The sequence below is a fragment of the Vibrio sp. 1-1(7) genome, assembly GCF_013048485.1.
Classification (GTDB): Bacteria; Pseudomonadota; Gammaproteobacteria; order Enterobacterales; family Vibrionaceae; genus Vibrio; species Vibrio fujianensis.
The window spans coordinates 1499461-1557131 of sequence record NZ_VHSP01000001.1 but is presented as its reverse complement, the minus strand read 5'-3'; the positions used below and the strand labels follow the sequence as shown (position 1 = coordinate 1557131).

The window sequence follows — 57671 nt, the reverse complement described above, 5'->3', positions numbered from 1 at the left end:
TCACCTTGATTACCACGGTACAATGGAGGCTTATGCCGAAGCCAAGCGCTCGCTATTTACTGAACATCATTGCCAACAAGCGATTATTAATGTTGATGATCCGGTAGGGGCAAGTTGGGTAGAGATGCTACCTCATGCGATTGGTGTGTCACTACACACAGAACCAACTACGCAACAAGGGGTGTGGGCAACCGCGGTTCATTATACCTCAAATGGTATTTCGCTCGACTTTTCAGGCAGCTGGGGAGAGGGGCGTTTGAAGGTACCGTTAATCGGCGAATTTAATGCAGAAAATGTGTTACTGGCATTTACCACCTTACTAAGCTTAGGGATCGAAAAACAGAAATTGATTGAGACCGCCGTTCAACTTCGCCCCGTTGTTGGACGAATGGAGTTGTTTCATGCTGCGGGGAAAGCTCAAGTTGTGGTTGATTATGCACATACGCCGGATGCACTAGAAAAAGCGTTACGGGCATTACGAATTCATTGCCAAGGAACACTGTGGGTGATTTTCGGCTGTGGTGGCGACCGAGATAAAGGCAAGCGTCCGATGATGGTAGCGATTGCTGAGCAGTTTGCAGATCGAATGATTTTGACTGATGACAACCCCCGTAGTGAGTCTCCCGATGCGATCATACAAGATATGCTGGTCGGGCTAAGCCATCAACAGGCTCATGTAGAGCACAACCGCTTTAACGCATTGGCTTTTGCTCTGCATCATGCCAAAGAGAATGACATTATTTTACTCGCGGGGAAAGGGCATGAAGAGTACCAAATCCTCGCCGACCAAACGGTTCACTACTCCGATCGAGAATCGGCGCAAATTTTATTAGGGCTCTTAGCATGATAACCACCAACCTTGAGACGCTTCGTGAGGTATTAAAAGCTCAACTCATTGGCGAAAACTGCGTCATCACTTCAGTTTCTACGGATACCCGTCAGATGGGTCAGCAAGCGTTATTCGTCGCATTAGTTGGCGAGCGATTTGATGCCCATCAGTTTGCTCAACAAGCGGTAGATGCGGGGGCTTGTGCGCTGCTTGTGGAGCGTCAGTTATCCGTCAATATTCCTCAACTCGTGGTGAATAATAGCAAACAAGCACTTGGGCAGCTGGCTGCTTGGGTACATCAACAGTGTCAGACAGCAACCATCGCCATTACCGGAAGTTGTGGTAAAACGACAGTCAAAGAGATGACCGCCAGTATTTTATCGATAAAAGGACAGGTTCTTTTTACCTCTGGTAACTTTAATAACGACGTCGGTGTGCCATTAACCTTACTGCGTTCTACACCGCAAGATGATTTTGCCGTGATAGAGTTGGGCGCGAACCATCGAGGCGAAATCGCCTATACAGTGGGATTGGTCAACCCCGATGTTGCCTTAGTGAATAATGTGGCAGCCGCACACTTAGAAGGTTTCGGTTCGCTTGATGGGGTTAAACAGGCGAAAGGCGAAATTTACCAAGGGTTAGCGTCAGGGAAAACGGCACTTGTTAATTTAGAGAGTCATGGCGGGGAACTCTGGACGCCAGTGTTAGCCGACAAAAGGGTTAAAACTTTTTCGGTTAACCAACCTTCCGCTGACTTTTCTGCTCGGGATATCGTATTAAATGACGAGGGAAAAGCGCATTTTATTTTAGTGACTCCGCAGGGGGAAACCAGCGTTTCTTTAACCATCGTTGGTCAGCATAACGTAGCTAATGCGTTAGCAGCAAGCGCCTTGGCGATGGAGCTGGGGGCAAATCTTGCTGACGTAAAATATGGGCTTGAACATCTTTTAGCCATTAAAGGTCGAGTTGATGTTACCCCATTGACTTCGAATATTCGCCTGATTGACGACAGTTACAATGCCAGTGTACCGGCGATGAAAGCCGCCATCGATTTATTAGGCTCTTTTTCTGGAGTGCGTTGGTTAATTTTAGGCAATATGGCTGAGTTAGGTGAGGAAAGTCTTGCACTTCATCAGCAAGTCGGTAAACATGCTGCCCCATTCCAATTTGATTATATTTTGACGTATGGAGAAGATGCGCGAGTGATCAGCGAATGTTGTCACGGCCAGCACTTCGAGACGCATCAAGATATGTTTGTGTTTATTGAGCAGCAACTCAAAAAGCAATCAGAATGTGCTCATGTTCTGCTCGTCAAAGGGGCGAACAGTTCAGGAATGAGCCAAATTGTTACTGCTCTCAAGGAGAAATACTCATGATTATTTGGCTTGCCGAGTTACTCCAGCCATATTTTTCGTTTTTTCGATTGTTCGAATATTTATCGTTTCGCGCGATAGTCAGCATCCTGACGGCATTAGGCTTGTCATTGTGGATGGGGCCTCGGTTGATTAAGCGCTTGCAATTGCTACAAATTGGTCAGGTTGTCCGTAACGATGGGCCTGAATCTCATTTCAGTAAACGAGGTACGCCAACGATGGGAGGGGTGATGATTTTAGCCTCGATCATCATTACGGTACTCTTGTGGACTGATCTCACTAACCCCTATGTTTGGGCGGTATTAGCAGTATTGACTGGTTATGGCGTGATCGGTTTTGTCGATGATTATCGTAAAGTGGTCCGTAAAAATACCGATGGGCTCATTGCGCGTTGGAAATATTTTTGGCAGTCCGCGATTGCGTTAGTCGTCGCATTTGTTTTGTATACACATGGGCAAGATACTGCCGCAACACAATTAGTTGTCCCCTTTTTTAAAGATGTGATGCCTCAACTGGGGGTACTGTATATTGTATTGACCTATTTTGTCATTGTTGGTACCAGCAACGCGGTGAACTTAACCGATGGGCTGGATGGGCTTGCTATTATGCCGACTGTCTTAGTCTCTGCTGCGTTTGGTGCGATTGCTTGGGCTACAGGGAATGTCCAATTTGCCAATTATTTGCATATTCCTTATATCCCTTATACCTCGGAGCTAGTCGTGGTTTGTACCGCGATGGTCGGGGCTGGCTTGGGCTTTTTGTGGTTTAATACCTATCCAGCGCAAGTATTTATGGGCGATGTTGGGTCTCTTGCCTTAGGTGGAGCATTAGGCACGATTGCCGTGCTGGTGCGGCAAGAGTTTGTGTTGGTGATCATGGGGGGCGTTTTCGTTATGGAAACCGTATCTGTGATTTTACAGGTAGGCTCTTATAAATTACGTGGTCAACGTATTTTCCGTATGGCCCCGATTCATCATCACTATGAATTGAAAGGATGGCCAGAACCACGAGTGATCGTGCGTTTTTGGATTATTTCGATTGTATTGGTTTTGATCGGTCTAGCAACGCTTAAAGTGCGTTAAGTCAATTGGGATATAAAATGAAAATGGATCGTTGGCAAGGTATTCAGCATGTTGTGGTTGTCGGTCTTGGTATTACCGGGCTCTCTGTCGTCAAGTATCTGCGTCATTATCACCCCTCGATCGTGGTGAAAGTCATTGATACCCGGGAGCTACCGCCGGGGCAAGATCAGCTCGAAGAGTCGATCCCTTTTCATTGTGGCAGTTGGCACTTACCATGGTTGCTTACAGCCGATCTGATTGTCACAAATCCTGGTATTGCATTGGCAACGCCAGAGATACAGCAAGCGATCCAACAAGGTATTCCTGTTGTTGGAGACATTGAGTTGTTTGCTTGGCATGTGGATAAACCAGTGATTGCGATTACCGGCTCAAACGGTAAAAGTACTGTGACTGATCTAACTGGTGAGTTGGCAAAAGCGGCTGGTATTGTGACGGCTGTCGGTGGCAATATTGGAGTACCTGCACTGGATTTACTTGCTCAGGAGGCCGACTTGTATGTGTTGGAATTGTCGAGTTTTCAATTAGAAACCACAGAGCATTTGGCGCTAGTAGCAGGGGCTTTTTTGAACTTGTCTGAAGATCATATGGACCGTTACCCAGACATGGCTGCCTATCGTCGAGCTAAGTTACGCATTTTTCAACACGCAGAAACGGCAATCGTCAATGCCGATGACCCGCAAACGGTTCCTGAATCCTTTCTAGGGACGCAAATGACCTTCGGGTTAGCCAGTCATTTGGCTGATTATCGAGTCGCCGTTTATCAAGGGCAAGAGTGGTTATTGGCGAAGGGCACACCCGTATTACCGGTGGCAGAGTTGAGTTTGGTTGGGCGACATAACGTTGCTAATGTACTAACAGTGTTGGCTTTATTGGAAGCCGCGCAAGTGGATTATTTGAGCGCATTGCCAACGTTGAAGTCTTATACAGGCTTGACACATCGCTGCCAACTGATTGCCGATAATGACGGCATTCGTTGGGTCAATGATTCGAAAGCAACCAATGTGGCTAGCACGCTTGCTGCATTGTCTGGCTTAGCAATTTCTGGCCGCCTATTTTTACTTGTTGGCGGTGTTGGAAAGGGGGCAGATTTTAGCGCCCTGAAACCTGCATTAGCCAAGTTGCCGGTAAAGTTATGTTGTTTTGGGCGAGATGGTGAGCAATTTATGTCGTTGCATCCTTCTGCCCAGATTTTTACTACCATGGATCAAGCGATCGAACGCATCCATCTTGAGCTGAAACCTGGCGATATGGTGCTACTTTCTCCTGCGTGTGCAAGTTTCGACCAATTTAAACATTTTATGGCTCGAGGCGATGCGTTTGCTGCACTAGCTAAGCAGTATGCATTTGTGAAAAGGTAATGGTTTTGGCTTTCTCAACCTCATATCATGCGGTGGTGCGTTGGTTAAAAACACCTTCACCTCAAGCATTATTTGATCGCCAATTGGTCTGGTTAGCTTTGGGGTTGATGTTAATTGGTTTAGTGATGGTCACTTCGGCATCTTTTCCAATTAGCTCTAGGCTGACGGATCAGCCATTTCACTTTATGTTTCGCCATGGCATTTTTTTACTGTTGGCTTTATTAACGGCTTCCATTGTTCTGCAAGTCCCAGTCGAACGTTGGATGCGCCATAGCTCGGTGTTGTTAGCCATATCCTTCTTATTACTAATTGTTGTATTGTTTGCTGGTAAATCAGTCAATGGCGCTTCTCGTTGGATCCCTTTAGGGCTTTTTAACTTGCAGCCAGCAGAGGTGGCCAAGCTCTCGCTGTTTATTTTTATGTCGAGCTATTTGGTTCGCAAACAAGATGAGGTACGAGAAACCTTCTTTGGTGGGTTCATGAAGCCTATCATGGTGTTTGGTGCGTTGGCTGGCTTACTGTTAGGACAACCTGATTTAGGTACTGTGATTGTCATGTTAGTCACCTTATTTGGTATGTTGTTTATTGCTGGCGCTAAATTATCCCAGTTTTTAGCCTTGATGGTTGCGGGTATTTTAGCGGTGTTGGCTTTGATTGCAGCAGAACCATATCGGATTCGGCGTGTGACCTCTTTTCTTGATCCATGGGAAGATCCTTTTGGCAGCGGTTATCAATTAACGCAGTCTTTAATGGCCTTTGGGCGAGGTGAATGGTTTGGGCAAGGATTAGGGAACTCGATTCAAAAACTTGAGTATTTACCTGAAGCACATACCGACTTTGTTTTTGCCGTGATGGCTGAAGAGTTAGGCTTTGTTGGTGTGGTACTGGTACTTATTTTGATTTTTAGTTTGGTGCTTAAAGCGCTATTTATTGGTAAAAAAGCATTTGAACATCATATGCAGTTTGGCGGCTATCTCGCGTTTGGAATCGGGATTTGGTTTGCGTTTCAAACGTTAGTTAATGTTGGTGCGGCAGCCGGAATCGTACCGACGAAAGGGTTAACCTTACCGTTGATCAGTTATGGTGGATCTAGTCTTATTGTCATGTCCGTTGCGGTTGCCATTTTGCTACGGATTGATTTCGAATGTCGTCTCATCCAGATAAGAAAAGAAAAAAAGAATGATGAAAAACAGTAAACGATTAATGGTGATGGCGGGCGGAACTGGTGGACATGTTTTTCCCGGACTTGCGGTAGCGAAACGCTTACAGCAGCAAGGCTGGGAAATCCGCTGGTTAGGGACCGCAGATCGTATGGAGGCCGATCTGGTACCCAAACATGGTATCGAGATTGATTTTATCCAAGTGAAAGGTTTACGCGGACAAGGTCTGTTACGTTTACTTAAAGCCCCTTGGCAAATAGTTAACGCGGTGTTGCAAGCGCGTCGCCATTTGAAAGCTTGGCAACCAGATGCAGTGCTTGGTATGGGCGGTTATGTCAGCGGCCCTGGTGGTATCGCTGCCTGGTTGCAAGGTATCCCCGTTATTTTACACGAACAAAATGCGGTGGCAGGATTGACCAACCGCTGGTTAGCTAAAATTGCGACCCAAGTCTTTCAAGCCTTTGATGGTGCTTTTACTGGTGTACCGGTTGTCGGTAATCCAGTACGTTCAGATGTTGCACAACTGGTCGAACCCGTGCAACGCTTATCGATGCGACAAGGCCCTATCCGTATTTTAGTGATGGGCGGTAGCCAAGGCGCGAGAATTTTAAACCAAACTATGCCCCAAGTGATGGCTCGTTTAGGTGAGGGCTATCAAATTCGTCATCAGGCCGGCAAGCATAATCTGCAAGATGTGGCATCTGCTTATGCTCAGCATGGGCTGGCTCAAGCCGATATTGTTGAATTTATCGATGATGTCGCCGAAGCCTATGCATGGGCCGATTTAGTTGTTTGTCGATCCGGTGCTTTAACCGTTTCAGAAATATCGGCAGCTGGCGTTGCGGCGATTTTTGTCCCTTTTATGCATAAAGATCGCCAACAAGCACTTAATGCCGATCACTTGGTTGCTTGTCACGCCGCATTGATGATTGAACAGCCACAACTGACGGTTGAAAGCATGGTCAATATGATTAAGTCGATCGATCGCCCACAACTACAATTGATGGCACAAAGAGCAAGAGAGGCGGCCAAATTAAATGCCGATCAAGCTGTGGCCGACGCCATTATAAGCATAACCGCTAACAAACAATGAGAAACGATAAATGACAGTTAAACATACCCAAAACTTAGCCCAAATCCGCGCTTTGATTCCGGAAATGCGCCGAGTAAAAAGTATTCACTTTATCGGTATCGGTGGTGCTGGTATGAGTGGCATCGCAGAAGTGTTACTCAATGAGGGTTATCGTATTACTGGGTCTGATTTAACCGTCAATGCGGTGACTGAGCGGTTGACCCTTAAAGGGGCGCAGATCTACATTGGACATCAGGCTGATAATGTTCAGCATGCCAGTGTGGTGGTGGTATCCACGGCCATCAATGAACACAACCCTGAAATTATCGCCGCCCGTGAAAAACGAATTCCTATCGTACGTCGAGCAGAAATGCTGGCAGAACTGATGCGTTTTCGTCATGGTATCGCGGTTGCTGGAACGCACGGTAAAACAACCACGACGGCATTAGTTACTCAAATTTATTCAGAAGCCGGGTTGGATCCTACTTTTGTAAATGGCGGTTTAGTAAAAAGTGCAGGAACCAATGCTCGCTTGGGTTCAAGCCGAATCTTAATCGCTGAAGCGGATGAAAGTGATGCCTCGTTTCTTTATTTACAACCGATGGTAACCATAGTGACCAATATTGAAGCGGATCATATGGATACTTATGGCGGTGATTTTGAAACGCTAAAGCAGACATTCATTGATTTTTTACATAACCTCCCTTTTTATGGTCAAGCAGTATTGTGTGTTGATGATCCTGTGGTTCATGAAATTATTCCTCGAATTAGTCGACAAGTCATCACCTATGGTTTTTCTGAACAAGCAGATGTCCGGGTTGAAAATTATCATCAACAAGGTCAGCAAGGTCGGTTTACCATCGTGCGTAAAGGGAAGGAAAAGTTAAACATTACCCTCAATATACCGGGCCGTCATAATGCACTCAATGCTGCGGCGGCGATTGCTGTTGCTACGGAAGATGACATTACCGATGAAGCCATTTTACGTGCCATGATTAACACCCAAGGAACCGGTCGCCGGTTTGACCACTTGGGAGAATTTGAATCAGGGAAAGGCAAGGTCATGCTGGTCGATGACTATGGTCATCATCCAACGGAAGTGGACGTCACTATCAAAGCTGCGCGCAGTGGCTGGTCTGAAAAACGATTGGTGATGATTTTCCAACCCCATCGCTATACTCGAACTCGGGATCTATATGATGATTTCGCTCATGTTTTGGAACAAGTGGATGTTTTAGTGATGTTGGAGGTTTATTCGGCAGGAGAGAAACCTATCGCTGGAGCCGATGGACGTTCTCTGTGCCGTGCCATTCGTAGCCGGGGTAAAATTGACCCCATTTTCGTTCCAGAAACGAAAGCTTTGCCATCCGTGTTAGCCAATATTCTGCAAGATGGTGACTTAGTGTTGACGCAAGGCGCTGGGGATATTGGTAAGGTTGCTCGTCAGTTAGCTGAATTTAAATTGGATATTGAACAGATGCAAGCGCATAAATAAGTTGCATAACTGAAGCAATATAGCAATTTAGGCACGATTTATGGTTAATTTCTGTATTTGACTATTTGATACTTTGCATCACCTCAGTATAATTCAGGGGTTAAAGCCTGTGCTTTTGCCTCTATTGTAAAAATAAATAGGGAATGATATTGCCAATCGACATCAGGATCATCGGACTTTGATTAACGATATGTTAACTGCAGGTCGTCGTTTGTCCGTTTCATATAGAATAAAACAACATCTCGCTGGTGGTTGTTTTTTCTTAATGGTGCTGCTGTTGCTTGGCGCTTTGTTGTACTCCACGATCAGTTGGATGTGGGATGAACATCGTCTTCCGCTGTCTAAACTTGTGTTACAAGGCGATCGTCAATATGTATCAGCCCTTGATGTACAGCGAGCATTTGGGCAATTAGAGCATATTGGGACATTTATGTCTCAAGACATTGATGCTTTACAAAATCGAGTACAAGCGATTCCGTGGGTGGCTCATGCCTCTATCAGAAAGCAATGGCCCGATACAATAAAAGTCTTTTTAACCGAGCATCAAGTGGCGGCGATTTGGAATGGCAATACGCTATTGGATGATAAAGGCATTATTTTCAATGGAGATATTGGCCTAGTTAAGCAAGAGTATGTCAAGCTCTATGGGCCTGATGATAGCGAAAAAGAAGTGTTGGCGACATGGAGAAAATATAACCCTGAGTTCCAGAATGTAGGGCTAAATATCTCCTCATTAGTACTTAACGAGCGACGGGCTTGGCAAATTATATTAGATAACGGTATCCGGTTAGAGATAGGAAAAGAATCCTTAAATGAGCGCATTGCGCGCTTTTTTCTGCTCTATAGGCAATTGGGGCATGATACTGAACGAGTGAGTTATATCGATCTTAGGTATGACACTGGTGCGGCGGTTGGTTGGTTCTCAGAGTAAGAATGGCAAAGAGAGTACACATGACGAAAATGACCAATGACAGTCTTGTTGTCGGGTTAGATATAGGAACCGCTACCGTATCTGCGTTAGTGGGAGAAATTCTTCCCGATGGTCAAATCAATATTATCGGTGCAGGCAGTAGCCCTTCTCGCGGCATGGATAAAGGTGGCGTCAATGATCTCGAGTCGGTCGTTAAATCGGTTCAACGCGCCATTGACCAAGCTGAGCTGATGGCCGAATGTCAAATTAATAATGTTTATTTATCTATTTCTGGCAGGCATATTGCAAGCCGAATTGAGAAGGGAATGGGAACCATATCCGATGAGGAAGTTTCTCAAGATGATATGGATCGTGCAATCCATACTGCCAAGTCGATTAAAATTGGTGACGAACAGCGGATTTTGCATGTTATCCCGCAAGAATTTACCATTGATTACCAAGAAGGTATCAAAAATCCATTAGGATTATCAGGGGTGCGAATGGAAGTCAGTGTGCACCTGATTACTTGCCATAATGATATGGCCCGGAACATTATTAAAGCGGTTGAACGTTGCGGACTTAAAGTTGAACAACTGGTGTATTCAGGTTTAGCGGCAAGCCATGCCGTCATTACTGAAGATGAGCGAGAGCTTGGCGTCTGCGTGATCGATATCGGTGCCGGAACTATGGATATAGCCATTTGGACTGGTGGCGCACTTCGACATACAGAAGTTCTCTCTTATGCGGGCAATGCGGTAACCAGTGATATAGCATTCGCATTTGGTACGCCGGTTAGCGATGCAGAAGAAATCAAAGTGAAATACGGTTGTGCGCTAAGTGAGTTAGTGAGCAAGGACGACACGGTTAATGTGCCGAGTGTAGGCGGACGGCCATCACGCAGTTTACAACGACAAACCTTGTCGGAAGTGATTGAGCCCCGCTACACTGAACTCATGGGGTTAGTTAACCAGACAATTGACACGGTTCAGGAAAAACTGCGCAAAGAAGGTATTAAACATCATCTCGCTGCAGGTATTGTTTTAACCGGTGGTGCTGCGCAGATTGAAGGCGTTGTTGATTGTGCGGAACGAGTGTTTCGCAACCAAGTTAGGGTTGGTAAGCCACTTGAAGTCAGTGGGCTTACTGATTATGTAAAAGAGCCGTATCATTCTACGGCAGTGGGTTTACTTCATTACGCAAGAGATAGTCAAATTAACGACGATACTGAATACCAAGAGCCTAAGCGCCAATCAATGTCGAGCTTATTGAGTCGTTTGCGTAACTGGATACAAAAAGAGTTTTAACCTGACAGCAGGAAAAACGGAGATAACACATGTTTGAACCGATGATGGAAATGTCTGACGATGCGGTAATTAAAGTCGTTGGGGTTGGTGGTGGCGGCGGAAACGCCGTAGAACACATGGTGCGTGAGTCCATCGAAGGCGTGGAATTCATCAGTATCAATACAGATGCACAAGCACTTCGTAAAGCAACCGTGAGTAGCGTTATTCAAATTGGTGGTGATATTACCAAAGGGTTAGGTGCCGGTGCTAATCCACAAGTTGGGCGTGACGCAGCTCTCGAAGATCGAGATAGAATTAAAGAAGTTTTGTCAGGTGCCGATATGGTATTTGTCGCTGCTGGAATGGGCGGTGGTACAGGAACAGGTGCCGCACCAGTAATTGCTGAAGTCGCTAAAGAGTTAGGGATTTTAACGGTTGCTGTTGTAACTAAACCATTTAGCTTTGAAGGTAAAAAGCGTTTGGCTTTTGCTGAACAAGGAATTGAAGAGCTATCTAAGCACGTTGATTCGTTGATCACCATTCCGAACGAAAAACTACTCAAAGTATTGGGACGAGGCATTACGTTACTTGAAGCCTTTGCTAGCGCGAACGACGTACTAAAGAATGCAGTGCAAGGTATTGCTGAGCTAATTACCCGCCCAGGTATGATTAACGTTGACTTCGCAGACGTAAGAACGGTGATGTCTGAAATGGGTCATGCCATGATGGGGAGTGGTGTAGCTAAAGGTGAAGACCGAGCGGAAGAAGCAGCAGAAATGGCTATTTCTAGTCCGTTATTAGAAGATATCGACCTCGCAGGAGCTCGCGGCGTACTCGTTAATATCACCGCAGGGTTAGATATGCGTCTGGATGAGTTTGAAACGGTAGGTAATACAGTAAAAGCGTTTGCTTCCGACAATGCGACAGTCGTTATCGGCACTTCTCTTGACCCTGATATGGCAGATGAAATTCGTGTCACTGTGGTTGCAACCGGGATCGGTAATGAGAAAAAGCCTGATATCACTTTGGTTGCTGGTGGAAAAAGCAAAACTGCAGCGGTAGCACAACCTCAAACAGTCGCTTCGGCAGCTAAAATGGATGAAAGAGTGGCACAACCTTTGCAAGAAAAAGAAGTGCAAGCTCAGCCATCATCGGCCGCTAACCGTACTTCTTCGGCAAGCCAAAGTACTGCGCCTAAGCCAGAAAAGGAAAGTGGGTATTTAGATATTCCAGCTTTTTTACGTCGTCAGGCTGATTAATATAGCGCCACAATTTGACACGGTTCAACATTCTGGTAGAATTCCGGTCGATTTTTATCGGTCGAGCTTTGTGGCATCGAAATAGAGGCAAGTAGATGATCAGACAACGTACTCTGAAAGAAATAGTGAAAACAACTGGGGTGGGGCTTCACTCTGGTCGTAAAGTCACGCTCACACTTCGCCCAGCTGCTGCAAATACAGGTATTATTTATCGTCGTACCGATGTGAATCCTCCGGTCGATTTTCCGGCAGATCCTCAATCAGTACGAGATACCATGCTTTGTACAGCATTGGTCAATGATGAAGGTATTCGTATCTCAACCGTCGAGCACTTAAATGCAGCGCTCGCTGGTATGGGAATTGACAATGTGATTGTTGAAGTGGATGCGCCTGAAATCCCGATTATGGATGGCAGCGCAAGCCCATTCGTTTATCTATTGCAACAAGCTGGTATTGAAAACCTAAACGCACCTAAGCGTTTCATTCGCATCAAAAAAACTGTGCGTTTTGAAGACGGCGATAAGTGGGCTGAACTTCGACCACATAACGGCTTTAAAATGGACTTTGAAATCGAATTTAACCACCCAGCCATTGATGGTGATGAACAGCATTTAGTGTTTGACTTTTCTTCTCAAGGGTTTGTGAAAGAAATCTCTCGTGCACGGACTTTTGGTTTTATGCGCGATATTGAGTTCTTACAATCACAAAACTTATGCTTAGGTGGTAGTTTTGATTGCGCAATCGTATTGGATGATTACCGCATTCTGAATGAGGAAGGTTTGCGCTTTGCTAATGAATTTGTAACACACAAAGTGCTGGACGCGATCGGTGACTTGTACATGTCTGGTCACGCTATCGTTGGTGAGTTCAGAGCGTATAAATCAGGTCATGGCTTAAACAATCAATTGTTACGAGCCGTATTGGCTGATCAAGAAGCATGGGAATGGGCAACTTTTGAAGAAGAAGTCGGTTCTCCAGTGACTTTTGCTGAACCTAATGTCGTGATTGCTTAGCTGCTAACGGATTAAAAAAAGCCAGACTATTTAGTCTGGCTTTTTTATGTTTATTGTAAAGCTACCGTCTTAATTGGTGGTAATGTTCGGGACAAAGCGGTAATAATTTGCCGCCTTGACTGGCAAGCTGATGGTTTTGCACCCGATTAATCACACAAAATGTTAAGTTGAGTGCAAACGGGCCTGATTACCGTTGGTTCTTAACAATAAAATTTCTTACACTAAGGGCCACATAATTTATTTAGTGTCTTGAAAATAAAGAAAACCATCACAATATCCAAGATATATGATTTATCTCAGTACCCTTAGTTGCAGATAGGTAGAGAGTAGAGATATTAAAAATAGATCAAGCAGATCTAAGTTAAAGAGAGATCCACAACAGATGATAACTAAGTTACTGACAAAGGTGGTTGGGAGTCGTAATGACCGAACCCTGCGCCGTCTAAGAAAAATTGTAAAAGAGATCAATAACTTTGAGCCTGCATTTGCAGCACTTTCGGACGATGAACTTCAAGCAAAAACGATCGAGTTTCGTCAACGTATCGAGCAAGGTGAAACATTAGATCAATTACTTCCTGAAGCATTTGCTACTGTGCGTGAAGCCTCTAAACGCGTATTTGGCATGCGTCATTTCGATGTCCAGCTGATTGGTGGTATGGTACTTAATGCGGGACAAATTGCAGAAATGCGTACCGGGGAAGGGAAAACCTTAACAGCCACATTACCCGCTTACCTCAATGCATTGGCGGGTAAAGGGGTACACATTGTTACCGTCAACGATTATCTAGCTAAGCGTGATGCCGAAACAAACCGTCCTTTATTTGAATTTTTAGGCATGACGGTTGGTGTTAACGTACCTAATATGCCTCCTCACGAGAAAAAGCAAGCTTATCAAGCCGATGTTCTTTATGGTACAAACAATGAGTTTGGCTTTGATTATTTACGCGACAACATGGCTTTCCGAATGGAAGATCGTGTCCAGCGTGAACGTTTTTTTGCAGTTGTCGATGAGGTGGACTCGATCTTAATTGATGAAGCGCGTACGCCGTTGATTATTTCAGGCCCCGCGGAAGATAGCTCAGAGCTTTATACTCGTATCAACACCCTGATTCCCAATCTTAAGCGGCAAGATAAAGAAGATTCAGAGGAATACCGTGGTGATGGGCATTATACGGTTGATGAAAAATCAAAACAGGTTTATCTCACCGAAACGGGTCAAGAATATGTGGAAGAACTTCTTGTCAATAACGGCATGATGCAAGAAGGGGATACCCTCTACTCTCCAACGAATATCAGCTTACTGCATCATGTTAATGCAGCATTGCGTGCTCACGTCTTATTTGAGAAAAACGTAGATTATATTGTGACGGACGAAGGCGAAGTGGTTATCGTTGATGAACACACAGGACGAACCATGCCTGGCCGTCGTTGGTCTGATGGCTTACACCAAGCAGTAGAAGCTAAAGAAGGTGTGAAAATTCAGAATGAAAACCAAACATTGGCTTCGATCACCTTCCAAAATTATTTCCGCCTTTATGAAAAACTATCGGGTATGACCGGTACAGCTGATACGGAAGCATTTGAATTCCAATCTATTTATGGTTTAGAAACGGTAGTAATTCCAACGAATAAACCAATGGTTCGTGATGATATGCCCGACGTGGTATACCGCACTGAAGCTGAGAAATTTGCCGCGATTATTGAAGATATAAAAGAGCGTGTTGCGAAAGGTCAGCCAGTCCTAGTGGGGACAATCTCGATTGAAAAATCAGAGCTGTTAGCGGATGCCCTTAAGAAAGCAAAGATTAAGCATAACGTCCTTAATGCTAAGTTCCATGAAAAAGAGGCTGAAATTGTCGCTCAAGCCGGTACTCCTGGTGCGGTAACGATTGCGACAAACATGGCCGGACGTGGTACAGATATTGTTTTGGGCGGAAGTTGGCAAGCCAAAGTGGAAAGCTTAAGTAATCCGACTCCTGAACAGATTGAGCAAATCAAAACGGAATGGAAAAAAGTTCACGATCAGGTATTAGAAGCCGGAGGCTTACATATCATTGGTACTGAGCGCCATGAATCACGCCGGATTGATAACCAGCTACGTGGTCGTTCTGGTCGCCAAGGCGATGCCGGTTCTTCGCGCTTTTACTTGTCGATGGAAGATAGCCTCCTTCGGATCTTTACCTCAGATCGGATGGCGAGCCTAATTCAAAGTGGTATGGAAGAAGGCGAAGCAATTGAAAGTAAAATGCTTTCTCGCTCGATTGAAAAGGCCCAGCGGAAAGTCGAAGGGCGTAACTTTGATATCCGTAAACAATTGCTTGAGTATGACGATGTAGCAAACGATCAACGTAAAGTGGTCTATGAACTACGTGATGAGTTGATGCGCGTCGATGATATCAGTGACATGATTGAGCAAAATCGAGTGGATGTGCTAACGGCTGTGATTGATGAATATATTCCCCCCCAATCTTTGGAAGATATGTGGAATATTAGTGGGTTAGAAGAGCGTTTAAAAAATGATTTTGATCTTTCTCTTCCCATTCAAGCGTGGTTAGATGAAGACGATAAATTGTATGAAGAAGCGTTACGTGAACGCATTCTTGAGCAAGCGGTGAGCGTTTACCAACAAAAAGAGCAAGCCGTCGGTGCCTCTGTCATGCGCAACTTCGAAAAATCGGTTATGTTGCAAACCCTTGATACCTTATGGAAAGAACATTTGGCAGCAATGGATCATCTTCGTCAAGGTATCCATTTACGTGGCTATGCGCAAAAAAATCCGAAACAAGAGTATAAGCGAGAATCGTTTGAACTGTTCCAAGATCTGCTTGAGTCATTAAAATCAGATGTTATCGCTATCTTGTCTAAAGTTAGAGTACAACAGCAAGAAGAAGTTGAGCGAATGGAAGCACAGCGTCAAGCTCAAGCTGAAGAAGTCGCTAAACGGGTACAAGCTCAGCATGCTCAACTGGATAATGAATCCGATGAAAAAGCTCATCAGCCTATCGTTCGAGATGAACGAAAGGTCGGCCGTAATGAACCTTGCCCATGCGGTAGTGGTAAAAAATATAAGCAATGTCACGGTAAGATAGCGTAGTGTGTCGCCCTGCTTAATTTCACATAAAAGAGTCGCATTGGCGGCTCTTTTTTCTATGGGTTAATGCATCCTCTCTTTAATGGTCAGCGAGTGTGATGTATTGATCTCGTTATCTATTGTATAAAGGAACCAATAATGAAGCGTATTCATATTGTGGCTGGAATTATCCTTAACGCTGAACGCTCACAGGTATTTATTACTAAGCGGCCAGATGAGAAACACCAAGGTGGGTTGTGGGAATTTCCTGGTGGTAAAGTTGAAGCTGGAGAAACGATTGAGCAGGCCATGTCTCGGGAGCTGGAAGAGGAAGTGGGAATCGAAGTGATAGCGCAGTCTTTGTTTCAGCATCTTGAGTTCGATTATCCTGATAAATCGCTCAAGTTTGATTTCATGCTGATCGATGCTTTTAATCAACAGCCGTTTGGTAAAGAAGGTCAGCAAGGTCAATGGGTGTCAATCGGCGAGCTTGCTGACTATTCCTTTCCTGAAGCCAATATCCCGATTGTTGAAAGAGTGATCAAAGAGTTTTGTTAAGCTAGCCACCATCAACGATAGTTGGTAGTTTAGAGCTAACGTTTGGATAGAGCATGTGTATCGTACACATGACATAAAAATGGAGAGAATGCAATGGTAAGAATTGCGATTGCAGGTGCAGCAGGCCGAATGGGCCGTAATTTAGTTAAAGCCAGTCATTATCATCCAGAAACAACGGTAGGGGCCGGATCGGAGCGTCCTGAGTCTTCACTTATTGGTGTTGATATTGGTGAGCTATGTGGTGAGGGGCGCTTTGATGTCGCCTTGGTGGATAACCTAGAGCTTGCGATTGATGACTTTGATGTGATGATTGATTTTACCGCCCCAGCAAGTACCTTAGCCAATATCGAACTATGCCAGCAATATGGTAAAAAACTGGTCATCGGTACGACTGGATTTAACGAATCAGAGCGAGCAATAATTGATGAAGCAGCCACTATGATTCCAATCGTCATGGCCCCGAATTACAGTGTAGGTGTAAACTTAGTGTTTAAGTTGCTTGAAAAAGCAGCAAAAGTGATGGGAGACTATTGCGATATCGAGATTATCGAGGCTCACCACCGATATAAACTAGATGCACCATCCGGCACTGCGATTGGTATGGGAGAGGCAATTGCTGAAGCGATGGGTAATCAGTTGAGTGATGTGGCCGTTTATGCACGTGAAGGCATTACTGGTGAGCGACAACGGAATGAAATTGGCTTTGCCACCATTCGTGCAGGAGATATTGTTGGCGAACATACAGCGATGTTTGCTGATATTGGTGAGCGAGTTGAAATTACCCATAAAGCGACTGATCGAATGACATTTGCCAACGGTGCAGTGAAAGCAGCCGTTTGGCTAGCAGATAAACAGCCAGGTTTTTATTCAATGACCGATGTGCTTGATTTAAATGAACTGTAATTACATAATTATGCGCCAACAAAGTTTGGCGCTTCTTTTTTTCTCTCTTTTTTTTCATTAATTTATCTTTTCTTTATTGGCCTTTTTTTGTCACGTTTTGTGTGATTTTTTTGGTTATTCTTATTGTTTTTGCATCAGGGTTGTATTTTTCCATATCTCTCCATTGGTTTATCGTTTGCTTTTTGTGTTGTTGTTTTTTTTATTTTTTTTTGCTCTTTTATGCGATGTTTTTTATTCACTTTAAGAGTTATGGATAAAAAACGAGCTTAAAACGTATTTTTTTGCTGGGTTTAATGTGTTTTTACTTTGTAGTGCGCTGAATTGAAATTTTATTTATCTGTGAATATTGACAGGAATCAGGGTGAACTTTAGAATACCGCCAATTTGTCTAAAACTCCCTCGAGCAAAGTATCTAAGCGAAAAGGATGGCAAGTTTGCAAATTAATTTATATTTTATGCATCTTTATTCTGGAGGTTATCTTGAGTAAATCCGCACTGTTAGTCCTGGAAGATGGGACAGTGTTCCACGGAGTGTCCATTGGCGCTGAGGGTATTTCCGTTGGTGAAGTTGTTTTTAATACCTCGATGACGGGGTACCAAGAAATCCTCACTGACCCTTCCTATTCTCAGCAAATTGTTACTCTCACTTATCCCCACATTGGCAATACCGGAACCAATTCCGAAGACGAAGAATCCTCTTCCATCCATGCTCAAGGTTTAGTTATCCGCGATCTCCCTCTGATTGCTTCCAATTTCCGCAGCGAACGTTCTCTCTCTGATTATCTCAAGTCACAAAATATTGTTGGTATTGCTGAGATCGATACACGTAAACTGACACGTCATTTACGTGAACATGGAACGCAAAACGGCTGTTTAATGGCCGGTGATCATCTTGACCAAGCGCTTGCGCTCGGCAAAGCTCAAGAGTTTCCTGGATTAAAAGGGATGGATCTGGCAAAGGTAGTTTCAACTAAAGAAGCCTACTCTTGGAAGCAAGGATCATGGACGCTAGAAGGCGGTCTACCTGAAGCCAAAGATGACAACGAATTGCCATACCATGTTGTGGCTTATGACTTTGGTGCCAAGCGCAATATCTTACGTATGCTGGTGGATCGTGGCTGCCGGTTAACGGTCGTTCCAGCTGAAACCTCTGCACAAGACGTGTTAGCACTTAACCCTGACGGTATTTTTCTTTCTAATGGCCCGGGTGATCCAGAACCCTGTACTTATGCCATTGAAGCGACCAAAACTTTTTTAGATAAGGGCTTACCTATATTTGGTATTTGTTTAGGTCACCAAATTCTAGCGCTTGCATCCGGTGCTAAAACGGTAAAAATGAAATTTGGTCACCATGGAGCTAACCATCCAGTCAAAGATTTAGCGACTAATGTCGTTATGATTACTTCACAAAACCACGGTTTTGCGGCCGATGAAGCTACCTTACCGGACAATGTTCGAGCAACTCATAAATCTTTATTTGATGGCACCTTGCAAGGGATTTGTCGTACGGATAAACCGGCCTTTAGCTTCCAAGGTCACCCTGAAGCAAGTCCAGGTCCGCATGATGCAGCTCCGCTTTTTGATCACTTCATCGAACTCATTAAACAATACCGCGCTTAATTTGGAGTAGTAAATAATGCCAAAACGTACAGACATTCAGAGCATTCTTATTTTAGGTGCAGGTCCGATTGTTATTGGTCAGGCTTGTGAGTTTGACTACTCAGGTGCACAAGCTTGTAAAGCGCTGCGCGAGGAAGGGTATCGAGTTATTTTAGTTAACTCTAACCCAGCAACCATCATGACAGACCCAGAAATGGCGGATGCAACCTATATTGAACCGATCCACTGGGAAGTGGTACGTAAGATCATCGAAAAGGAACGTCCAGATGCTATTTTGCCAACCATGGGCGGTCAGACAGCGCTGAACTGTGCGCTGGCACTAGAAAAGCACGGTGTATTGGCTGAGTTCGGAGTCGAAATGATCGGGGCAACCGCTGATGCGATTGATAAAGCAGAAGATCGCTCACGTTTTGATAAGGCCATGAAATCCATTGGGCTTGAATGCCCTCGTGCGGATACGGCAAAAACGATGGAAGAAGCTTACCAAGTTTTGGAGATGGTGGGTTTTCCTTGCATTATTCGTCCTTCCTTTACGATGGGCGGTACGGGCGGCGGTATTGCTTACAATAAAGAAGAGTTTGATGAAATTTGTCGCCGAGGGCTGGATCTTTCCCCGACCAACGAACTGTTGATTGATGAATCACTGATCGGCTGGAAAGAATATGAAATGGAAGTGGTGCGAGATAAAAACGACAACTGCATTATTGTCTGTGCGATTGAAAACTTCGATCCAATGGGAATTCACACGGGGGACTCAATCACAGTTGCACCAGCACAAACCCTCACCGATAAAGAATATCAGCTCATGCGTAACGCATCGCTAGCCGTGTTACGTGAAATTGGAGTTGAAACGGGTGGCTCGAACGTGCAGTTTGGTATTAATCCGAAAGATGGCCGTATGGTGATCATCGAGATGAACCCTCGGGTCTCTCGTTCTTCAGCTTTAGCCTCAAAAGCGACGGGCTTCCCTATTGCTAAAGTGGCAGCGAAACTGGCGGTTGGCTTTACCTTAGATGAGTTGATGAATGACATTACGGGTGGTGCAACACCGGCGTCATTTGAGCCTACCATTGACTACGTTGTGACTAAAATTCCCCGTTTTAATTTCGAAAAATTTGCAGGGGCTAATAGCCGCTTAACCACTCAGATGAAATCGGTTGGAGAAGTGATGGCCATCGGCCGTAACCAACAAGAGTCACTGCAAAAAGCATTGCGTGGCCTTGAAGTAGGCGTTAATGGTTTTGATGAAATGGTGGATCTTGATGCCCCCGATGCATTGACGAAAATTCGTCAAGAGTTAAAAGAAGCGGGTGCGGAGCGAATTTGGTATATCGCAGATGCTTTCCGTGCTGGTCTTTCTGTTGATGGCATCTTTAACTTGACCAATATTGATCGTTGGTTCTTAGTGCAAATTGAAGAACTGGTCAAAATGGAGCAAGAGATCAAAGCGGGTGGTTTCGCTGGCTTAAATGCTGATGTCTTGCGCAAAATGAAACGTAAAGGTTTTTCTGATGCGCGTCTATCGACCTTGTTAGGTGTTGCTGAAACTGAAATTCGTCGTCTGCGTGATCAGTTTGGCATTCACCCGGTTTACAAACGTGTCGATACCTGTGCGGCAGAGTTTTCTTCAGATACGGCTTACATGTATTCAACGTATGATGAAGAGTGTGAAGCGAATCCAACCGATCGTGAAAAAATCATGGTTCTCGGTGGGGGGCCAAACCGTATAGGACAAGGGATTGAATTCGACTACTGCTGTGTTCATGCTTCACTTGCATTGCGTGAAGATGGTTATGAAACCATCATGGTCAACTGTAATCCTGAAACGGTTTCAACCGATTACGACACCTCAGATCGTTTATATTTCGAACCTGTGACTTTAGAAGATGTATTGGCGATTGCTCGCGTTGAAAAACCGAAAGGCGTGATTGTTCAGTATGGTGGACAAACACCATTGAAACTTGCGCGCGCTTTAGAAGCCGCTGGCGTACCGATTATTGGTACCAGCCCAGATGCGATTGACCGTGCGGAAGATCGTGAGCGTTTCCAGCAAGCAGTTGAGCGTTTAGGGCTTAAACAGCCAGAAAACGCCACTGTGACCGCACTTGATCAAGCGGTGGATAAAGCCAAAGAAATCGGTTTTCCTCTGGTGGTTCGCCCTTCTTATGTCTTAGGTGGCCGGGCTATGGAAATTGTTTATGACGAACAAGATCTGCGTCGCTACTTTAATGAAGCCGTCAGTGTTTCTAATGAGTCTCCGGTTCTGCTTGACCGTTTCCTCGACGATGCAACGGAAGTCGATATCGATGCGATTTGTGATGGTGAACGCGTCGTCATCGGTGGGATTATGGAGCATATCGAGCAAGCGGGTGTTCACTCGGGGGACTCAGCTTGTTCACTGCCAGCTTACACATTAAGCCAAGCTATCCAAGATAAAATGCGTGAGCAAGTGGAAAAACTCGCATTTGAACTTGGTGTGCGTGGCTTAATGAATACTCAATTTGCGGTAAAAGATAACGAAGTCTATCTGATTGAAGTCAACCCACGAGCTGCGCGTACTGTGCCGTTTGTTTCCAAAGCGACCGGAGCACCATTGGCCAAGATTGCAGCTCGGGTTATGGCAGGGCAATCTCTAGAGCAACAAGGGTTTACCAAAGAAATTATTCCGCCATACTACTCGGTCAAAGAAGTGGTACTTCCCTTTAATAAATTCCCAGGAGTTGACCCATTGCTTGGCCCTGAAATGCGTTCAACTGGTGAAGTGATGGGGGTTGGTGCTACTTTTGCGGAAGCGTTTGCTAAAGCTGAGCTTGGTTGTGGCAATGTGTATCCTGAGAGTGGCCGAGCATTATTATCCGTTCGTGAAGAAGATAAAGAGCGAGTGGTCGATTTAGCCTCTAAGTTGATTAAGTTAGGTTATAAACTGGATGCGACACATGGTACTGCGGTCATTTTGGGTGAAGCTGGGATTAACCCTCGTTTGGTAAATAAAGTTCATGAAGGGCGTCCACATATTCTTGATCGGATCAAAAACAATGAGTACACCTACATTGTGAATACGGCAGCAGGTCGTCAAGCAATTGAAGACTCAAAAGTGTTACGTCGTGGTGCATTAGCCGAAAAAGTAAACTATACCACCACCTTGAATGCAGCGTTTGCAACCTGTATGTCTCATACTGCAGATGCCAAAGCATCGGTGACTTCCGTACAGGAGTTGCATGAAAAAGTAAAAGCCAGCTTAGCCTAACCCGTAGTTAAAACAACGTGTTCAGGCTTTATTACTGACCTAATTGCCCGCTGAATTAAGCGGGCTTTTTGTTTGCCTAGGGTCTGTTTATCTTTCGCGCATATCGTGTACCTACATCTATTTAATCTCAGCCATTTGCTGTCTACCTATCATGCTCAGTGATTTAGGTTTATTTTTCGATTGATGAAAAATAAGAATAGGTTCTCGTCTTGTGTTTCGCTGTTTTGATCCTTGCAGCAGTGCTATGGTTGGTCTTTATTATTTAATGCGTTGATAAGAAATGGAATTTTCACTAGAGATATTGAGCCTGCTGTTTTTAGTAGCGGGCATTGCGGGATTTATTGATGCAATGGCCGGTGGTGGTGGTTTATTGACATTGCCAGCTTTACTTGCTGCTGGGGTGCCACCAACCCAAGCCTTGGCCACCAATAAATTGCAAAGCTCATTTGGTAGCTTTTCGGCGACTTTCTATTTTGTGCGCCAAGGCCTCGTGAGTCTAAAAGCGATGCGTTTGGCCATTGCCTGTACTTTTGTCGGCGCGGCGCTTGGTGCAGAAGCTGTGCAATATATTGATGCATCGTTGTTGACCAGCCTTATTCCCTTATTGTTGATTGCTATATCACTGTATTTTTTGTTGGCCCCACAAACACAACCTCATCGGCGTAAAGCTCTTTCTGAAGCCGTATTTGCCTTGATGATTGGTGGGGGTGTCGGTTTTTATGATGGTTTCTTTGGGCCAGGTACCGGATCGATTTTTACGGTTTGTTTTGTCGTTTTGGGGCAATTAGGATTAGTTGAAGCGACTGCACGTACTAAGGTGCTCAATTTTACCTCGAATATTGCGGCGCTGATCTTTTTCTTAATCGCCGGTCTGCCGATTTGGCAGATTGGCTTAACCATGGCTGTTGGCGGATTTATCGGTGCTCGTATGGGAGCAAAAGTGGTGATCACTAAAGGCCAGCGTTGGATCCGGCCTTTGGTCATTACTATGTCGATGATGATGGCGCTAAAACTGCTTTGGGAACAACATCATATAGCGCTTTTATCAATGTTTGGACTCTAGTGTTTCGATACCGGTTGGCACGTAAACAAATATGGATGGGGCGAGTTAGCTCGGTTAATTCTTGAAAATGAAAGCAGTATTGAGGGGCAATCTTCAGTATTCTTACCATGGAGTGTGGCACTAAGGCGGGTAACATACCACCGAGTGCCAGTTGTGCAGCGGCGGTGTAAGAGTCCATCTCCATCGCTGAGCGAATGCCTTGCTTATGTAAGATAGCGGCTTGGTAAGTGTTAGCCGGATTATTTAAATCATTGGTGATAAGTTTGCTAGGCAGTGAATGCAATGCTTCTTTGCTGACGATGGTAAAAGGTTCTTCGCCTAAATGAAAGGTTAGTAAACCGTGATGAGCAGGCAGATAACCTGCGCAGAAGCCTAAGGTCGCTTTACCCGATTGAACATGTTCGACAATCCTTGGAGTATGGTTAGTGGTAATGACAAGGTGTGGATCTTGTTTCTGATAGCGTCCCATTATTGCAGCGAGATAGCCCGCGACTAAGGTTTCTGAGCAATCCATGCGAAGCGGCGTGCTATCTTCTAGAGCTTGCTGATCGAAAATTAAGCCATGCAATGCATTAAAAGTTGGGCCGATATTGGCAATCAACTGCTCTGCATCAGCGGTAAGTTTGATATAGCGTCCGGCAGGCATAATCAGCTTTTTACCTAGCTTATTTTCTAGGTTAGCAATACGTTTACTGACCGCAGATTGGCTGATGTAGAGCTGGCTTCCTGTGCGGCTCATGGTTTTCTCTTTACTGAGAACCAGTAATGTTTCGATTCCTTCGAGTAGCATCATCTCATGAAAAGTAGGAATGGGTTGCCCATAATACTCGATTATATAATGAACGGAAACCCGCTTATCCGTCGTCGTTAATCACTTTTTCTATCCGAAATTATTTACCAATAGCAAAGGTTGGCAACGAAAGGTGCCAACGAATAGCCCCTAAGCGGATGGCTAGAGTTGAGGTTACTCCGCAGAGAAAGGCGGTGGAGCTGTCATAGTTTAAGTTTAAGGCACAAGTATGTACCAAACCGCCGATGATACAGGCGGTGGCGTAAACTTCACTTCTAAGAATCATGGGAATTTCACGAGCAAGTACATCACGGATAATGCCACCACCACAACCAGTAATTACGCCCATAATGATGGCGATCAATGCTGAATCTTGGTAGATCAATGCTTTTTCGACACCTATACCGACAAATACGGCTAATCCTATTGCATCACACACAGGAAGTATCCACCAAGATAATCGTTTAGGGCGACGAACGACCAACATAGTCAATAAACAGGTGATGAATACTACCCACAAGTACGTGGTATCGGTAATCCAAAAGACAGGGGTAGCCCCTAAAGCCATATCGCGTATGGTACCACCGCCAATTGCAGTTACACTGGCCAGAACCACCACACCAAATGGATCCATCTTGAGTCGTCCTGCCAGTAGTACGCCAGAAATGGCAAACACTGCGGTGCCAAACATATCAATAAGGTAGAGCAGTGAAGTATCCAATTTATAATCGCTCGCTTTACATTCCTGGTTTATTGTTCAGGAGAGATGAGTTGGTCGCCGAGTTTAGCAAATACTTTGGCGATATCAAGGGGCCTGTTTTTGTTCAAAGTATCCACAAACCTGTTCGATAGCCATGAGCGTCCTTGGGGTAGGACGGTTAAGCCAGTCGGGGTTGAGTGGCCAAATGTACGACGGTTTGCCCACCATCAGTTGTTCACGCCACTTGTTCCACATGGTGCCATCACGCATAGCATGTTGAGAGGTGAAAATAACCTCAGGTTGTGCAAGTAATACTTGCTCGATACTGACCTGTGGATAAGGCGAGGGACTGTTTTGAAAGACATTTTCTCCGCCACAAATACGAAAAATCTCGCTGGGCCAGTTGTTCTGTGCCAAGGTGATGATGGGTTTTTCGCTGAGTTGATAAAAATAGCGAGTTGGAGCGAGATGAGCATACCGTTGATGTAACTGGTCAAGCTGTTGGCGAAAGTCTTTCGCGGCTTGCAGACCCACGGCAGGATTTTTTGCATAATGACTTAACTGCTCGATTTCATCCGCAATATCAAGTAATTGCTTGGGGTGCGAGTAAAAGATCGGAATACCTAACCTTGTCAGTTTTTCTAGCTCGCGGAGGGCATTACCTTCAGGCCAAGCAATAACGAGATCCGGTTGTAAACGGACAATGCGTTCAATGTTGATTGCTTGAAAATTGGCAACGGTTGGAAGCATTTTGGCCTGCTCGGGATAGTCGCTGAATTCACTAACCGCAATCAGTTTGTCACCAAGACCTGCAGCAAATGCTAATTCGGTTGCATGAGGGGCTAAGCTGATAATGCGCTCAGCGGCGGATGCTATGCAAGGATAAGTCAGTAATAGTGAACAAAACAGTAAGAGGCGTTTCATTTAGAAGCCTTGATGAATGATCAATAAGAGGAGGCTTTGTAGTGCAATCCAGATCCAAACTCTGTGGCTAAGTAGACGGTAAACCTGTTGCAGATGAAGGCTGGCTGGAGCAATACGTCCGCCGATTTTAGCCCGAATGGCTTTTTGTTGACCATAAATGGCGGGGCCACCAAGCGATAATTGTAATTTATTTCCTACGGCGCACAGCAGCCAACCCGGGCCAGGTAATGGCCAAGAGCGGCTTTGCATTAACGTCACTTGAAGTATTGGTTTTGCCTGTTTACCCATGAGAATTAACAGCGCGAAGCCTCGTAGCGGAATAAAATCGAGGACAGCAACCATCCGAATAATAGGTAATCCAAAGGGATGAAATTGTGATCGTGAAGGGGACCAACAGCGAGCTAACTCTACCATTAATCGATAGATAAAGGCTCCCGTACCTCCCAAAATGGCATACCAAAACAGCACGCCGATCAGATGACGCCCTAACCTCATGATCAAGGTTTCGACACTGGCTTTACCAAGACCCAATAACGATAGGGTGTCAGTTTCTCGATTAACAAAAGGAATGAGTAAACGGCGGGCGAGTTTTTTATCTTCATTTGATAGAGCCTCGCTCATCTGTTGGGTGAATTTTTCACAACTTCGCCAATCTAAGGCTAACAGTAGTAATGCGAGTTCAAATAAATGAGGGTGCCAAACCAATGGTTTTAAGGCGATACACAGTAGAATAGTTGGAATAACCATCAACAGCCAAGCTAAGGTGCCAGAAATTAAATTCTGTTGATAGCTGCTGGGCGTATTGACCTTTTGGGCAAGTAGCTCGGCAAATTTATGCCATAGCGTCACTGGATGAGCCGTATGAGGTATGGGTAATACCCAGTGAAATAACAATGCGCCCCACATGATCAGTAGCGCGCTATTGGCATTGAAAAAAGTGGAAAGTTCGTCCATGAGAGCTGGGTTACTTGTTCAGCATTTCAACCATTTTTACCACCATTTCAGATGAGCTTTGTGCAGCAAGGGGTAAAAATTCATCGAATGACAGGGGCGAGGCTTTATCCGCAACATCAGAAATAGCGCGCACCACAACAAAAGGAACCTGAAATTGATGGCAGGTTTGGGCAATTGCCGATGCTTCCATTTCCACCGCAACTACAGAAGGAAAGTGCTGACGAATATAGTTTTGACGCTCTTCAGTGCATACAAAAGCATCACCTGTACAGATCAATCCGCGAACCGCGTGTTTGCCCGGTATGGATGCTAATGCTTGTTCGGCCACGGTGATTAATTTTTCATCGGCTATGAATGCTGCGGGTTGGCCTGCCATTTGGCCCATTTCATAGCCAAAAGCGGTAACATCGGCATCATGGTGACGAACTTCGCTGGAAATCACGACATCACCCATCGTCAGGCTGGAGTCAAATCCACCGGCTGATCCTGTATTGATGATCACATCGGGCTGGTAGTCATTCAGCAACAGCGCCGTACCAATGGCAGCGGAAACTTTACCAATGCCTGATTGTAGAACAATGACATCGGCTCCATGTAGTTCGCCTACGTAATAGGTACAACCCGCTTTATTGACCTCTTGGCTATGTTCGAGAGTGTCTTTTAAAATCGCGACTTCTTGTTGCATCGCACCGATGATGCCAATTTTCATACAATATCTCTTAATCAGTAAATAAAACGGCCAAAGTTTACCATGTTGTCTGTGGTTTGAGCGAGAATGGTTAGATATATTACTCAATTAAAGGTTTACAGTAACATACCGGCAGCGTTTAGCTTTTCTCTCAATGCTTCCACTCTTCTACGATTCACGCCAAAATCACTGTATCCTACTCGAGATTCAGAACGGACGATCAGTTGATCGCCGTTTAATTTCAGTTCTAAATCATCCACAAAACGTAGAATACGAGTTGTGCACTCGATACGTAAATAATAGTCTGTTTTTACTGCGGTTTCTGAACCGGGGAGAGCTAAAGCAATACGTTCGATCTGATCAAGTGTCACACCCGGACGTAAAATAAAAGGAGCGATAGCAAATTTGCTTCGTTGTTCTTCAGTTGATACGCAATTGGGTTTATTGCCACAAGGGGTTGAGGTTCGGTCAATCATATTGGCTGAAATTCCTTGGCTACAGGCGGTCAGTAGTATCGGCAAACCGATCATGATCCATGGTTTCACGATCTTTTCCTATCCAGAACAAAGAGTAATCATAGCGGATATTTATCGTAGCGGGTAACCGGTGATGCATATCCTCAACTTAGCTCACACTTGTTAAACGTATGTCAACAGACCCTAGGTGATGAGACGTAAGCAAATAAAAAAGGCTAACGTTAACGTTAGCCAAGCTAGAAAGGATGAACAGGAAAGCGACGAACCCACTGCGATATTAAGTGCAGTGGGAAGGCTTGATTAAGCAGAGAGCATTAATGAATCGGCTTTTGCTTCAAGGTGAGTATTTCCCATCAGAAAGGCGTCCACTGCTCTAGCAGACTCTCGCCCCTCATTAATACAACGAACCACTAACGATTGCCCGGTACGCATATCTCCGGCGGCAAATACGCCTTTTTGGTTCGTTGCAAAATCTTGAGTGGCGACGTTTCCGCGCTCATCAAGCTTGATATCAAGTTGAGCAAGCACACCTTGCGGTTCTGGGTGAAGAAAGCCCATGGCAAGGAAAGCCATATCACAAGGAATGACCCGTTCACTTCCCGCCACCTCACTAAACTCTGGGCGTTGACCGGGAGCGGCGTCTTGCCAAACAATATCTGCAATGCGTAAGGCAGTCACTTCACCTTTATCGTTACCGATAAACTCTTTAGTGAGAATATTCCAATGACGCTCACACCCTTCTTCATGCGAAGTGGAGGTGCGAAGAATCATCGGATATTGCGGCCAAGGCATATTAGCAGGACGCTTTTCTGGTGGCATCGGCATGATTTCTACTTGGGTAATGCTTGCAGCCCCATGACGATTAGAGGTACCAACACAGTCAGAGCCAGTATCACCGCCACCAATCACCACCACATGTTTCCCTTTAGCATGAATCTCTTCACCTTTTAGATCCATGTTGTTTGCTCGACGGTTATTTTGCGCGAGAAATTGCATTGCAAAATAAACGCCCTTTAGTTCACGGCCAGGGATTGGAAGATCACGAGGAACGGTTGAACCTCCAGTCAGTAAGATAGCATCAAACTCTTGACGTAATTGCTGAGCATTGATGTCGATACCGACGTGAGTATTGACGACAAATTGAACGCCAGCCTCCGCCATGAGATCAATTTTTCGATCGATGACCGCCATACTTAGCTTAAAGTCAGGAATACCAAAACGCAGTAACCCACCGACTTTTTCATCTCGTTCATAAACCGTAACTTGGTGGCCCGCACTATTGAGTTGCTCTGCAGCAGCCAGTCCAGCAGGACCAGAACCAATAATGGCGACTTTTTTCCCCGTTCGTGAACGTGGTGTTTTCGGTTTGGCATAACCTGCTTGATACGCTCGTTCAACGATGGTTTTTTCGATATTACAAATGGTGATCGGATCTTGGTTAATACCGAGTACGCACGAAGTTTCACAAGGGGCGGGGCAAACTCGCCCGGTAAATTCGGGAAAGTTATTGGTTGAACTTAAGATTTGCCAAGCCTCTTCCCAACTATCTCGATAAACCGCATCATTGAATTCAGGAATGATGTTACCAATCGGGCATCCGCTATGGCAAAATGGTACCCCACAATCCATGCAGCGTGCTGCTTGCTGATTGATTTTATTTCCAAACTCTTGATTCAGAACGAATTCATGGTTGTTCTTGATCCGCTCTGCCGGGTCGATTTTTTTTGGCAGTTCACGACCAAACTCTAAAAATCCAGTTGCTTTTCCCATTTACATAGCCTCCGCTTCTTCCGTTGTCGCTGCGGCTTCCTGACGTTTTTGAAGGACGGCCTTATAGTCTCTTGGCATTACTTTAGCTATTGAGGCTAAGTGGTGTTCAAAATCGTTTAGGAACGTTTTTGCCACTTCACTTCCTGTGAATTGGACATGTTTAGTGAGCATATCTTTTAATAACGCTTTGTCTTCTGGTTCAATCGGATCGAGATCCACCAACTCTGAGTTGAGTTTTTGATGGAAATCCCCCGTTTTATCCCAGACGTAGGCGATACCACCACTCATTCCCGCGGCAAAGTTCCGACCGGTTGAGCCTAAGATAATCGCAATCCCTCCCGTCATGTATTCACAACCGTGATCACCAACGCCTTCGACAACAACTCTCGCACCAGAATTTCGGACACAGAAGCGTTCACCGGCTAAGCCTCGGATGAATGATTCACCAGAGGTTGCTCCATAAAAGCAGACGTTGCCGACTACAATATTATCTTCAGCTGTGATGGTTGCTGCACGGTTTGGATAGAGAACTAAAGTACCGCCAGATAGCCCTTTACCCCAATAGTCGTTCGCATCACCTTCCACCTCAAAATGGACCCCTTTCGCTAGGAATGCACCAAAAGATTGTCCGGCACTGCCATTAAACTTCACGTGCATCGGTTGAGGTAGCCCTTGGTCTTGGTACACTTTTGAAATTTCATTTGACAGCATTGTGCCAGTACTGCGATCGGTATTAATGATCGGGAATTGCGCGTTGACTGGCAGACCTTGTTCAAGTGCGGGCTTGGCGATTTCGATTAATTGACGATCCAGAACATGCGCTAGCTGATGATTTTGTGCCGTTTGACAATAGATACCATCGGTTTCTCGTGGTGGTTCAAAGTGTAATAAGGTCGATAGATCGAGGTTTTTGTATTTCCAATGGCCAATATCATCACGGACTTTCAATTTTTGTACTTGACCGACCATTTCATCAATGGTGCGGAAGCCAAGTTCAGCCATAATTTCGCGTAAACCTTGCACCATATATTGGAAGAAGGTAACAACATCTTCAACACGACCATCAAAACGTTCACGGAGTGTTTTGTTTTGCGTAGCTATCCCAACAGGGCAGGTGTTTTTATGGCACTTACGCATCATGATACACCCTTCAACGACAAGCGCAGCGGTTGCAACACCCCATTCCTCTGCACCAAGTAGCGTGGCGATAGCGATATCGCGCGGCGTTTTCATCTGCCCATCGGCTTGTACCACGATACGGTTACGTAAGCCATTTTTCAGTAGTGTTTGGTGGGTTTCTGCTAAACCCAGTTCCCAAGGTAGCCCTGTATGGCGAATCGATGAAATCGGCGATGCGCCAGTTCCACCGTCATGACCGGCAATCAGCACCACATCCGCTTTGGCTTTAGCAACCCCAGAAGCAATAGTACCAACTCCCGCTTCTGATACCAATTTGACATTAACGCGGCCTTTACGGTTAGCGTTCTTTAAGTCAAAGATCAATTGAGCCAAATCTTCAATAGAATAAATGTCGTGGTGTGGTGGTGGTGATATAAGGCCGACTCCAGGCGTCGAGTGACGAGTCGCTCCGATCCAATCATCGACTTTATCACCTGGCAGCTGTCCCCCTTCACCGGGTTTCGCTCCTTGCGCCATTTTTATCTGAATTTCATCAGCGTTGGTTAGGTAGTAAGAGGTGACACCGAAACGACCAGAAGCGACCTGCTTGATGGCAGAGCGTTCCCAGTCACCATTTTCTTTACGAATAAAACGAGCGGGATCTTCTCCCCCTTCACCAGAGTTCGATTTTGCACCTAACCGGTTCATCGCAACAGCGAGGGTTGAGTGAGCTTCATGAGAGATAGAACCAAATGACATCGCGCCAGTTGCAAAACGTTTTACAATGTTTTCAATCGGTTCGACTTCATCAATGGGAATAGAACCGGCCGGATTTTTAATAAAATCCAGTTGGCTACGCAGCGTGACAGCTTTGTCGCCTTGGCTATCTACGGCTGCCGCATACTGTTTAAATTGCTGATAGTCTTTATTACGGGTTGCCTGCTGAAGCAGATGAATGGTTTCAGGATTAAATAGGTGCTTTTCTCCTCGTTGTTTCCATTGGTAAATACCACCGACATCGAGCATTTGTAGCGGGATGTCACGAGTTGGATAACCAATGCGATGACGAACAACAACTTCTTTGGCAATGTCATCTAGTGTTAGGCCTTGAATACGAGTAATGGTGCCGGTGAAGTATTTATCGACAACGGCTTTACTGATCCCTAAGGCTTCAAAAATTTGTGCGCCGTGGTAGGACTGTAGGGTTGAAATGCCCATTTTAGAGAAAATCTTCAGTAGGCCAGCGTTGATTCCCTTACGATAGTTTTCGAAGTATTTCTCGAGTGGGAGATCGGCATTGAGTTTATTACGACGCTGCAGATCAACGATGGTTTCTACTACTAAGTACGGGTTGACCGCATTTGCACCATAACCAACTAAGGTCGCAAAATGGTGCGTTTCGCGTGCGTCTCCAGTCTCTACCACGATGCCACATTTAGAGCGTAATCCCTTTCGAATCAAGTGATGATGAACAGCACCAACTGCTAGCATGGCTGGGATAGCCGCGTGGTTTGAGTTAACGGCACGATCCGTTAGCAAAATGATCGAGTAACCATCAATCACGGCATCTTCTGCATATTGACAGATACGTTTTAGTGCACGTTCTAGTTTGCCGGGTTCTTCGCTGGCTTGGAACACAATATCTAGCGTTTTGGCTTGTAGGTGTTCATTATCGATTGCTCGCAGTTTTTCTAATTCTGCATTGGAGATCACGGGGGATTCCAGTTCCACCTTACGACAGTGAACGGGTGATTCCGCTAATAAGTTTTGATCACGACCGATGTAGGTGTTGAGTGACATCACCATTCGTTCACGAATTGGATCAATCGGTGGGTTAGTCACCTGAGCAAATAACTGCTTAAAGTAATTAGCAAGATGTTGTGATTGATGAGAAAGCACCGCAACGGGCCAGTCAGCACCCATAGAGCCTAAAGGCTCGTAACCTGTTTCAGCCAGTGTACAGATAATATCGTTTGCTTCTTCACTGCTAACCCCAAAGGCTTGTTGACGGTGCAGTAGGCGCTCTGGTGATGGTTGGCTATGGACGTTATCCGCATCGGGCAGTTTTTTTAGACTGAGTAAGTTTTCTTCGACCCATTGTTCATAAGGTTGCGCGTGGGCAATACCCTCTTTCACTTCCTCGTCAGAGATAATACGGCCTTGTTCAAGATCAGCGACAAAAATACGTCCCGGCTGTAAACGACCACGATATTCGACATTGGCCGGGTCAATTTCGACTACACCTGATTCTGAAGCCATGATCAAAAAATCGTCTTTAGTTACGGTATAACGAGAAGGACGTAGACCATTTCTATCGAGTGTTGCGCCGACTTGCACCCCATCGGTAAAGCAAACCGATGCTGGGCCATCCCAAGGTTCCATGATATTGGCGTGGTATTGATAAAACGCACGGCGTTTCGGGTCCATGGCTTTATTTTCCTGCCATGCTTCTGGGATCATCATCATCAGCGCATGAGGTAAACTGCGACCTGAAAGTACCAGTAGCTCTAAGACCATATCAAAGTTAGCCGAGTCGGATGCGCCTTCTTGACAAATTGGCAGCAACATATCGATCTCGTTTTGGGTAAAGAGGTTCGATTGAAGAATCGCTTCTCGTGCTTTCATCCAGTTTAAGTTTCCGCGTACGGTATTAATTTCACCGTTGTGTGCAATATAGCGGAAAGGTTGTGCGAGACGCCATCTAGGGAACGTGTTGGTAGAAAAGCGCGAGTGGACCAAAGCGAGCGCTGTCACCATGGTTGGATTTTGTAAATCGAGAAAGTATTGTGGAACTTGTTCGGTGGTGAGCTGGCCTTTGTAGACCAAGGTTTTATAAGAAAGTGAGTTGATGTAAAAATCATCACCAATATTTGAGACGCTTTCTAAACAAACCCGAACAGTATAATTACGCAGGACATAAAGTTTACGCTCTAGCTCTTCTGGTGTAGCGCCAGGGCCTGCTGAGATAAAGACATGTTCAAATTGTGGCTCGGTAGTTAATGGGTCAGCCCCTAGCATTGAATTATCGGTGGGTAGAACGCGATAACCGAGTACATCGAGATCGAGGCGTTTAGCATTGCGTTCAAGAATATCTCGACATTGCGCACGTTTGTGCTCATCTTTAGGAAACAGAACCACACCGACGCCATACTTTTCAAACGAAGGTAGTTTGATGCCAAGTTTAACGGCTTCCTCTAATAAAAATTCATGGGGTTTTTGCAGCAAAATACCTGCACCATCACCACTACATGGGTCACAACCTTGACCGCCGCGATGTTCCATCCGCGCTAGCATATCCAGAGCTTGAGTGACAACGTGGTGTGATTTACGGTTCTTTAGGTGAGCAACAAAACCAATACCGCAAGCGTCATGCTCTAGTTCTGGCGTGTATAGACCTTGCGAACTTTGCTCTCTATCTACCATAGATACATCCTTCCAGTTCAAACGGACACAAACAAGCCAAGGCTAGCCCCAGCATTGTATCCAATCCTTATTATTATCCATTAAATTAACCCGTGCAGGTTAATTCGCTTCCTTTCCGTCTCTCACAGGAATTATTTTGTGAGAAAAACAATCCTTAGTGATATCCCTGTTATCTGGCCACATTTATAGTGGATTATATAGGTAGGGGTGGGGTATCACCGATGTTTGTTAATGTGGTTTGTAATAAAACAAACAAAAATCATTAAGAAACTGTAAGTATCCTACAATTTTGTTGCACGTAAATGCAATGAAAAATTCGGTCTTTTTCGCTCTTTTTATGCGGTCAATAATATTGAATTTAACATTTTAATTACACTTTCAGCTAACGCTTCGATTAATGAGGATTTATTGATTTTGATTAGCACTCTATTTGTAACCTGCCTTTATTATGGTCATTTATTTGCGTAATTAAATTACGCTGAGTACCAAGCAAGTGTCTTATACCCTTCCAACTTGAAGCTGCAGGGGTATTGGCTACGTTCGTTCACCCCAATCACATAGCCTGTCTATGCTGATGGGGATCATGAGAGCCATCCGTGGTTCTTACCAAAGGCCAGCCTACGGCTATTCAAATTTGTTCCAGACAAATTTGTCACTCACTTGCCGCTTACCAGCAACTCGAAGTTGTTTGGGTATAGCGTATTTTAATCAGGTATTTATATGCAATTGCATGAATTAGTCAATACACTGGGGCAAGATCTCCAGCGGCGCTATGGAGAGAAAGTACATAAGCTGACTCTTCATGGGGGATTTAGTTGTCCCAATCGGGATGGCACGATTGGGCGAGGAGGCTGTACTTTTTGTAATGTGGCCTCGTTTGTAGATGAACAGGCTCAAATACAAAGCATTGAAGCACAGTTAAAAGATCGTGCGGTAGAGATTCGACGCGCGAAGAAATATTTGGCGTATTTTCAAGCCTATACCAGTACCTACGCTGAAGTTCAGGTTTTGAAAACGATGTATCAACAGGCACTTGAAGCTGCGGATATAGTTGGCTTATGTGTTGGAACTCGTCCTGATTGCGTACCTGATGCGGTACTTGATTTATTGCATGAATATGTACAGCAGGGGTTTGAAATTTGGTTAGAGTTAGGGTTACAGACGGCGCACGATCAAACTCTCAAACGGATTAACCGTGGGCATGATTTTGCCTGCTATGCAGAGATCACCCAGCGGGCAAGGGCTTTGGGAATTAAAGTCTGTACCCATTTAATTGTTGGCTTACCAAAAGAAGGACGAACGGATAATGTTGCAACGTTAAAGCAGGTCGTGGATGTAGGAACCGATGGGATAAAACTGCATAGTTTACACATTGTTGAAGGCAGTACCATGGCGAAAGCTTGGCGTGCTGGGAAACTGGAAGCGCCCTCCTTGGAAAGCTATGTCGCGATCGCCAGTGAACTGATCCGCTTAACACCGCCTGAAGTGGTGTACCACCGCGTTTCTTCTGCCGCACGTCGTCCGACGTTACTTTCGCCATTGTGGTGTGAAAACCGCTGGTTAGCGATGACAGAGATTGGCCGAGCATTGGATCGTGACGGTGCTCAAGGTTCATTGATTGGGCGGCCTTTCCACTTCCAACGGTAAGAATAGTTGCGGATTATCACGCAATAAACTGTTATCTTTTCACTGCTTCTTGCACGAATAGGCTGACGTTTTCATAGAATGAACGAAAGCCTCTTATCCTATCCTTTGTTTGCAAGATATCGCCTTAAGAAACCCGTTAGACTAACGCCAATCTTTGCCGTGGAACTTGTAATGAAACAGATTAAGAATTTAGCTCAATACTATGTCGATCTACTGGTTAAATTGGGAATTTTACGTTTCTCCATTCTATTAGCTTTAGCATTAGTCGCATTGGCTGTTGTGGTTCAAGTTGGGATCACTCTGGTGCTAAAAGGTTTTGTTGATGATATTGATATCATTCGCTCTATTTTCTTTGGGTTAGTGATCACCCCATGGGCCGTTTATTTTTTGTCAGTGGTGGTTGACCAATTAGAAGAGTCTCGTCAACGGCTCTCGAAGCTCGTGTCTAAATTGAAAGATATGCGTGCTCGCGATCAAGAACTTAATCAGCAACTTCAAAAAAATATTGTCAAACTTAATCAAGAAATCGAAGAGCGGATCAAAGCGGAAGAAGCTCGTGAAGAAGCCATGCTGGATTTGGAAAATGAAGTCTATCAAAGAGAGAAAACACAATTAGAATTGGCTGAACGAACGGCTTTACTGAGATCTTTCATTGATGCCTCTCCTGATTTGATCTACTACCGTAATGCTCAATGTCAGTTTTCTGGCTGTAACCGAGCGATGGAAGAGTTGACAGGTAAACGTGAACACGAGCTAGTAGGCTTAACGCCTTGGGATGTCTATCGTAAGGAGATCGCACAATCGATTGTAGAAACTGATCAACAAGTGTTTAACCATAATCGAGCCATCACTTATGAGCAATGGCTTGAGTATCCTGATGGACGTAAGAGTTATTTCGAATTACGTAAAGTGCCTTTTTATAGTAAAGATGGTCGTCATTTAGGGCTAGTAGGATTTGGCCGTGACATCACGGAACGCAAACGGCATGAAGAGTCATTAGAAAAAGCCAGTAGAGATAAAACGACTTTTATTTCGACCATCAGCCATGAGTTAAGAACGCCACTCAATGGTATTGTGGGTTTAAGTCGTATGTTGCTGGATACGCCACTGCGAGAAGAGCAGCGTAAACATATGCAGACTATTCATGTCAGCGCCATTACCTTGGGTAATATCTTCAATGATATTATTGATATGGATAAATTTGATCGCCGCAAACTAGAGCTGTTTCCTGAACCACTTAATTTTGAAGAATTTGTGGCTGAAATGGAAAGCCTATCGGCATTAATGGCAGAACAAAAAGGTTTGCGCTTTGATTTAGAACGTATGACGGAACTCCCTGCGTGGGTTGAAGTTGATAGCACCCGTTTACGTCAGGTACTTTGGAACCTGATGAGTAATGCAGTGAAATTTACTAAGGAAGGGGGGGTAATCTTAAGTGTTAGTGCTGAGATTGAAGAACAGCACGCTAACATTACGATGGAAATTGAAGATACCGGGATTGGTATTCCAGATCCAGAATTAGATAAAATTTTTGCCATGTATTATCAAGTTAAATCGGGCAAGGACAATCTTCATGCGGTTGGTACCGGGATTGGTTTAGCCGTTTCTCGTCAGCTTATTAATCTGATGGGGGGAGATATTAGTGTGAGTAGCGAAGAGGGATTTGGCAGTACTTTTACCGCCACGATCCGAGTGCCGATCATTGCTCCGCCAGTGTGTCATCTTCTACAACCAGAGCAACAGCGTTCACTCAATATCTTTATGGTCGAAGATATAGAACTGAATGTGACAGTTGCGCGCTCCCTATTAGAAAGCCTTGGTCATCGTGTAACGGTTGCTATGACAGGTGCAGACGCGAAAGTCATGTTTAAGCCAGAGCGGTTTGATTTAGTTTTTCTGGACATTCAATTACCAGATATGACAGGGTTTGATATTGTTGAGTATTATCGGCAAACATATTCATCGCTTCCTCCAATTGTGGCACTCACAGCCAATGTACTAAAAGACAAACAAGAATATTTACGAAAAGGGATGGATGGGGCACTGAGTAAGCCACTTTCAGTTCAAGCGGTTCAAGAGATCATCGCTAAAGTTGTGATGCGGCAGCCGATTGCTGAAGATAAACAAGCAACGGTAGCGCTAGAGTTATCACAAGTGAACCAAGATCTGTATAGCCGTCTGTTGGATCTAAGTATGTTAGACTCTTACATCGGCATTGTTGGAACTGAGCCGATGTTAGAAAGTATTCAAATGTTAGAAGAGATGATGCCCAGTTATTTAGAGGTGTTAGATTCTAACATGGTGGCGAAAGATCAAGCAGGAATTGTCTCTGAAGCGCATAAAATTAAAGGTGCTGCAGGTTCAATAGGCCTAAAAAGAATTCAGAGTGTTGCGCAGAAAGCGCAGTCTCCAGAAGCGCCCGCTTGGTGGGAAAATATTACCGATTGGGTGGATGAAATAAAAAATGAGTATCTCAACGATATTAAACTTCTTAAACAGTGGTTAGCGCAAAGGAAATAATATGAAAAAAATAGCCTTACTTCTTTTTGCTTGTTTACTGTCAGCCTGCTCATCCTCGCCCGATGTGAATTGGCAGCACAGTAATGCTGGCATTTTTTCTCAAACAGCGATTCAACTCAAGAGTAATCTTTGGACTGATCAAATGCCTAAAGTGGCAGATGACCAAAATACGACCAACCAGAGTACAACGGATAGTTTAAACGGTACGCTCGTGTTGCAAACATCGGGTCAATTACCTGCAGATTTAACCATACTGATGCTGGTTATTAGACAAGATGAGCTGATGTGGTCAATCCCAGCTTCAGAGCTAGAATTGCGTACACCGAGTGACAATGTTTGGGAGATCGTTTTTCAAAGTTCATTTGGGTTAGATGCTGATCGTTCGGTGAGTGTGGCACTGGGAGTACGTGATAACAGCGGTGACACTTGGCTCGTTGAGCATCAAGTGGTTATCGATAAAGTCTACTAATAGGTCACGCTTTAATGCTGGGTAAAACTAAAAAGCCTCGATTGATGATCGAGGCTTTTGGCATCTAAGATAAGAGGCTTTTATTTATTCTGTAATATCACCACAGAACCGGTAACCTTCACCATGAATCGTCGCAATAATTTCTGGTGTACCAGACACTGACTCAAAGTGTTTTCGGATACGGCGGATGGTGACATCGACTGTACGATCATGCGGTTTTAGTTCGCGGCCGGTCATTTTCTTCAATAGATCAGCGCGTGTTTGGATCTTGCCTGGATTTTCACAGAAATGGAGCAATGCTCTAAATTCTGAACGAGGGAGCTTGTAGCTATCACCAGTTGGGCTAACGAGAGAGCGGCTATTAATATCTAATACCCAACCATTGAATTGATAAGACTCAACAGACCGTTTCTCTTCGTGGGTTGAGTTTGTATTCATGGAACGACTGAGTAAATTTCGTGCCCGAATCGTCAGTTCACGTGGATTAAAAGGCTTAGTGATATAATCATCAGCGCCAATTTCTAGTCCTAAAATCTTGTCGACTTCGTTGTCTCGGCCAGTTAAGAACATCAGTGCTACATCTGCTTGCTCACGAAGTTCACGAGCGAGAAGTAAACCATTCTTACCTGGTAAATTGATATCCATAATCACCAAGTTAATTGGATTATCGGACAGTACATGGTGCATCTCTTCACCGTTACTGGCTTCAAAAACAGCGTATCCCTCTGCTTCAAAAATGCTCTTTAGAGTGTTACGAGTCACTTGCTCGTCTTCAACGATAAGAATCTGCGGGGTTTGCATTGGCGGTACCTAAACTTGTGAAAAAAATGTGCTAATAGAATGTATTCTAGGCAAAAACATCACATATGAGTAATTTTATGTTGATAATAAACCAAAGCTTGTAAAAAATAATCGCTTTGAGTGCCCGCCATCCTTGGATATCTCTGATCCGTTAGTTCCGTTACTTCAAGGGATTCTACTAGGCTTTGGGCGGATTCTATAATGTTAACAGCATGCTAACAACGGCCAAATGTTAATTCCAAGCACTTTGTTGATTTATATCAAGAGTTGCAATGTAACAGATATGAATATTAATAACGAGTTGTAAAGTTTGATGATTGATAACAAGCTATGGCAAGCCTATACACAAGTGACATTCCGTTTTTTATCACGTCCTGTAAAACAAGAATTTGCCGTGATTACGGCATGGAACCCGCAGAGTTTGCGCTTGTCAGATAATGAGAATCGGAAAAATAATCAGCGTTTACAGCACGATCTGATCGGTTATGATTGGGTAGACGTGCTGGTTGGAGATAATGGATTTAGCTGGTATGAAGAGAGTTTTGCGGTATGTTTGCCATTAGCGGAAGCTAAAAAACTCGCCGTGAAATATGCTCAAAATGCCATTTACTATGTTGTTAACGATGAGCTAACCCTGCACTCTTGTGTGAGTCGTCAAATATTATGTCTAGGGTCATTATCAGAAAAGCGAACATAATAAATGGCATGGATACCTTGAGCCCGACAATTTGGTTGTAATAAGGGAGCTTGGACGAAGCCCGATGAGAATCATGGAGGAATAATGAAAGATATAACACCGGATCTATGTGATAAATATGCGTCACAAATGACTTTACTTGAACTACCATTACAGAATTTTGGTATGCGCAGTGCTTTTTGGGGGCAAATTGTTACCGTTCGTTGCTATCACGATAACTCTAAAATTAAAGAAGTATTAAGCCAACCAGGGCAAGGTAAAGTTTTAGTGGTTGACGGTCATGGCTCCTGTCAAAAAGCATTGATGGGAGATCAAGTCTCGATTATGGCGATAGACAACGGTTGGGAAGGCGTGGTGATTTATGGTGCAGTGCGAGATGTGGTTCAAATGTCTCAAATGGATTTAGGAGTAAAAGCGTTAGGCACATCACCTTTTCGACCAGAAAAAAAGGGGGTAGGGGAAGTCAATGTGACGTTAACCATTCAAAACCAAATGATTTTACCTGGTGATTACCTCTACGCAGACTGGAATGGCATTTTATGTTCTAAAGAGGCATTCGCGATTAATTAAAATCGAAAGCCGATGCCAACTTCAATACCTTGTTGCCATTCTTGATAATCAAGAGTGGCATGCAGATCCATGTTGTCAGATAAGCGTAAGCGGCTAGATAATTCTGCAGAAATGCTTTCATTGCGCCGATTTTCTTCATCTACGGTTGTGGATGAATAGAAGGTACTTTTGAATAAAACTCGCTCATTGACTTTGTAACTTACGCCACTAAGAAAGCCGTTCTTTCCTCCATTTATGGAAGAGTTAATTCTAGCACCGACATATAAGTCGACGTTACGAAAAATGTTATAAGCATAACCACTGTCGATAACCCAACTGTCAAATGCCTGGCTATTTGGCTCACTGCTGATAAATAAAGAGTGTGCAGAATCGATCTGTTCTGACGGCAAAGAAGGTAAAGAGGCTGCTGATACACTGGTGGTGAGGCATAAACAAAATAGCGCGAGCCGCTGATTCATTCTTCTCTCCTCCTTGGCCTATTTCCTAAATCCTAGTGGTTTGATGATTAGGGTCACAAAGTATAATTTAAGCACAAAATGAAACAGGTTACCGCTAAAAAATGTGAAATAGCCATAGAGTTATCATTTTGGCGATGAAAAAGGGGATTTTGATGGTTGACGATTTATCACCAAGAAAAATCCCTCTGTTTTTATCGGATGAAAATAAAAAAAAGTATTTTTTCGTTGACTCCTTCATCCTAAATGGGGTAAACGTAGAAGCAGACAATAAACGAGTTTTTAATTATTTTATGAATAACCGCAGCTTAGTAGTAGTGACCACCACCATTATTACCGACATTACGCATGTTGGGGCAGGCTGCTGAGCGTAAACATTCAAAAAAAGGCCTGTATCCCAACCGATACAGGCCTTTTTTTATACCTATTTTTGAACAATTTGGAGGAAGGGATGCGAGTATTAAAGTTTGGTGGTTCATCGTTAGCGGATGCTGACCGCGTATTAAGAGTTGCCGACATTATTGTGAATAATGCCCAGCAAGAAGAGGTTTCCGTCGTGCTATCAGCGCCGGGTAAAACGACCAATAAATTGATTGCTGTGATCGATACTGCGCTACGTGATGGAGATGCGGAAAGACAACTTATTGAATTAGAAGAGTCTTTTAAAATATTGCTCAATGATATTCAAGTTCAATTAGTTAACATTGATGCTACTGACTACATCGAGCAAGTGGCTCGTTCAATGGCGCAATTACGTCAGTTTGTGCACGGTATTCGTTTATTAGGCATGTGCCCTGATCATGTCAATGCGCGTATTATTAGCAAAGGCGAACGTATTTCTATCCAATTAATGAAAGCCGTGATACAAGCCAAAGGATTATCGGTGAATTTAATTGATCCGGTACAGTATTTATTTGCTAAAGGCGATTACCTTGAAGCGATGGTAGATGTTGAAGTTTCCACGCAAAACTTCAAGCAAGCTCCGCTCCCGGAAAAGCATGTCCATATTATGCCTGGTTTTACCGCGGGTAATCGCAATGGTGAGCTGGTTTGTTTAGGCCGCAATGGTTCAGATTATTCTGCAGCTGTACTAGCGGCATGTTTGCGAGCTGATTGCTGTGAGATCTGGACAGACGTTGATGGGGTTTATAACTGTGACCCACGTTTGGTGAACGATGCTCGTCTACTTAAATCTCTTAGCTACCAAGAAGCGATGGAACTTTCTTATTTTGGTGCTTCAGTTCTTCATCCCAAAACTATCGCTCCGATCGCTCAATTCCAAATCCCTTGCCTAATTAAAAACAGTTTTAATCCCCAGGGTGCAGGCACCTTGATTGGTCAAGATACAGGCGAAGATAAGCTTGCAATCAAAGGGATCACAACGCTAAATAACCTAACGATGGTTAACGTCTCAGGCCCGGGGATGAAAGGAATGGTTGGGATGGCAAGCCGTATCTTTGGTGCCATGTCGTCAGCCGGTGTTTCCATCGTCTTAATTACACAATCTTCGTCTGAATATAGCATCAGTTTTTGTATTGAAGCTGACGATAAAGCGCTCGCTAAGCAAGCGTTAAGCGAAGCTTTTGAGTTGGAACTTAAAGATGGATTATTAGAGCCTGTTGAATTTATGAACGATCTCTCCATTATCACTTTAGTGGGAGATGGTATGCGTACTTCACGTGGTGTCGCCTCGCAGTTTTTCTCTTCATTAACGGAAGCTCATGTCAATATTGTCGCGATTGCTCAAGGCTCTTCTGAACGTGCTATTTCGGCTGTGATTCCTGAAGATAAAGTGGCTCCTGCGATTAAAGCCTGTCATGAGAATTTATTTAATTCAAAGCATTTCTTGGATCTGTTTGTTGTTGGCTTAGGTGGCGTCGGCGGTGAGTTGGTCGATCAAATTCATCGTCAACAAATGAAGTTGGCTGAAAAAGGTATTGTGATTCGCGTGTGTGGCTTAGCCAATAGTCAAGGTTTATTACTTGATGGTAACGGCCTTCCTTTAGAGCATTGGCGCGATAGAATGAATGCGGCAACGGAAGGGTTCTCATTAGCGAGTTTAACGGCATTGGTGCAACGTAACCACATCATTAATCCGGTTTTGGTTGATTGTACGTCAAGTGAAGAGATTGCTAGCCAGTATGCTAATTTCCTCGCTGCAGGTTTTCATGTTGTGACGCCGAATAAAAAAGCCAACACCGCAAGCATGGCGTATTATCAACAATTACGAGATGTGGCCAGACACTCTCGTCGCAAATTAATGTATGAGACCACAGTCGGAGCAGGGTTACCTGTCATTGAAAACTTGCAAAACTTGATTGCCGCGGGTGATGAATTAGAGAAGTTTAATGGTATTTTATCGGGGTCATTGTCTTTTATTTTTGGCCAATTAGATGAAGGGTTAACTTTAAGTCAAGCGACCGCGCTTGCTAAAGAAAAAGGCTTTACTGAGCCCGATCCTCGTGATGATCTTTCTGGAATGGATGTGGCGCGTAAGCTTCTTATTCTTGCTCGTGAAGCGGGTATGAAGCTTGAGTTATCGGATGTGAAAATTGAGCAGGCATTACCACCGGGCTTTGATGCATCAGGGACTGTTGAAGAGTTTATGGCGCGCTTGCCTCAAGCGGATGAGTATTTTTCTACTTTGGTTGAACAAGCAGCGCAGCAAGGTAAAGTCTTACGCTACGTGGGAGAAATCGCTGACGGTGAATGCCGAGTTCGTATCACCATGGTTGATGAAAATGATCCAATGTTTAAAGTCAAAGATGGGGAAAATGCATTGGCTTTTTATAGCCGTTATTATCAGCCTATTCCACTCGTATTGCGTGGCTATGGCGCGGGCACTGAAGTAACTGCAGCAGGCGTTTTTGCGGACGTAATGCGAACTTTAGGTTGGAAATTAGGGGTTTAATGCATGAATTCAAGTGATATGAGTGTGGTCGTTTATGCGCCAGCATCTATTGGTAATGTTAGTGTTGGATTTGATGTTTTAGGGGCAGCGGTCTCACCGATTGATGGAACCTTACTCGGGGATCGAGTGTTAGTGGAAAAAGGGAATTGCCCTTTTTCACTGGAAACCTCGGGGCGTTTTGTCAGTAAATTACCGTCCGATCCTAAAGAGAATATTGTATACGACTGTTGGTGTGTATTTGCACGTGAGCTAGATAAAAAGCAAGTGGTACTCAAGCCGCTTACGATGACGCTAGAGAAAAATATGCCGATAGGTTCAGGGCTCGGCTCTAGTGCTTGTTCTATCGTGGCCGCCCTAGATGCATTAAATCGGTTTCATGGACAGCCATTAAATGAAACCGAATTACTGGCTTTAATGGGCGAAATGGAAGGTAAGATCTCAGGGGGAATTCACTACGACAATGTGGCTCCCTGTTATTTAGGTGGCTTGCAGTTAATGTTGGAAGAATTAGGCATTATTAGCCAACCAGTCCCCGGATTTGATCAGTGGTATTGGGTGATGGCTTATCCAGGGATAAAAGTCTCAACAGCCGAAGCTCGAGCGATTTTACCTTCTCAATATCGTCGGCAAGATATGATTGCGCATGGCCGATATTTAGCTGGGTTTATCCATGCTTGCCATACTCAACAACCTGAATTAGCAGCAAAAATGATCAAAGACGTGATCGCTGAACCCTATCGTGAGAAACTATTGCCCGGTTTTGCTCAAGCTCGCCAATATGCTGCGTCTGCGGGTGCTCTTGCGACCGGGATTTCAGGAAGTGGGCCTACGTTGTTTAGTGTCTGCAAAGAAAAAGAAGTGGCAGAGCGCGTTGCTGGCTGGCTTGAACAAAATTACGTACAAAATGAAGATGGATTCGTGCACATTTGTCGTCTCGACAAGCAGGGGTCGAAAGTGACAGGAAGTGAATTATGAAGCTGTACAATATAAAAGAAAATGATCAACAGGTCTCGTTTGGTCAAGCAGTACGCCAAGGATTAGGGCGAAATCAAGGTTTATTCTTTCCAGCAGAATTACCAAAATTTGAGGACATTGACGCTCTACTCGCTGAGGATTTTATTTCTCGTAGCAGTAAAATTTTGTCGGCTCTGATTGGTGATGAACTTACGGCAGAGCAAGTAAAGCAATTAGTTAGCAATGCATTTCAATTCCCCGCCCCCATTAAAGCTGTTAAAGATGGCGTTTACGCGTTGGAACTTTTTCATGGCCCGACACTCGCGTTTAAAGATTTTGGTGGTCGTTTTATGGCTCAGTCATTGGCGTCGGTATCTGACGGTGGAAAAATCACAATTTTAACCGCAACATCAGGCGATACTGGAGCTGCGGTTGCGCATGCTTTTTATGGTATGCCTGATATTGATGTGGTGATTTTATACCCAAAAGGGAAAATTAGCCCACTGCAAGAAAAGCTATTTTGTACCTTAGGTCAAAATATTCATACGGTTGCGGTTAATGGTGATTTTGATGCTTGCCAGGCACTTGTTAAACAAGCTTTTGATGATGCAGAACTGCGTGAGCAAATCGGGTTGAACTCGGCCAACTCGATCAATATCAGTCGTTTAATGGCGCAAATTTGTTACTACTTTGAAGCGGCAGCGCAAATGAGCCAACAAGAGCGCGAAAACTTGGTGGTGAGTGTACCGAGTGGTAACTTCGGTAACTTAACCGCAGGTTTGTTGGCTAAAGCACTTGGGTTACCAATTAAACGCTTTATTGCTGCCACGAATGCAAATGATACCGTGCCTCGTTATTTAGAGACAGGGCGTTGGGAGCCGAAACCGACCATTGCGACGACCTCAAATGCAATGGATGTTAGCCAACCCAATAACTGGCCACGTATTGAAGAACTTTGTCGTTTGAAAGGCTGGGGATTAGAAACCTTAGGTAAAGGCGCTGTATTGGATAAGCAGAGTGCAGAATCAGTGAAAGAACTGAATCAACTGGGCTATCTGTGTGAACCACATGGTGCGATAGCCTATCGCGTATTAAACGAACAGTTAAAAGCGGGAGAAACGGGGCTATTTTTGTGTACAGCGCATCCGGCTAAATTTAAAGAAGTGGTGGATGAGATCCTCGATACCGATATTGAACTCCCCGCCCCATTAGCAAAACACGCCGCCATGGAACTTCTCTCTGTTGAGTTAGATAATGATTTTGCTGCTTTGAGAGCTTTATTGGTAAAATTACCATAATTTAAAGTTATTATTGTGGTGGATATAAAAAGCGGTGCTGCTCAGCACCGCTTTTTTTAGCTATTTGATCCAGCACCGAATTTACAATTGGTGTGGAATTTTCTGAAAATTAGAGTGATTCAGTAAAAGTACGTGCAATAACGTCGCGCTGTTGTTCTGGAGTTAGCGAGTTAAAACGTACGGCATACCCTGAAACACGAATGGTAAGTTGTGGGTATTTTTCTGGATGCGCAACCGCATCTTCTAGTGTTTCACGTTTTAGCACATTTACGTTGAGGTGTTGCCCGCCTTCAATACGAGGCGCAGCTTCAATGGCGACTTCACGGCTTTCATAATCACCAAACTCGCTGATAGCAACAACTTGATCGGCTTCGTAGCCAGTGAGTGCAGCGACACAACGCGCTTCATTTTTTTCACTGTCGATTAGCCAAATTGAGTTAAGTAAGTCATCATTAGCTGCTTTCGTGATTTGGATACCTTGGATCATTACTGTCTCCTTGCCCACTGAATGTGGTGTTATTGGTGTTAATTTTCAAAACTTGTTGAGTTAGGTATTATATATCTAATATCCTTAATTCTAGTATTGATTTAGGTCAAAAAACAACAAAAAACCATTATTATTTTAAGGTGATAAATTTGATTTTAATCAATAAACCCTTTAAAAATAACTAACATATAAAATATTTGAATTATTCAATAGTTTTTTAATCTAACTTTGTTGTAATTTTACTACATATTAATGCTTTTTATTTAGCATCAATCGGTAGATCAGTTAGTTAGAAAAACCATGTGAAAGTAGAAAGTGATAAAATGACAAATGATAAAAATGGGTCTCAAGAAAAGTTTTTTGGTGCGCATGTTTCTGCCGCGGGTGGGGTTGATCAAGCGCCTATTCGTGCCAAACAGATCGGGGCGAATGCGTTTGCGCTCTTTACCAAGAACCAACGACAATGGGGCGGAAAACCTCTTGATGCTGAAACGATCCGTGCATTTAAATTAAATTGTCAGCAATTAGGTTTTTCGACTCAGCACATTTTGCCACACGATTCTTACCTGATTAATTTAGGTGCTCCTGAGCAAGATAAATTGGCCAAATCTCGTCAAGCATTTATTGAGGAAATGGAGCGTTGTCAACAGCTTGGGTTAACTCTACTGAATTTTCATCCAGGGAGTCACCTTAAACAAATCTCGGAGGCTCAGTGTCTTTCGACGATTGCTGAATCGATCAATTTAGCTCATCAAGCGGTGCCAAATGTGATTGCTGTGATTGAAAATACCGCTGGTCAAGGGAGTAATTTGGGGTGGCGCTTTGAGCATTTGGCTGAAATTATTGCGCAAATCGACGATCAGTCTCGCGTGGGTGTTTGTCTAGATACCTGCCATACCTTTGCTGCAGGCTATGATTTACGTAGTCAGGCCGCTTGTGAGGAGACGTTTGCGCAGTTTGAGCAAGTCGTTGGTATGCACTATTTAAGGGCAATGCACATTAATGACTCAAAATCTAAGTTAGGCAGCCGGGTGGATCGACACCATTCATTAGGACAAGGTGAAATTGGTTGGGCGTGTTTTGAATATATCGCACAAGATCCTCGTTTTAATGGTATTCCATTGATTCTTGAAACCATTGATCCTGAGTTATGGCCTAAAGAGATAGAAACATTAAAAAGATTTCATCGTGGTGATAGATTTTTAGATTAGTTTCACAAACTTGGCATCCTTTTTTCATTAGGATTCGCTCAAGCGTTGTTAGAAGGATGCCGTTATGTATGTCTCTATCTGTTTAGCCAGTCAAACCGTTGCTCACCTGCCAATACCCAATCGACATGTACAGGGACAAGGCCACCATCGTGTGCCACAGCCTAGCAAGCCGAATAAATAGCCATCGGACGTGACGTTGTGAGGGCGATAGCGTAAGGTGCAAAAGCAATCATTAGTCTCCTGACGCTTGAGGCGAACCAAGGTATACTTGTCTGTTTTAAATAATCAGGAGTATTTATGACTCAGCCACTCGTTTGGCACGATGTTATTGGTGCCGAGAAGCAGCAAAGTTATTTTCAGCAAACCTTACAATTTGTTGAGGCAGAAAGGCAGTCGGGGAAAATTATCTATCCACCGGCAAACGATGTCTTTAACGCTTTTCGTTTAACGGAGTTTAATCACGTTAATGTTGTCATTCTTGGGCAAGATCCTTACCACGGGCCAAATCAAGCACATGGTCTGTGTTTTTCTGTTCTTCCTGGAGTGAGAACACCACCTTCTTTAGTTAATATCTATAAAGAACTTGCCCAAGATATACCGGGTTTTCAGATACCGGATCACGGTTACTTAAAGAGTTGGGCGGAACAAGGGGTGTTACTACTCAATACCGTATTAACCGTTGAGCAAGGGAAAGCGCATTCCCACGCAAATTGTGGTTGGGAGACATTTACCGATCGTGTCATTGATGTATTGAATCAACAAAGAGAGGGGATTGTTTTTTTACTTTGGGGCGCGCATGCGCAAAAAAAAGGCCAAATGATCGATCGGCAGCGGCATCATGTATTGATAGCACCTCATCCCTCGCCTTTATCTGCTCATCGCGGCTTCTTAGGTTGTAAACATTTTTCTATGACGAATCATATCCTTACTCAGCAAGGAAAAAAAATAATCGACTGGCAACCTAAGATAGACACTGTGATGGATTGATGTTTTTTCGACCAGTATCAAAGCGTATATTCGGATCCTTGTATACACTGAGGTGAATATTCCCTAAAGCGAATTGGGGAAAGTGGTGTAGGGAGAAACACAATGATGATAGAAAGGATCCAGCGTGAGCATGGGTATATGGTTCGTCTGCTGGCTATATTAGGTGACAAGCTAGAGTCACTGAAAGCCGAGAAATCGGTAAATTATAACCTACTAAAAGAGATCGTTGACTACTTAGGGAGTCACTCGGAAGCCGTTCATCATCCGAAAGAAGATATTATTTATCGCTATTATATCGAGCATTATCAAGCCGAACCGACTATCTCTAATTTAGAGAAAGAGCATATCCAGTTAGCACAACAGACACAAAGCTTCCTTAACTTAGTTGAGATGATCTTACAAGATGCTGTCGTCCCTCAAGCACTGTTCATTGAACAATTGGAAGGTTTTATTGAAACTCAGCGTGGTCACCTGCAATTAGAAGAACGATCCGTGCTTCCGATTATTAGCCAAACTTTTACTACCTCAGATTGGCAAAACGTCGAAGCGCAATGGGTGACCAATGAAGATGACCCTGTTTTCGGAGAAACAATAGCCGATCGCTTTTCTCAATTGGCTCGTCGCGTTAGGAAAAGCAGCGCTGAGTGTATCTAGGGTCTGTTTATCTTTCGAGCTGATTTTTGCAGCAGTTTGTGGCTTCTTTATACAAGGCAGAGGCTCTGACATGTAGTGGCGATTTGTGCCGTTTATACCCAAACAGCTTGGAGTTGTAGCTAACATCCCTGCAGCTTCAAGTAGGAAGGGGATACTGGTAATGTCACGTTATTTAGGTTTGAAAATAAAAAAGCACCGTTCATTCGGTGCTTTTATGTCAATTATAGTTTGATGTTTTTATAGTTTGATGTTTTCTAATTCTAAACAGATATCCATATCCATTAATTCTTTCTCTAGGCGCTTTTTATCGCGGATCGCTTCTATTTCTCGCCACATCCGTTTTACCGGTTTAGTCCTCTGTGCTCTGGACTTGGTTATTTCCATGTCCAACAGTTGATCAAAGTGCAAGTTATCCATAAGCAAGCCTCATTGTTTTCATCATTCCGTGAGAGTTATCTAGATAGCATAACTTGCTTAAATTTAACCATGATTTATTTCTCATTTATGATCTTTTAATGATAGTTACGTTTTTTTTCTGCTTTATTTCACATTTTTAACTAAGAATACGTATAAAAAATCACCATAAAGTTCGAGCAAACGTTTTTATTGTGCCTTTTTTTATGTTAATAGACTGTTATCTTAGGTTGTGCTAATAAAGGTTTGCTGTTTTTTTGAACGTTTAAACCTTAGTTATGACTTTTTTCTGACAATTTACCGTTGATCGCATTGTGTTAGCTGACTTCTCAGTATATGAGATTTTGCTTATGCAATGAGGTAGGTTTGGTTTTTTTTTAATCTTTCTTGTGGTTTATTTGTGTATTTTTTGTTTTTTATTTGCAATTTAAATGGTCGTTTGTGTGTTAATGAATGGTGACTTTATAGTAAAAAATAACAACAAAATGCTATTTATTGCATATTGATTTTTGCCGGTTCAGGCTGCATTATCCGGCAGTCAAAAAAATCGCTGTATTAATCAACTCATTGGATCAGCGTGTACACCACTGTAAATGTATCCCATAACACTAATAACTTTTCGGGATTCAAATATGTCTATTTACGGTGTTCGCTGTGACTAACATCAGCGCATCACTCTATGAGAGGTTCTTGTGACAGACGTAATTAACTTAATGAATGACCTGCTTTGGGGGTCTATTTTAGTTTATCTTTTGGTAGGAGTCGGGATTTACTTCACCTTTCGGTTGGGCTTTATCCAATTTCGCCATTTTGGCCATATGTTTAGCGTGCTAAGAAATAGTCGTAAATCAGACAAATCTGGCATCTCTTCTTTTCAGGCATTATGTACCAGCCTAGCGGCTCGTGTTGGAACCGGGAACATGGCCGGTGTTGCGGTAGCCTTAACATTAGGTGGGCCAGGTGCCATTTTCTGGATGTGGATGACCGCAATGGTCGGAATGGCGACGTCATTTGCTGAGAGTACCTTAGCCCAGCTCTACAAAACACGCGATAAGGATGGCAACTACCGTGGTGGCCCAGCTTATTATATGGAAAAGGGACTCGGAATGCGTTGGATGGGCGTTCTGTTTTCTATCTTTCTGATTATTGCCTTCGGTCTGGTATTTAACGCAGTACAAGCCAATTCAATTTCTAGTGCTATGCATACGGCTTTTGGTTTTCAACCTTTGTATGTCGGTATTGCTATTGTTCTGCTGTCTGCATTTGTCATTTTTGGTGGGATTCGTAAAATTGCCCGCACAGCGGAGCTGATTGTTCCTTTTATGGCGTTAGCCTATATTGTGATTGCCTTGGCGGTCATGATTATTAATATCGATAAGTTGCCTGATGTTATTAGTTTAGTCTTTAGAAGTGCATTTGGATTAGAACAAGCTGCCGCGGGTGGGGTCGGTTATGCCATTGCTCAAGCGATGATTAACGGAGTTAAACGTGGTTTATTCTCAAACGAAGCGGGTATGGGGTCAGCGCCGAATGCTGCTGCATCAGCTACACCTTATCCACCACATCCAGCCTCTCAAGGTTATGTTCAAATGCTTGGTGTATTTGTTGACACGATCGTTATCTGTTCAGCAACTGTGGCGATTATTTTAATGTCTGGTGAATACGTTCCTCATGGCGAACTGACAGGGATTGAATTGACGCAGCGTGCATTAAGTTCCCAAGTTGGTGATTGGGGAAGTATCTTCATTGCTTTCGCTATCTTCTTTTTTGCTTTTACTTCTATTATTGCAAACTACTCTTATGCTGAGACGAATCTAATTTTCTTAGAGCACAATAATAAGAAAGGATTAGTGGTGTTCCGGATCATCGTTTTGGGTATGGTGATGTTTGGTTCGTTAGCCACATTGCCGGTTGTCTGGTCCATGGCGGATGTCTCTATGGGACTGATGGCGATTGTTAACTTAGTGGCAATTTTATTGTTATCAGGAATTGTTGTTAAATTGGCAAAAGATTATAACCGTCAGCTTAAAGCTGGAAAACTTCCCACGTTTGATGCCAATGATTACCCTGAGCTGAAATCTCAGTTAGAAGATGGAATTTGGGATAATCATAAATCGCAATAGATATGCGCTATGAAAAAGATAGTCAAAGCCATGCAGACAATGCATGGCTTTTTTTGTAGGCTAGTAAGTTGCTCAATAACTCAAATATAGGATATAGCGATGTTGATAGTGGTTTCACCGGCAAAGACGCTCGATTATGAGTCCCCGCTGCCTAGCCAAAGTTACACGCAACCCGAATTGATTGAATATTCACAAGCCTTAATCGATGTTTGTCGACAGCTAACGCCTGAGGATATCGCTCGGTTAATGAAAGTCAGCGATAAAATTGCTGGGTTAAATGTTGCTCGTTTTGCCCAGTGGAGTGAACACTTTAGCTTTGAGAATGCACGCCAAGCAATTTTTGCCTTCAAAGGTGATGTCTATACAGGCTTAGCCGCTGATTCATTGAGCGATGAAGGTTTAGCATTCGCTCAACAGCATTTGCGAATACTTTCTGGATTATATGGAGTACTAAAACCGCTCGATCTGATGCAACCTTACCGATTAGAAATGGGGACAAAACTTGATAACCCGCGCGGTAGTAATTTGTACCAATTCTGGGGAGAGATTATCACGGATAAACTCAATGAAGCTATTCAAGCTCAAGATGATCATGTCTTAGTCAATCTTGCCTCTAATGAATATTTTAAAGCGGTTAAAGTGAATCAATTGGATGCGCAGGTTATTACCCCTATCTTTAAAGATCATAAAAATGGTCAATATAAAGTGATCAGCTTTTATGCCAAAAAAGCACGCGGTATGATGGCGCGTTATATTATTGATGAACAAATTTCTTCGGTACAAGCACTGACTCAGTTTAATGTGGCTGGTTACTATTTTGATGAGCAAGAATCAACCCCAACTGAGCTTGTATTCAAACGTGACGAGCAGTGAGGGAGATTTTATGTGGCCGTGGATATCAGATGTTATCGCTCGTTACGATGCATGGTGTAAACAATGGGGGTTAACTCCAGAGCAAAAACGCAGTTGTGTGCCTTATCGACAAGAGAAATACGATGATTCGACAGAGAAGCATAGTGATTTGACAGAGAAGTATAATGATTTAACAGAGAAGCATAGTGATGATGTCACATCATCCCAAGCTAAATGAGTCGGAATATCGGCTGTTTGATACGCACTGCCACCTTGATCTGCCTATCTTTGAGCAGAGATTAGCGTGTGAACTTGAGCGAGCTAAACTGCAAGGTGTGATACGGTTTTTGCTTCCCAGTGTCGGCCCTCAGAATTGGGCCACAGTTGCACGACTCGCTAAATATCATGGTGATATATTCTATTATGCGTTAGGGATTCACCCCCACTTTTTGCCTTCTCTCCCCGTTTGTCATTGCTTTGATCGGTTAGAGCTGTATCTTGCGCAGGCGAGTGATGCCTGTGTGGCTGTCGGAGAGTGCGGCTTAGATGCAATGATCAGTGATACAGCCCAGCACCAAGAAATGATCTTAACAAGGCAGCTAGCGATGGCACAAAACGCTCAGTTACCCGTGATATTGCATAGTCGGAAAACCCATCAGCGTTTATTACAGCTCCTCAAACAGTCGCGTTTTACCCAAGGTGGAGTTATCCATGCTTTCAGCGGCAGTGAACAAGAAGCAAAACAGTTTATTGCATTAGGGTTTAAACTTGGTATTGGTGGTGTTATCACTTATCCAAGAGCGAAAAAAACTCGCCGAACAGTGGCGGCGATCCCGCTTGAACATCTCGTGCTAGAAACCGACTCTCCAGATATGCCATTATTTGGATTTCAAGGGCGCACGAATACTCCGAGCCAGTTACCATTAATCCTCAATGAACTCGCTTTACTCAAGCAACAAGAACCTTATCAATTAGTCGATCAGCTTTGGCAAAATAGCCATCAAGTATTCAAGCTACCAAGCTAGTTTATTTTTCCACGCTTGGCCAATAGGGTTATTAATGGTGACTTTAATCACATAAATATGTGAATGTATAGTGAATCTTATAATAAAGTGTGAACGGTGCGGTACTTTATCTTGATTGCGGTGCGTATAATTGCTCTGCTTTTGAGCTTCATTTTTGTAACACGCCAATATTTAACTTATAAGGAAGTCATAAACCATGAGCCTGTTTATGAGCCTAATCGGTATGATATTTTTACTTGCTATCGCAGTATTATTATCATCAAACCGTAAAGCTATCAATCTCAGAACCGTGGGTGGCGCTTTTGCTATCCAATTTTCCTTAGGGGCATTTATTCTTTATGTTCCTTGGGGACAAGAACTATTACGTGGCTTCTCTGACGCAGTATCGAGCGTTATCAACTATGGTAACGATGGTACATCCTTCTTGTTCGGAGGATTAGTTTCAGGGAAGATGTTTGAGCTGTTTGGTGGGGGCGGATTCATCTTTGCATTCCGCGTTCTTCCAACACTTATTTTCTTCTCTGCTTTGATCTCTGTGCTTTATTATCTTGGTGTTATGCAGTGGGTCATTAGAATTCTAGGCGGCGGGTTACAAAAAGCGCTGGGAACTTCTCGTGCAGAATCGATGTCTGCTGCGGCAAACATTTTCGTAGGGCAAACTGAAGCTCCGTTAGTGGTTCGCCCATTTGTGCCGAAAATGACTCAATCAGAGCTATTTGCTGTGATGTGTGGTGGTTTAGCCTCGATTGCGGGTGGTGTGTTGGCCGGTTATGCCTCAATGGGTGTTAAAATTGAATACTTGGTTGCTGCATCGTTTATGGCTGCCCCCGGCGGGTTACTGTTTGCAAAAATTATCATGCCTGAAACCGACAAGCCGGTTGACCAAATTCATGGCATTGAAGCGGCTGAAGATGAAAAGCCAGCTAACGTGATTGATGCAGCAGCAGGTGGTGCTTCTGCCGGCCTACAATTAGCGCTTAATGTGGGGGCGATGTTGATTGCCTTTATCGGTTTGATAGCTCTGATTAATGGTATGCTTGGTGGTATCGGTGGTTGGTTTGATAAGCCTGACCTGACCTTAGAAATGATTTTAGGTCAGCTATTCTCTCCTTTAGCGTTCATGCTTGGGGTGCCATGGGAAGAAGCCACCGTTGCTGGTGAGTTTATTGGTCTAAAAACGGTTGCCAATGAGTTTGTTGCTTATTCTCAGTTTGCGCCTTATTTAACCGATGCCGCGCCTGCGGTATTGAGTGAAAAAACCAAAGCGATTATTTCCTTTGCATTGTGTGGTTTTGCGAACTTATCTTCTATCGCAATTCTATTGGGTGGCTTAGGTAGCTTAGCACCTTCACGCCGTGGCGATATTGCTCGCATGGGTATCAAGGCGGTGGTTGCGGGTACACTCTCTAACTTGATGGCAGCGACCATCGCAGGCTTATTCCTTTCTTTCTAACCGGTTAGGAATTGAATTTATAGACGCCAGCTCTTATTCCTCCGTAGCAAGCAGTTGTTACGGGGGAATTTGTGTTTTTAGTCCATCAAAGAGTTTAGGCTTAGGTTATTTTGAGATACAAACCGTTTGCGCTTTCTATCTTGCTATCGTTTTATGAGCAACCGCTATAGCATGTAGTCAGTGAAGTGACAGTCATGTCGATGTTTGATGAGACAAGCGGTAAAATTCAAGCATGGGTAAAACGATTTACCCGAGATAGACACCGCAATCATAGATTGTTGTGCCATACCTATTGGTACTGTGCGGTGACAAGGACAGCAATTGGTGCGATGCACCGAGTCTTCAGGGAACCAAGTCCGTTCATTTTGTGGCTACTTAGTTGAGTGAACGTCACATTAAGTAGTGAACTAATTGAATATATTGATCGGAGATAGAAATGAGCGATTTAAAAGCTGCAGCACGACGTGCACTCAAATTAATGGACTTAACAACATTAAATGACGATGACACTGATGCTAAAGTTATCCAACTTTGTCATGATGCTAAAAGTCCCGTGGGTAATACGGCAGCTATTTGTATTTACCCTCGCTTTATTCCTATTGCTAAGAAGACTCTTCGCGAGCAGGGAACCCCAGAAATTCGAATTGCGACGGTAACGAACTTTCCCCACGGTAATGATGATATTGATATCGCAGTTGCTGAAACTAAGGCTGCAATAGCTTATGGTGCCGATGAGGTTGATGTTGTGTTTCCTTACCGCGCTTTGATGGCGGGCAATCAGCAGGTGGGTTTTGATTTGGTCAAAGCGTGTAAAAACGCTTGTGGCAATCATGTTCTGCTAAAAGTCATTATTGAAACCGGTGAACTAAAAGAAGAAGCATTGATTAAACAAGCCTCGCAAATTGCAATTGAGGCTGGGGCTGATTTTATCAAAACTTCAACCGGTAAAGTGCCTGTCAATGCGACCCCTGAGTATGCTCGAATGATGTTAGAAGTTATTCGTGATATGGGCGTGGCGAAGCAGGTCGGTTTTAAACCTGCAGGTGGTGTTCGTAGCGCTGAAGATGCTGCTCTCTACTTAGCCATGGCAGATGAAATCTTAGGGGATCATTGGGTTGATAGCCGCCATTATCGCTTTGGTGCTTCTAGTTTATTGACCAATCTCCTCAATACATTAGGCGTTTCAGAGCAACAGGCTGATCCTACCGCTTACTAAGTTTCTGGTTTATCTATCGGTGGCGAATCTCGCCACCTAAATCTTCTATACACGATTTAGACCATGGCTCTTATCGAGAGCTTGGGAGGCGCTTATGTCTATATCTCATGCATTTTTACCGCAAGAGATCATCCGTCGCAAGCGTGACGGCGAAGTTTTAACCCGTGAAGAAATCTACTTTTTCATCCAAGGTGTGGCTGATAATAGCGTTTCAGAAGGGCAAATTGCTGCCTTTGCGATGGCCATTTATTTTCAAGAAATGACCATGCCTGAGCGTATTGCACTGACTTGTGCTATGCGTGATTCGGGGATGGTTATCGATTGGACGCACATGAACTTTGATGGCCCAATCGTTGATAAACACTCGACCGGTGGGGTTGGGGATGTGACCTCATTAATGCTCGGCCCTATGGTGGCCGCTTGTGGTGGTTATGTGCCAATGATTTCAGGGCGAGGTTTAGGTCATACCGGGGGTACGCTCGATAAATTAGAGGCGATTCCCGGTTACAACATTATGCCAACCAATGAGCGGTTTGGTGAAGTGACTAAACAGGCCGGCGTGGCGATCATTGGCCAAACGGGCAATCTAGCCCCTGCGGATAAGCGGGTCTATGCGACGCGTGATATCACCGCCACGGTGGATAATATCTCATTAATTACAGCATCGATTTTATCGAAAAAACTCGCAGCCGGTCTCGATGCCTTAGTGATGGACGTCAAAGTCGGTTCTGGCGCGTTTATGCCAACCTATCAAGCCTCTGAAGAATTGGCTAAATCGATCGTGGCAG

Annotated in this window: 47 protein-coding genes, 1 pseudogene and 1 other annotated feature (2 of these 49 only partly in view); of the genes and pseudogenes, 36 read left to right on the top strand and 12 right to left on the bottom strand. The window is 44.1% G+C overall.

The features are described from left to right. The 17 genes from murE to FKN05_RS07005 form a co-directional block, all read left to right on the top strand. On the top strand, nucleotides 1-847 hold the 3' portion of the coding sequence (gene murE / locus FKN05_RS07085) for a UDP-N-acetylmuramoyl-L-alanyl-D-glutamate--2,6-diaminopimelate ligase (RefSeq protein ID WP_170887160.1). It extends 638 nt beyond the left edge of the window; 847 of the gene's 1485 nt are visible here — the last part of the coding sequence; its start codon lies beyond the left edge, outside the window; its stop codon occupies nucleotides 845-847. Beyond that, nucleotides 844-2205 carry a UDP-N-acetylmuramoyl-tripeptide--D-alanyl-D-alanine ligase gene (locus FKN05_RS07080; RefSeq protein WP_099611818.1) on the top strand — a complete coding sequence of 454 codons (1362 nt, stop codon included), beginning with the start codon at nucleotides 844-846 and terminating at the stop codon, nucleotides 2203-2205. The genes murE and FKN05_RS07080 overlap by 4 nt, the downstream gene beginning before the upstream one ends. Further along, the gene (gene mraY / locus FKN05_RS07075) at nucleotides 2202-3284 is read left to right on the top strand and encodes a phospho-N-acetylmuramoyl-pentapeptide-transferase (protein ID WP_099611819.1); all 1083 of its coding nucleotides are present in this window, start codon (nucleotides 2202-2204) and stop codon (nucleotides 3282-3284) included. Before FKN05_RS07080 ends, mraY begins: the two co-directional genes overlap by 4 nt. A 23-nt stretch (nucleotides 3285-3307) precedes the next feature. Further along, nucleotides 3308-4642 (top strand): UDP-N-acetylmuramoyl-L-alanine--D-glutamate ligase, encoded by a 1335-nt coding sequence (murD, locus tag FKN05_RS07070; RefSeq protein ID WP_170887255.1) that lies wholly within the window; start codon nucleotides 3308-3310, stop codon nucleotides 4640-4642. A gap of 5 nt (nucleotides 4643-4647) precedes the next feature. Next, a complete protein-coding gene (ftsW, locus tag FKN05_RS07065; protein WP_237665814.1) occupies nucleotides 4648-5838 on the top strand; it encodes a cell division protein FtsW in 1191 nt (396 codons plus the stop codon). Next, the gene (gene murG / locus FKN05_RS07060) at nucleotides 5825-6895 is read left to right on the top strand and encodes an undecaprenyldiphospho-muramoylpentapeptide beta-N-acetylglucosaminyltransferase (protein WP_170887254.1); all 1071 of its coding nucleotides are present in this window, start codon (nucleotides 5825-5827) and stop codon (nucleotides 6893-6895) included. Before ftsW ends, murG begins: the two co-directional genes overlap by 14 nt. Before the next feature lie 10 nt (nucleotides 6896-6905). Continuing rightward, entirely contained in the window at nucleotides 6906-8369 is a 1464-nt protein-coding gene (gene murC / locus FKN05_RS07055) for a UDP-N-acetylmuramate--L-alanine ligase (RefSeq protein WP_099611821.1), read from the top strand. Between the two features lie 178 nt (nucleotides 8370-8547). Further along, nucleotides 8548-9300, top strand: coding sequence for a cell division protein FtsQ/DivIB (locus tag FKN05_RS07050; RefSeq protein WP_170887159.1), 753 nt, complete (start codon nucleotides 8548-8550; stop codon nucleotides 9298-9300). Between the two features lie 20 nt (nucleotides 9301-9320). Beyond that, nucleotides 9321-10583: a cell division protein FtsA gene (gene ftsA, locus FKN05_RS07045; RefSeq protein ID WP_099611823.1), complete on the top strand. Its 1263-nt coding sequence runs from the start codon at nucleotides 9321-9323 to the stop codon at nucleotides 10581-10583. Nucleotides 10584-10612: 29 nt separating this feature from the next. After that, the gene (gene ftsZ, locus FKN05_RS07040) at nucleotides 10613-11821 is read left to right on the top strand and encodes a cell division protein FtsZ (RefSeq protein ID WP_161427222.1); all 1209 of its coding nucleotides are present in this window, start codon (nucleotides 10613-10615) and stop codon (nucleotides 11819-11821) included. Between the two features lie 95 nt (nucleotides 11822-11916). Next, nucleotides 11917-12834, top strand: a complete 918-nt coding sequence (gene lpxC / locus FKN05_RS07035) for a UDP-3-O-acyl-N-acetylglucosamine deacetylase (RefSeq protein WP_099611825.1) — start codon at nucleotides 11917-11919, stop codon at nucleotides 12832-12834. A 382-nt stretch (nucleotides 12835-13216) separates the two neighbouring features. Then, a complete protein-coding gene (secA, locus tag FKN05_RS07030) occupies nucleotides 13217-15928 on the top strand; it encodes a preprotein translocase subunit SecA (RefSeq protein WP_170887158.1) in 2712 nt (903 codons plus the stop codon). A gap of 135 nt (nucleotides 15929-16063) precedes the next feature. Then, complete coding sequence (gene mutT, locus FKN05_RS07025) at nucleotides 16064-16462, top strand: 8-oxo-dGTP diphosphatase MutT (protein WP_099611826.1); 399 nt, start codon at nucleotides 16064-16066, stop codon at nucleotides 16460-16462. Nucleotides 16463-16555: 93 nt separating this feature from the next. After that, on the top strand, nucleotides 16556-17365 hold the full coding sequence (dapB, locus tag FKN05_RS07020; protein WP_099611827.1) for a 4-hydroxy-tetrahydrodipicolinate reductase: 810 nt from the start codon (nucleotides 16556-16558) through the stop codon (nucleotides 17363-17365). Nucleotides 17366-17845: 480 nt separating this feature from the next. Beyond that, nucleotides 17846-18985, top strand: a complete 1140-nt coding sequence (gene carA, locus FKN05_RS07015) for a glutamine-hydrolyzing carbamoyl-phosphate synthase small subunit (protein WP_099611828.1) — start codon at nucleotides 17846-17848, stop codon at nucleotides 18983-18985. Nucleotides 18986-19001: 16 nt separating this feature from the next. Beyond that, nucleotides 19002-22232, top strand: a complete 3231-nt coding sequence (carB, locus tag FKN05_RS07010) for a carbamoyl-phosphate synthase large subunit (protein WP_161428558.1) — start codon at nucleotides 19002-19004, stop codon at nucleotides 22230-22232. Nucleotides 22233-22512: 280 nt separating this feature from the next. Then, nucleotides 22513-23295 (top strand): TSUP family transporter, encoded by a 783-nt coding sequence (locus tag FKN05_RS07005; RefSeq protein WP_099611829.1) that lies wholly within the window; start codon nucleotides 22513-22515, stop codon nucleotides 23293-23295. On the opposite strand, the gene FKN05_RS07000 is transcribed toward FKN05_RS07005, so the two are convergent. The 8 genes from FKN05_RS07000 to gltB form a co-directional block, all read right to left on the bottom strand. Next, nucleotides 23219-24085 (bottom strand): LysR family transcriptional regulator, encoded by an 867-nt coding sequence (locus tag FKN05_RS07000; RefSeq protein ID WP_170887253.1) that lies wholly within the window; start codon nucleotides 24083-24085, stop codon nucleotides 23219-23221. The two genes, FKN05_RS07005 and FKN05_RS07000, sit on opposite strands and share 77 nt — an antisense overlap. A 100-nt stretch (nucleotides 24086-24185) precedes the next feature. Beyond that, nucleotides 24186-24806, bottom strand: coding sequence for a TRIC cation channel family protein (locus FKN05_RS06995; RefSeq protein WP_099611830.1), 621 nt, complete (start codon nucleotides 24804-24806; stop codon nucleotides 24186-24188). A gap of 84 nt (nucleotides 24807-24890) precedes the next feature. Continuing rightward, nucleotides 24891-25709: a vitamin B12 ABC transporter substrate-binding protein BtuF gene (btuF, locus tag FKN05_RS06990; RefSeq protein ID WP_099611831.1), complete on the bottom strand. Its 819-nt coding sequence runs from the start codon at nucleotides 25707-25709 to the stop codon at nucleotides 24891-24893. Continuing rightward, a complete protein-coding gene (locus FKN05_RS06985) occupies nucleotides 25710-26663 on the bottom strand; it encodes a cobalamin biosynthesis family protein (RefSeq protein ID WP_099611832.1) in 954 nt (317 codons plus the stop codon). A gap of 10 nt (nucleotides 26664-26673) precedes the next feature. Beyond that, complete coding sequence (gene mtnN, locus FKN05_RS06980) at nucleotides 26674-27372, bottom strand: 5'-methylthioadenosine/S-adenosylhomocysteine nucleosidase (RefSeq protein WP_099611833.1); 699 nt, start codon at nucleotides 27370-27372, stop codon at nucleotides 26674-26676. A 95-nt stretch (nucleotides 27373-27467) separates the two neighbouring features. Further along, nucleotides 27468-27827, bottom strand: coding sequence for a DUF1499 domain-containing protein (locus tag FKN05_RS06975; RefSeq protein ID WP_099612029.1), 360 nt, complete (start codon nucleotides 27825-27827; stop codon nucleotides 27468-27470). A gap of 300 nt (nucleotides 27828-28127) precedes the next feature. Next, a complete protein-coding gene (gene gltD, locus FKN05_RS06970; protein WP_099611834.1) occupies nucleotides 28128-29597 on the bottom strand; it encodes a glutamate synthase subunit beta in 1470 nt (489 codons plus the stop codon). Then, complete coding sequence (gene gltB, locus FKN05_RS06965; RefSeq protein ID WP_170887157.1) at nucleotides 29598-34139, bottom strand: glutamate synthase large subunit; 4542 nt, start codon at nucleotides 34137-34139, stop codon at nucleotides 29598-29600. A 720-nt stretch (nucleotides 34140-34859) separates the two neighbouring features. Between gltB and mnmL the strand changes: the two genes are divergently transcribed. The 3 genes from mnmL (at nucleotide 34860) to FKN05_RS06950 (ending at nucleotide 38775) form a co-directional block, all read left to right on the top strand. Next, complete coding sequence (gene mnmL / locus FKN05_RS06960) at nucleotides 34860-35786, top strand: tRNA modification radical SAM protein MnmL/YtqA (RefSeq protein ID WP_161428183.1); 927 nt, start codon at nucleotides 34860-34862, stop codon at nucleotides 35784-35786. 171 nt (nucleotides 35787-35957) lie between these two features. Beyond that, complete coding sequence (arcB, locus tag FKN05_RS06955; protein WP_099611836.1) at nucleotides 35958-38306, top strand: aerobic respiration two-component sensor histidine kinase ArcB; 2349 nt, start codon at nucleotides 35958-35960, stop codon at nucleotides 38304-38306. 1 nt (nucleotide 38307) lies between these two features. Continuing rightward, nucleotides 38308-38775: a hypothetical protein gene (locus tag FKN05_RS06950; protein ID WP_170887156.1), complete on the top strand. Its 468-nt coding sequence runs from the start codon at nucleotides 38308-38310 to the stop codon at nucleotides 38773-38775. Between the two features lie 84 nt (nucleotides 38776-38859). Here FKN05_RS06950 and arcA read toward each other — a convergent pair whose 3' ends face one another. After that, nucleotides 38860-39576 (bottom strand): two-component system response regulator ArcA, encoded by a 717-nt coding sequence (gene arcA, locus FKN05_RS06945; protein WP_099611838.1) that lies wholly within the window; start codon nucleotides 39574-39576, stop codon nucleotides 38860-38862. A 313-nt stretch (nucleotides 39577-39889) separates the two neighbouring features. Here arcA and FKN05_RS06940 point away from each other — a divergent pair, with 313 nt between their 5' ends. Both FKN05_RS06940 and FKN05_RS06935 read left to right on the top strand, forming a co-directional pair. Next, nucleotides 39890-40273, top strand: a complete 384-nt coding sequence (locus FKN05_RS06940) for a DUF3293 domain-containing protein (protein ID WP_170887155.1) — start codon at nucleotides 39890-39892, stop codon at nucleotides 40271-40273. Nucleotides 40274-40357: 84 nt separating this feature from the next. Then, nucleotides 40358-40843, top strand: a complete 486-nt coding sequence (locus FKN05_RS06935) for a putative 4-hydroxy-4-methyl-2-oxoglutarate aldolase (protein ID WP_161428187.1) — start codon at nucleotides 40358-40360, stop codon at nucleotides 40841-40843. On the opposite strand, the gene FKN05_RS06930 is transcribed toward FKN05_RS06935, so the two are convergent. Further along, nucleotides 40840-41301 (bottom strand): hypothetical protein, encoded by a 462-nt coding sequence (locus FKN05_RS06930; RefSeq protein WP_099611841.1) that lies wholly within the window; start codon nucleotides 41299-41301, stop codon nucleotides 40840-40842. The two genes, FKN05_RS06935 and FKN05_RS06930, sit on opposite strands and share 4 nt — an antisense overlap. Nucleotides 41302-41453: 152 nt before the next feature. Between FKN05_RS06930 and thrL the strand changes: the two genes are divergently transcribed. From thrL to thrC, 4 genes are all read left to right on the top strand, one after another. Continuing rightward, nucleotides 41454-41666 carry a thr operon leader peptide gene (thrL, locus tag FKN05_RS06925; protein ID WP_157928699.1) on the top strand — a complete coding sequence of 71 codons (213 nt, stop codon included), beginning with the start codon at nucleotides 41454-41456 and terminating at the stop codon, nucleotides 41664-41666. Beyond that, nucleotides 41604-41719 (top strand) — a sequence feature (Thr leader region). (Overlaps the previous gene by 63 nt.) 30 nt (nucleotides 41720-41749) lie before the next feature. Beyond that, nucleotides 41750-44209, top strand: coding sequence for a bifunctional aspartate kinase/homoserine dehydrogenase I (thrA, locus tag FKN05_RS06920; protein WP_170887154.1), 2460 nt, complete (start codon nucleotides 41750-41752; stop codon nucleotides 44207-44209). An 18-nt stretch (nucleotides 44210-44227) separates the two neighbouring features. Next, on the top strand, nucleotides 44228-45184 hold the full coding sequence (gene thrB / locus FKN05_RS06915) for a homoserine kinase (RefSeq protein ID WP_099612030.1): 957 nt from the start codon (nucleotides 44228-44230) through the stop codon (nucleotides 45182-45184). Beyond that, nucleotides 45181-46461 (top strand): threonine synthase, encoded by a 1281-nt coding sequence (gene thrC, locus FKN05_RS06910; RefSeq protein WP_099611844.1) that lies wholly within the window; start codon nucleotides 45181-45183, stop codon nucleotides 46459-46461. Before thrB ends, thrC begins: the two co-directional genes overlap by 4 nt. Before the next feature lie 109 nt (nucleotides 46462-46570). On the opposite strand, the gene grcA is transcribed toward thrC, so the two are convergent. Next, entirely contained in the window at nucleotides 46571-46948 is a 378-nt protein-coding gene (gene grcA / locus FKN05_RS06905; protein WP_099611845.1) for an autonomous glycyl radical cofactor GrcA, read from the bottom strand. Nucleotides 46949-47271: 323 nt separating this feature from the next. On the opposite strand from grcA, the gene nfo reads away from it, so the two are divergent. From nfo to FKN05_RS06890, 3 genes are all read left to right on the top strand, one after another. Beyond that, a complete protein-coding gene (nfo, locus tag FKN05_RS06900) occupies nucleotides 47272-48159 on the top strand; it encodes a deoxyribonuclease IV (RefSeq protein WP_099611846.1) in 888 nt (295 codons plus the stop codon). Nucleotides 48160-48456: 297 nt separating this feature from the next. Beyond that, nucleotides 48457-49146 (top strand): uracil-DNA glycosylase, encoded by a 690-nt coding sequence (gene ung, locus FKN05_RS06895; RefSeq protein WP_161427123.1) that lies wholly within the window; start codon nucleotides 48457-48459, stop codon nucleotides 49144-49146. 102 nt (nucleotides 49147-49248) lie between these two features. Beyond that, complete coding sequence (locus tag FKN05_RS06890; RefSeq protein ID WP_099611848.1) at nucleotides 49249-49800, top strand: hemerythrin domain-containing protein; 552 nt, start codon at nucleotides 49249-49251, stop codon at nucleotides 49798-49800. A gap of 237 nt (nucleotides 49801-50037) precedes the next feature. On the opposite strand, the gene FKN05_RS06885 is transcribed toward FKN05_RS06890, so the two are convergent. Further along, the gene (locus tag FKN05_RS06885) at nucleotides 50038-50217 is read right to left on the bottom strand and encodes a DUF3545 family protein (protein WP_099611849.1); all 180 of its coding nucleotides are present in this window, start codon (nucleotides 50215-50217) and stop codon (nucleotides 50038-50040) included. Nucleotides 50218-50906: 689 nt separating this feature from the next. On the opposite strand from FKN05_RS06885, the gene FKN05_RS06880 reads away from it, so the two are divergent. The 7 genes and pseudogenes from FKN05_RS06880 to deoA form a co-directional block, all read left to right on the top strand. Beyond that, on the top strand, nucleotides 50907-52337 hold the full coding sequence (locus tag FKN05_RS06880) for an alanine/glycine:cation symporter family protein (RefSeq protein WP_099611850.1): 1431 nt from the start codon (nucleotides 50907-50909) through the stop codon (nucleotides 52335-52337). 99 nt (nucleotides 52338-52436) lie between these two features. After that, the gene (gene yaaA, locus FKN05_RS06875; protein ID WP_099611851.1) at nucleotides 52437-53210 is read left to right on the top strand and encodes a peroxide stress protein YaaA; all 774 of its coding nucleotides are present in this window, start codon (nucleotides 52437-52439) and stop codon (nucleotides 53208-53210) included. 10 nt (nucleotides 53211-53220) lie between these two features. Continuing rightward, nucleotides 53221-53343 (top strand): annotated as a pseudogene (locus tag FKN05_RS16905) (DUF5363 family protein); the annotation flags it as partial. 55 nt (nucleotides 53344-53398) lie between these two features. Next, nucleotides 53399-54214, top strand: coding sequence for a TatD family hydrolase (locus tag FKN05_RS06865; protein ID WP_237665731.1), 816 nt, complete (start codon nucleotides 53399-53401; stop codon nucleotides 54212-54214). Nucleotides 54215-54410: 196 nt separating this feature from the next. After that, the gene (locus FKN05_RS06860; RefSeq protein WP_099611854.1) at nucleotides 54411-55667 is read left to right on the top strand and encodes a NupC/NupG family nucleoside CNT transporter; all 1257 of its coding nucleotides are present in this window, start codon (nucleotides 54411-54413) and stop codon (nucleotides 55665-55667) included. 436 nt (nucleotides 55668-56103) lie between these two features. Beyond that, nucleotides 56104-56883, top strand: coding sequence for a deoxyribose-phosphate aldolase (gene deoC, locus FKN05_RS06855; RefSeq protein ID WP_099611855.1), 780 nt, complete (start codon nucleotides 56104-56106; stop codon nucleotides 56881-56883). A 94-nt stretch (nucleotides 56884-56977) separates the two neighbouring features. Beyond that, nucleotides 56978-57671: the 5' portion of a thymidine phosphorylase gene (gene deoA, locus FKN05_RS06850; RefSeq protein WP_161427063.1), read on the top strand. It continues 650 nt past the right edge of the window; only the first 694 of its 1344 coding nucleotides appear in the window; the start codon lies at nucleotides 56978-56980; its stop codon lies beyond the right edge, outside the window.

Excerpts from the sequence above, each read along its gene's own strand:
- arcB (WP_099611836.1), top strand. The coding sequence starts at position 35,958 with ATGAAACAGATTAAGAATTTAGCTCAATACTATGTCGATCTACTGGTT.
- grcA (WP_099611845.1), bottom strand. The coding sequence starts at position 46,948 with ATGATCCAAGGTATCCAAATCACGAAAGCAGCTAATGATGACTTACTT.
- FKN05_RS06865 (WP_237665731.1), top strand. The coding sequence starts at position 53,399 with ATGATGTCACATCATCCCAAGCTAAATGAGTCGGAATATCGGCTGTTT.
- FKN05_RS06890 (WP_099611848.1), top strand. The coding sequence starts at position 49,249 with ATGATGATAGAAAGGATCCAGCGTGAGCATGGGTATATGGTTCGTCTG.
- FKN05_RS07005 (WP_099611829.1), top strand. The coding sequence starts at position 22,513 with ATGGAATTTTCACTAGAGATATTGAGCCTGCTGTTTTTAGTAGCGGGC.
- thrL (WP_157928699.1), top strand. The coding sequence starts at position 41,454 with ATGGTTGACGATTTATCACCAAGAAAAATCCCTCTGTTTTTATCGGAT.
- FKN05_RS06985 (WP_099611832.1), bottom strand. The coding sequence starts at position 26,663 with ATGGACGAACTTTCCACTTTTTTCAATGCCAATAGCGCGCTACTGATC.
- dapB (WP_099611827.1), top strand. The coding sequence starts at position 16,556 with ATGGTAAGAATTGCGATTGCAGGTGCAGCAGGCCGAATGGGCCGTAAT.
- FKN05_RS06975 (WP_099612029.1), bottom strand. The coding sequence starts at position 27,827 with ATGATTGACCGAACCTCAACCCCTTGTGGCAATAAACCCAATTGCGTA.
- gltD (WP_099611834.1), bottom strand. The coding sequence starts at position 29,597 with ATGGGAAAAGCAACTGGATTTTTAGAGTTTGGTCGTGAACTGCCAAAA.
- mutT (WP_099611826.1), top strand. The coding sequence starts at position 16,064 with ATGAAGCGTATTCATATTGTGGCTGGAATTATCCTTAACGCTGAACGC.
- ftsZ (WP_161427222.1), top strand. The coding sequence starts at position 10,613 with ATGTTTGAACCGATGATGGAAATGTCTGACGATGCGGTAATTAAAGTC.
- mnmL (WP_161428183.1), top strand. The coding sequence starts at position 34,860 with ATGCAATTGCATGAATTAGTCAATACACTGGGGCAAGATCTCCAGCGG.
- FKN05_RS06885 (WP_099611849.1), bottom strand. The coding sequence starts at position 50,217 with ATGGATAACTTGCACTTTGATCAACTGTTGGACATGGAAATAACCAAG.
- yaaA (WP_099611851.1), top strand. The coding sequence starts at position 52,437 with ATGTTGATAGTGGTTTCACCGGCAAAGACGCTCGATTATGAGTCCCCG.
- mraY (WP_099611819.1), top strand. The coding sequence starts at position 2,202 with ATGATTATTTGGCTTGCCGAGTTACTCCAGCCATATTTTTCGTTTTTT.
- FKN05_RS06930 (WP_099611841.1), bottom strand. The coding sequence starts at position 41,301 with ATGAATCAGCGGCTCGCGCTATTTTGTTTATGCCTCACCACCAGTGTA.
- thrC (WP_099611844.1), top strand. The coding sequence starts at position 45,181 with ATGAAGCTGTACAATATAAAAGAAAATGATCAACAGGTCTCGTTTGGT.
- thrA (WP_170887154.1), top strand. The coding sequence starts at position 41,750 with ATGCGAGTATTAAAGTTTGGTGGTTCATCGTTAGCGGATGCTGACCGC.
- deoC (WP_099611855.1), top strand. The coding sequence starts at position 56,104 with ATGAGCGATTTAAAAGCTGCAGCACGACGTGCACTCAAATTAATGGAC.
- FKN05_RS06935 (WP_161428187.1), top strand. The coding sequence starts at position 40,358 with ATGAAAGATATAACACCGGATCTATGTGATAAATATGCGTCACAAATG.
- murD (WP_170887255.1), top strand. The coding sequence starts at position 3,308 with ATGGATCGTTGGCAAGGTATTCAGCATGTTGTGGTTGTCGGTCTTGGT.
- lpxC (WP_099611825.1), top strand. The coding sequence starts at position 11,917 with ATGATCAGACAACGTACTCTGAAAGAAATAGTGAAAACAACTGGGGTG.
- murG (WP_170887254.1), top strand. The coding sequence starts at position 5,825 with ATGAAAAACAGTAAACGATTAATGGTGATGGCGGGCGGAACTGGTGGA.
- btuF (WP_099611831.1), bottom strand. The coding sequence starts at position 25,709 with ATGAAACGCCTCTTACTGTTTTGTTCACTATTACTGACTTATCCTTGC.
- mtnN (WP_099611833.1), bottom strand. The coding sequence starts at position 27,372 with ATGAAAATTGGCATCATCGGTGCGATGCAACAAGAAGTCGCGATTTTA.
- FKN05_RS07000 (WP_170887253.1), bottom strand. The coding sequence starts at position 24,085 with ATGCTACTCGAAGGAATCGAAACATTACTGGTTCTCAGTAAAGAGAAA.
- ung (WP_161427123.1), top strand. The coding sequence starts at position 48,457 with ATGACTCAGCCACTCGTTTGGCACGATGTTATTGGTGCCGAGAAGCAG.
- carB (WP_161428558.1), top strand. The coding sequence starts at position 19,002 with ATGCCAAAACGTACAGACATTCAGAGCATTCTTATTTTAGGTGCAGGT.
- murC (WP_099611821.1), top strand. The coding sequence starts at position 6,906 with ATGACAGTTAAACATACCCAAAACTTAGCCCAAATCCGCGCTTTGATT.
- thrB (WP_099612030.1), top strand. The coding sequence starts at position 44,228 with ATGAGTGTGGTCGTTTATGCGCCAGCATCTATTGGTAATGTTAGTGTT.
- FKN05_RS06940 (WP_170887155.1), top strand. The coding sequence starts at position 39,890 with ATGATTGATAACAAGCTATGGCAAGCCTATACACAAGTGACATTCCGT.
- secA (WP_170887158.1), top strand. The coding sequence starts at position 13,217 with ATGATAACTAAGTTACTGACAAAGGTGGTTGGGAGTCGTAATGACCGA.
- FKN05_RS07080 (WP_099611818.1), top strand. The coding sequence starts at position 844 with ATGATAACCACCAACCTTGAGACGCTTCGTGAGGTATTAAAAGCTCAA.
- arcA (WP_099611838.1), bottom strand. The coding sequence starts at position 39,576 with ATGCAAACCCCGCAGATTCTTATCGTTGAAGACGAGCAAGTGACTCGT.
- FKN05_RS06860 (WP_099611854.1), top strand. The coding sequence starts at position 54,411 with ATGAGCCTGTTTATGAGCCTAATCGGTATGATATTTTTACTTGCTATC.
- gltB (WP_170887157.1), bottom strand. The coding sequence starts at position 34,139 with ATGGTAGATAGAGAGCAAAGTTCGCAAGGTCTATACACGCCAGAACTA.
- ftsA (WP_099611823.1), top strand. The coding sequence starts at position 9,321 with ATGACGAAAATGACCAATGACAGTCTTGTTGTCGGGTTAGATATAGGA.
- nfo (WP_099611846.1), top strand. The coding sequence starts at position 47,272 with ATGACAAATGATAAAAATGGGTCTCAAGAAAAGTTTTTTGGTGCGCAT.
- FKN05_RS06950 (WP_170887156.1), top strand. The coding sequence starts at position 38,308 with ATGAAAAAAATAGCCTTACTTCTTTTTGCTTGTTTACTGTCAGCCTGC.